Genomic DNA, 56130 nt, shown 5'->3' on the forward strand with positions numbered 1-56130 from the left:
TGTCGAGGGCGGCGTTGGCGCCGGCGACGTAGGCGGCGTGGTGCTTGTCGTGGTGGAGCTCCATGATCTTGCCGGAGATGTGGGGCTCGAGGGCGGCGTAGTCGTAGGGCAGATCGGGCAGCGTGTATACGGTCATGGTGTTGATCTTGCAACCTCGAGTGCACTCGAGGTCCATGCGGTGTGCGGGATGTCACGGCCGTGAAGCCGAATCCGGTCGCCTAGTCTCGTTGCGTGTCCGGAACCCCCCACGCCCGCGAACCGCACGTCCCGCTGCCGGTCGAGATCCCCGTCACCGATTCCATCGCCGACGAGTCGCTGGACCTGAAGACGCAGATCGTGCGCTTCGTCGTGACGGGCGGACTGTCGGCGGTCGTCGACTACGGCCTGTACGTGCTGTTCATGGCGCTGGGCATCACCCGGGACGTGGCGAAGGGGCTGAGCTTCGTCGCCGGCACCACGACCGCCTACCTGATCAACCGGCGCTGGACGTTCAAGGCCGCGCCCAGCCGCCTGCGCTTCGTCGCGGTCGTGATCCTCTACGCCGTGACGTTCGCGGTCCAGGTCGGCATCAACGGGGTGTTGTCCGACAACCTCGCCGACACGTGGTGGCGGACGCCGCTGGCCTTCGTGATCGCGCAGGGCACCGCGACGGTCATCAACTTCGTCGTCCAGCGCGCGGTGATCTTCAAGATCCGATAACCGTCTGGACACCTGTCTGTAGAGTCTTCCGATCGGGAGTGGAACGGGTTACATTTTCTGGCACCGACCAACCCGGAGGAGTCAGATCGTGCGCTACGGCATCAGCCTGTTCACCAGTGACCGAGGCATCACCCCCGCGGCCGCCGCGCGGGCGGTCGAGCAGTCCGGGTTCGACGCGTTCTACGTGCCCGAGCACACGCACATCCCGGTCAACCGGGAATCGAACCACCCCGGCACCGGCAACGAGACCCTTCCCGACGACCGCTACATGCGCACCCTCGACCCGTGGGTCGCGCTCGGCACCGCCGCCTCGGTGACGTCGCGGATCCGGCTCGGCACCTCCGTGGCGCTGCCGCTCGAGCACGACCCCATCACCCTCGCCAAGACCATCGCGTCGCTCGACCACCTCTCCGGTGGGCGGGTCACGTTCGGCGTCGGATTCGGCTGGAACGCCGAGGAACTCGCCGACCACGGCGTCGACCCGAAGAAGCGCCGCACCGCGCTGCGCGAGTACCTCGAGGCGATGCAGGCGCTGTGGACGCAGGAGGAGGCGTCGTACGACGGGCAGTTCGTGAAGTTCGGTCCGAGTTGGGCGTGGCCCAAGCCGATTCAGCAGCCGCGCCCGCCGGTCCTCGTCGGCGCGGGCGCGTCGGAGAAGACGTTCGCATGGATCGCGCGCTCGGCCGACGGCTGGATCACCACCCCGATCGAGCGGGACATCGAGGACAACGTCACGCTGCTGCGCAAGATCTGGGCCGACGCGGGCCGCACCGGGCAGCCCGAGGTCGTCGTGCTGGCCGGGAAGCCGGACGCCGACAAGCTCGCCCGCTGGCAGGACCTCGGGGTCAGCGAGGCGCTGTTCGGCATGCCCGACAGTTCCGAGGACGAGGTGGTCGCCTACCTGCAGCGGCTCGCGGGCAAGCTGGGCATCGGGTAGCGCCTCAGCGGGGCGGGCCCTCGGTCAGCACCAGCGAACCCGACCGCTCCGCGCCGGTGGCGTCGATCCAGCGCAGGCGCACCGAGTCGCCGGGGTGCAGCGCGACCATCCGCAGGTTCAGGTCCGTGGACGAGAGGATCGGGACGCCGTCGAACTCGACGATCACGTCCCCGCGTGCCAGCCCGACGCCCTCGGCGGGGCTGCGGTAGGCGACGACGGTCACCTCCGCGCCCGACCGGGACCCGGTCTGTTGGTCGCGGTGATCGCGCACGCTCACCCCGAGCAGCGGCGTCGGCCCGATGTGCACGGTGTCGGAGGCGCGCCCCGACAGCACCTGCTCCACCAGGTCCATCGCGGCGTCGATGGGGATCGCGTACGACGTGGGTTTGGGCGCGGGTTCGGGCCCGGCCCCCGGAGCGACGGCGTTCCCGGCGCTGTTGACCCCGACGACGTCACCGAACGCGTTCACGAGCGGGCCGCCGGAGTCGCCCGGCCGGACGTTGGCGTCCACCTCGATGAGCCCCGACAGTTCGTTGCGGGAACCGTCGACGGAGTTGCGGGTCATGACCGTCACCCCGACCCGGGTGACCGCGCCCGGCGCCGACACCGGCACCCCGCCGCCCTCCGCGTTCCCGATGGCGGTGACGGGGTCGCCGATCCGCACCGACTCGGACGACGCCAGCCGGGCCGGTGGCAGGTCCGCGGCGCCGGGCAGTCGCAGCACCGCGAGGTCGCGGGCGCTGTCGTAGCCCACGACCTCGACGGCGTACGCGGACCGGTCGCGCATGCTGGTCGCCGCGATCTCCAGGCCGCCGTCGACGACGTGGTGGTTGGTGAGCACGATCGCGTCCGATCCGCGCGGGTCGCGGGCACCGAGCACGATCCCGGTGCCCGCGGTGGTGCCCAGCCCGGAGCGCGCGGTGAGCGTCACGATCGTCGGGACGACGCGGTTGGAGAGTTCCTCCGGCGCCAGCGCTACGGCCGGCGGGGGCGGCGCAGCCGGTGCGACGGCGACGGTGGTGGGCGCCGGCGCGCCCAGAGTGCCGGTTTGGAGAGGAATCGACAGGAACGCGAGGCCCGCGGCCGCCAGCGCTGCGATCGCAGCGCTCGCGCGGCGGATCCCCCTCGCGCTCATCGGCTCAGTCGACTCCCTCCCGGTAGGCGGGCAGCAGGCCGGCGTCCAGCGCCTGCCGCAGGGTCGGTGCGGCCAGGTCCTTGTCGGACAGCGCCCACTGCAGCGGGGTGCCGTCGCGTCCGACGACGGGCCAGTCGATGCCGATCCCCGGATCCAGCGGGCTCACCTCGTGCTCGCGTTCGGGGTTGTAGCCGGTCGAGCACAGGTACATCACCGTCGAGCCGTCCTCGAGGGAGAGGAACGCGTGCCCCAGGCCCTCGGAGACGAAGATCGCGCGGCGGTCGACGTCGTCGAGCAGCACCGAGTCCCACTGGCCGAACGTCGGCGACCCGGCCCGCATGTCGACGACGACGTCGAGCACCGCGCCCTTGGCGCAGGTCACGTACTTGGCCTGCCCGGGCGGGACGTCGGCGAAGTGGATCCCGCGCAGCACACCGGCCGCGGAGACCGAGCAGTTGGCCTGCTGCAGGTCGAGGGTGCGGCCGACGGCGTCGGAGAAGCCGGGCTCCTTGAACCACTCCAGGAACACCCCGCGGTGATCGCCGAACTGGCGGGGCGTGATCTCCCACGCTCCCGGAACCTTCAACTCCCGATAGTCCATGGTCACCATTCTCTGCCGCGCTCGAGCAGCCCCAGCAGGTACGTGCCGTAGCCGGACTTCACCAGCGGTTCGGCCCGTTCCCGGAGTTCGTCGTCGGTGATGAACCCGCGCCGCCAGGCGACCTCCTCGGGCACGCCGATCTTGAGGCCCTGCCGCTGCTCGATGGTGCGCACGTAGTTCGACGCGTCCAGCAGCGAGTCGAAGGTGCCGGTGTCCAGCCACGCGGTGCCGCGCGGCAGCACCTCCACCTGCAGCCGTCCGGCCTCCAGATACGTGCGGTTGACGTCGGTGATCTCGTACTCGCCGCGCGCCGACGGCGTCAGGTCCCGCGCGATGGAGACGACGTCGTTGTCGTAGAAGTACAGCCCCGGGACCGCGTAGTTCGACCGTGGCGCCGCCGGCTTCTCCTCGAGAGAGATAGCGGTGCCGGCGTCGTCGAACTCGATGACGCCGTACGCGCCCGGATCGGACACCCAGTACCCGAACACCGCGCCGCCCTTGACGTCGTGGAAGCGGGTGAGCGTGGTGCCCAGGCCGGGACCGTAGAAGATGTTGTCGCCCAACACCAGCGCCACCGAGTCCGAGCGGATGTGGTCGGCGCCCAGCACGAACGCCTGCGCGAGACCGTTCGGTTCGTGCTGCACCTGGTAGCTCAGCGAGATGCCGAACCGGGAGCCGTCGCCGAGCAGGTTCCGGAACTGGTCGGCGTCGCCCGGCGTCGTGATGATCAGGATGTCGCGGATCCCGGCGAGCATCAGCGTCGAGAGCGGGTAGTAGATCATCGGCTTGTCGTAGACCGGTACCAACTGTTTGCTCACGCCCAGCGTGATCGGGTGCAGCCGGCTGCCCGTCCCGCCGGCCAGAATGATTCCGCGCATGTAGAGCAGTGTTTCACGCGGGACGGCCGTATTTCGGGGGAGTGGCGAGGTCGGTCGACTACGACGCGATTGTGTCGGATTCGAGGTCCGTCGGATGGCGGCCGCGCAGCGTCCTCGTGCCAAGCGAGGTCGTCGATGTCCGGTTAGCGTCGAATCCGACCGATGACCGAAGACTGCTCTCGCAGCTCCCCCGTCTGAAGGGACCGGACGCATGCAGGAATCGACGACGTACGGTCCCGGAGAACGGTCGGCGGCGCGATCTTCCGGCGCCGACCGGGACGTGGATCGTCGTACGTTGCGCAAGGCCATCGCCGGTTCGGCGATGGGAAACGCGACCGAGTGGTTCGACTACGGCGTGTACGCCACGACGGCCACCTACCTGACCCAGAACTTCTTCCCCGGGCATCTCGGTTCGCTCGGCACGATGCTGGGCTTCGCGGTCTCGTTCGTGCTGCGCCCGCTGGGCGGCATGATCTGGGGTCCGCTGGGCGACCGGCTCGGCCGCAAGGCCGTCCTGGCGACCACGATCCTGCTGATGTCGGGCGCGACGGCCCTGATCGCCGCGATCCCGTCGTACGCGTCGATCGGGGTCGCCGCGCCCATCCTGCTCATCGCGCTGCGCGTGGTGCAGGGCTTCTCCACGGGCGGCGAGTACGGCGGCGCAGCCACTTTCATGGCCGAGTACGCGCCCGACGACAAGCGCGGCCGCTACGGCAGCTTCCTCGAGTTCGGCACGTTGGGCGGTTTCGCCGCCGGCACCGCGGTGGCGATGCTGTGCGAGCTGATGATCTCCGACGCGGACATGGCGGCCTGGGGCTGGCGGATCCCGTTCCTGATCGCCCTGCCGCTCGGCCTCGTCGGCTGGTTCCTGCGCAGCAGGCTCGACGAGTCGCCGGTGTTCGACGAGGTGGACGCGCAGGGCGACAGCCAGGACTCGATCCTGGGCGGGCTCGCCGACCTGCTGAAGAACTACTGGCGCCCGATCCTGATTCTCACCGGCATGGTCGTGGCACTGAACGTGGTCAACTACACGCTGCTCACCTACCAACCGACCTACCTGGAGTCGACGCTGGGCCTGAGCACGCAGTCGACGACGGTGATCATCCTGATCGGCGAGTTGGTCATGATGGCGTGCATCCCGTTCTTCGGCCGCTGGTCGGACACGCTCGGGCGCAAGCCGATGTGGTGGGGATCGCTGATCGGACTGCTGATCGCGGCGGTGCCGATGTACTGGCTGATGGCGCAGGGATTCGTGTGGGCGCTGCTCGCGTTCGCGGTCCTCGGTCTGCTCTACCTTCCGCAGTTGGCGACCATTTCCGCGACGTTCCCGGCCATGTTCCCCACCCAGGTCCGCTACGCCGGCTTCGCGATCGGCTACAACGTCTCGACGGCCGTGTTCGGTGGCACCGCGCCGCTCGTCAACGACGCGGTCATCCACGCGACGGGCTGGAACCTGTTCCCCGCCGTCTACATGATGGGGGCCTGCATCATCGGGTTGGTGTCCGTGGCCTTCCTGCGTGAGACCGCCGGGGTGTCCCTGCGCGGCACCGCCATTCCGGGGGAGGAACCGGAACCGGTGGTCGCGCAGGCACGGATCTGAGCCCGGCCGCCGACCCCGGGACCGGTGCCCGAAAGGGCGACCGGCAGTAGGTCCGGGAGGGGCTGGATCGCACCGCCTCGGGAGTGCCGGGTCGTGGCGACAGCATGCGCCGGCAGGCGACGGTCCGGATATCCCCCGAGCGAGGGATGGTTCCGGGTCCGGTCCCGGGCCCACACTGGCGGTAATCACACATCACGCCGACACGGGAGGCACGGCAATCGCGTTCAGGCCCCGAATCGCGCACGCCGAACCCGGTGAGCGCTGGGGTGACGCGTGGCGTGTGACCCCCGACGTCAAATGCAAGAGGGCCGCATCATGCGACATCATCGAGCGCTCCGCTCCGCGAGCCTGGTGCTCGCGGCCTGCGTGACCGTGACCGTGTGTAGCGCCGCCGCAGCCGGACACGAGGACAGTCGCACGTACTTCGGTGCCTCCGAGGTAGTCGGTGACGGGGCGGCGCGGACGTACGTCACGGTGGACACGAACGGTGAACCGGCCGAGGTCGGTATCCGGCTGGCGGAGACTGGACTGGACGGGCTGCCGGAGAACGGCGAGACGTTCATGCTGGACCTGCCCGAGCAGGCGTCGGCGACGGTGTTCGATCACGTCATGCTCAATTGGAACCCGCACGGGCACGAACCGGAAATCCTGTTCGGCAAACCGCATTTCGACATGCACTTCTATATCAGCGACATGGCGGCGGTGGATGGGATCGATCCGGGTGCACCCGATTACGCGGACCGGGCCGCCCGTTTCCCGGACGCCAGGTACATCCCGCGGGACTACATCGCCCCGCCCGGGCCACTGGCGTCCGAGCTCGCGGTGCCCCACATGGGGGTGCACTGGTTGGACGCGACCGCCGGCATGATCCCGGGCGTCTACGACTTCACCCAGACGTTCATCAACGGGTCCTGGGACGGGGACTACACCTTCATGGAACCGATGATGACCCGGGCGTGGTTGCTGACGAAACCGTCGATTCGCGAACCCGTCAAGCAGCCGCAGGCCTACCAGCACACTGCCTGGTATCCCACCACCTACGGCGTCCGATTCGACGACGCGACAGGCGAATACGACGTCACCCTCGGGGAGATGGTCCCGCGCCAGCAGTCGTGACACACGTATCTGCCATCGAGGCAGCAACATTCGAAGCACAGCAGACCCGACCCAACCAGTTCGGGAGGAACAGTGGACATCGGAGTTCAAACCCCGGGCGGGCACGACCGCCGGGTCGTCGACGTCGTGGTCGACGCGATCGCGGACCTCGGGGTCCGTCACGTCTTCGGGGTCGACGGCGCCAACATCGAAGACCTCTACGACGCACTGTTCGCGACCGACCGGCGCGTGCAGGGGGTGGTGGCCAAGCACGAGTTCGCCGCGGCGACCATGGCCGACGGCTACGCCCGCACCACCGGCGGCCTCGGTGCGGTGGCCGCGACGTCCGGCGGCGGCGCGATGAACCTGGTGGCTGGGCTCGCCGAGTCCTACGCCTCCCGGGTGCCGGTGCTGGCCCTGATCGGGCAACCACCCACCACGCTCGAGGGCACCGGCGCATTCCAGGACTCGAGCGGCAAAGCCGGCACGATCAACGCGGTCCGGCTGTTCACCGAGATCTCCCGCTACTGCGCCCGGGTGGAGCGACCCGACGACCTCACCGGCCACCTGGAGCGGGCGGTCGCTGCGGCGAGGTCCGGGGGACCTGCAGTGTTGCTGCTCCCCAAGGATATCCAGCAGTCGACCGTCGACGGGGCGGCCACCTTCCGCCCGCCGCCCCGCCGATCCGGCCACGACCCGGACGGCCTCGCTCGAATCGGGGATCTGCTGGCGGCGGCCCGCCGGACCGGGAAGATCGTGCTCGTCGCCGGCGACCAGGTGGCGCGCGACGATGCCCGGCCACAGCTGCGGGCACTCGCCGCCGCGGTGGATGCAGCCGTCGGGGTCGCCCCGGACGCCAAGGACGTCTACGCGGCCGACCAGCGCGGATTCTGCGGCGTCGCAGGGACGATGGGACACACCGAACTGATCGAGGCGGTGCGGCACAGCGCGCTGTGCCTGCTGATCGGCACCCGGCTGCCGGCCACCGCGCGCGCCGGCCTGGACACCGCCGCGGCCGCCGTCCCGGTCGCCAGCATCGGCGCCGAACCCCCGTATGTGCCCGCCGTGCACGCGAACAGTCTCGACCTGCGTGAGACGTTGGCCGAACTCGCCGAGGCGCTTTCGGCGGGGTGCGCTCCCGATGCGACCACTCACGGCGGGTCGACCCCGCTGCAGGTTCCGGTATCCGACGGCCCCGGCATGCGCTACCGGGAGGTCGTCGAGGCGATCGCGGCGATGATGCCCGCCGGATCCGACATCTTCGCGGACGCCGGCAACACCGGTGCCTCGGTCGTGCACCACCTGCCGGTTCCTCGGGGCGGTCGGTTCGTCGTGGCACTCGGCATGGGCGGCATGGGCTACAGCTTCGGTGCCGCGATCGGCGCCGGATTTGCCCGGCAGCGGCGGACTTTCGTCATCGCCGGCGACGGCGCCTTCTTCATGCACGGCCTGGAGATCCACACCGCGATCGAGCATCACCTCCCGATCACCTTCGTGGTGTTCAACAACAACGCCCACGCCATGTGCGTCACCCGCGAGCAGCTGTTCTACGGGGACCGCTACAGCTTCAACAGGTTCCGGCCGTCCCGGATCGCCGAGGGCATCGCGGCGATGTTTCCTTCGATGCCCTCGTACCCGGCCCGTACCTGCGATCAACTCTTCGACGCCCTCGAAGCCGCGACCGCGACCACCGGTCCGGCCTTCATCTCCGTGGACTGTGATCCCGACGAAATCCCCCCGTTCCTGCCCTTCCTGGAACGTGCCCGCCGCATCCGAGGAGGAACACCATGACCGCCGCTCTGCCCGCCCTCAGTGACATTCCGGACGGCGTGATCCCCGGGGTGCTGCGGATCGAGACCTCCGACCGGGAGGCGACCACCCCGATCATTCTGGACATGCTCCGGTCGGTGTACCCCCACGACCAGGTCTTCGGCGACTACTGCACCGTGAACGGGTACATCGCCGCACCACCGCGCGACGTGTACCGGTACATGTCGGACACCCGCAGCCTCGAGGAATGGACCTACAGCCTGCGGGGGTTCGCCCCCACCGAACAACCCGGCCTGTGGTCGGCCCACGACCGACTGGGCGGCAACACCACCATCTACGCCCGCACCGTGACGAATCCGGACGCGATGACCGTCGACTACCACTGCGCCTGGGACCAGGGTCGCCATCTGTGGATGATCTACCTGCTCCGGGTGGTCGATGCGCAAACGGTGTTCGACAAGCCCGGATCGGTGGTGCTGTGGACGAACTGCCACCACCCGTTCTACGACCGCAATCCTTACCCGGAGACCGCTCCACCGGACCGCAAACCCTGGGTCGGGGACTTCTGGGACATGTTCGCCGCCGGTCACCGACTCGAGCTGAACAATCTGACCGCACTGTGTGAATACCGGGCCCAGCGCGGCCTGCCGATCACACCCGAATGGATGGGGTGAGCGTCGCATGGAGACGGTGAGCCTGCTCGACGTCGCCGGCTACCTGCCCGGCGACCCGGTCGGCACGGACTACTTCACCCAGTACGCGCGCTCGGACCGGATGGCGCAGAACATCATGTTCCGCGCGCCCACCCTCCGCCATCACGTGGCCGCCGACGAATCCGCCGTCGACATGGCCGAACGCGCCATCGGACCCCTGATCGACCGTCACGGCTTCGCGACCATCGCCGACGTCGACGTGCTGATCACCCACACGCAACTGCCGGACCTGCCGGTGCTCGGCTGCGGCGCCGACCTGGCACGCCGCCTGGACATCACCCCGCGGTGGATCCTCGACGTCCACAACGGAGGCTGCGCCGCCTTCATCCACATGCTCGAACTCGCCCGAACGATCCTGTCCACCAACACCGCACACACGGCGTTGATCGTCACGACGCAGAACAGCGCCGGTCAGATCTTCACCCAGCCCGACGTCCGCGCACTGGCGCAGGCCACGGTTCCCGGTGACGGCTGCGGGGTCGCACTCGTGGGGGTCTCGGACCGCGCACCCATCCTCGGCATCGAGACCCGCCACCACCCCGAGTTCGCCGGGGACATGACCGCCGCGATCGACCCGCCCCGCAAGTATTGGGCGCCGGGTACCGGGCAACTGCGAATCTCCTTCACCGACTCCAAGATCACCACCGTCTTCGCCCGCGGAAACCGCCTCGTCCCCGAGGTGGCACACGCGGTGTGCGATCGGATCGGCGTGACTACCGCCGACATCGACACTTTCGTCACCAACCAACCTAACCGGCTGTTCCTGCGGAACTGGCGCGACGCACTGGAACTCACCCCCGAGCAGCATCCGGACACCTTCGACGATTGCGGAAACCTCTTCGGTGCCGCCATCCCGGTCACGCTCGACGTCGAGAACCGTGCCGGCCGGATCCCGAACGGATCTCTCGTGGTGCTCGCCGGATTCGCGCACGCCGGTGATTTCGCCGCCGCCGCCGCGATCCGGTGGGGCGCCCAACCCGACCGCGAATAGACGATGAATCGGTCCGCATCTCAGGCGACATGCGCCAGGTGTGCGGCCTCGACCGAATCGCGTACCCGGCTGACGAGGCGGGTGATGGCATCGGCGACCGCCGACGGCTGCTCGAGGATCACCGAGTGCCCGGCGCCGTCGACGCAGACGAAATCGCAATCCTCGACCTGCGTGGCGATCGCGGCCGAATGGGGCGGCGGCGTCACCAGATCCGCCGAACCACACAGCACCAGGGTGGGAATCGCCGAGAGCACGGGCACCGTCCGGGACTCGTCGTAGGTCAGGAACGAGTTCAGGAAGCCGGTCATCGTCGCGATCGAGGTCTGGTCGTGCATCGCGATCGCCCGTGCGACGACTCGACGGCTCACGTGCCGGTCACCGAACTCGACCCCACCGACGACGGGTGCGAAAACCCTACAGCCGAGTCTCTTCACCTGCTCCATGGATGTCGGTGCGTGCCTCACCGCGGCCTGGAGCCAGGACAGGACGGGGTTGCGTAGCAGTCGGCCGAGGCCCGCGTCGGCCAGACCGCGCGCGGCGGTCCCGATCAACCCGACGCCCACTATTCGGGAGCCGATCTCGTCCAAATGCTTTCTGGCATAGGTCAGCACCGTCATGCCACCCATCGAGTGGCCGACCAGGACCACGGGCCCGGTGGGAACGACGGCGCGGAGCACGACATGGAGGTCGCCGGCCAACTGGTCGAGATTGTAGGTGCGGGCGGGCGCCTCGGCGGAAGCGCCGTGTCCACGGTGGTCGTAGCAGACGATCCGGGCGTCGGTGTACCGCTGCATCAGTTCGTCACGGATCGCGCACCAGGATTCGGCGCTCAGGCAATGGCCGTGCAGCAGGACGACGGTCACCTGGGCGTCGGTGGGCCGGTATTCGCGAACGGCGAGTGGGACACCGTCGTCGGCCACGACCGTGGTCCGCCGTTCCACCAGCCTGGGGCCGGCGATCGAAATCGACATGACGCCTCCGAGTCTGCCTGCGGTGCTTCAACACCAAGTGTGGGTCCGCGGCGGGGCGATCACCATCCCACATTCGGGGGACGAGGCGATGGTGACCAGCACCTGCTCGGTACAGGCCCTCGTGCCCCGATCCAGGACTGGCCGTGCACGACCGTTACCGGCGCAGATCAGAATTCACGGTCGATGAGCGTCAGGAGTTGATCCGCTGCGGCCGCGGCACCGTCGGTGGCCCGGATCCGGGCGCCGAGCGCGGCGGCACCGGCCCGGTAGCTCTCCGCCCGGAGCAGTTCGTCGAGGGCGCTGCGAATCCGACGGGGGTGCGCCCGCTTCCGGAGCACTCTGCCGGCCCCCGCCGCGGCCACCGTCTTGCCGATCGTCGGTTGGTCGGTCAGCGGTGACATCGGCAGGATCAGCATCGGCAGGCCGTGCGCGAGGGCGCGGAACGTGGTTCCGTGCCCCCCGTGCCCGATCACGGCGGAGCACGCCGGCATCAGTTCGTTGTGCGGAACGTACTGGTGGACGGTGGCATTCGCGGGTGCGTGCAGTCCCACCGGATCGACCGAGGGTCCGGTTGTCATCACCAGTTCGACGTCCAGCCCCGCGACGGCGTCGAGAATGTTCTGCAGGACCCGGCGCTGGCCCGGAAGGCCGCCCGTGCTGAGGCTCGCCAGCACAATAGGTGGAATACGTGTCACCGCCGGCTCTTTCGCATCGTGCACCGCGCCGGTCCACACCAGATTGCCGTCGTGGGCCCGTCTGCCCGCGGGGTCGAGCATCCGATCCGAGCACACCAGTGCCAGATCGGCCTGCCGCCAGAGGCGGTGCGGCTCAAGTCCCTTGATCCGGGCGCCGATCCCGAAGGGGCTGCGTGGGAGCATCTCGTCCAGGCATCCGAAGAACGTGGGGAACAGGACGGCATGGCGCAGGCCCTTCCGGGCCGCCGCGTCGAGCGCATTGAACAGCATGCAGTCGATCACAACGAGGTCGGCCGGGTCCTCCCGCACCGCGTCGAGCAGGTCCTGCCCGATCCCGGGATTCGTCATCACGGCGAGCATCCTGGTGACGAGCTTCCACATGCCGTGGATCTCGTGCGGAGTCCACGCGGGCGAGTTCCGGTAGGCCCGGAATTCCAGTCCGGCGTTGTCGACCGTGATGCGCAGCGCCTCGTGAGCGAGGACGCGAACGCGGTGTCCGCGGCACCGGAGTTCGCGCCCTATTCTCAACGTGAGCGGCAGGTTTCCGCCGCCGTCGAGCGTGACGAACAGAATGTCGGGCACGGCGCCACCTTCACGAGTCCGGACGATGCGGCATCACGCGAACCAGCCGTCCGGCCCGACCGGAGAGTTGAAACGCGGCAGGTAGTGGGCGAAGAACAACTGCGCGACGAGTTCCTGGCGGCTGTTCACCCCGATCTTCGCGTAGATGCTCTTCAGGTGGTCCTGCACCGTGTACGGGCTGACGAAGAGCCGATGCGCGACTTCCACACGCGTCATGCCGGCAAGGATGTGGTCGAGCACCTCCGCCTCCCGGGCCGTCAGGCCGTGAATGGCGGCCAGCAGCGAGACGATCTCCCCGGGTCCGGCCGGTTCCAGCGTGACGGCCACGCGCCCCGCTGTGCCGCGGCCGTCGAGCTTCCCGGCCCGGATGACGACCCATTCCCCGTCGAGCGTTCGGGCCCGCGTGACTGCGGCCGCGGCGCCCGAGTTCCGCAGGCGCTCCGCCGCGAACAGGGCGGGAACCATCCGGGTCTCGGACTCGTCGCTGATCCGGTCCAGGTACGCCAGCGCCGATGCCGTCGCCGACTCCACCTCGTCGTTCGACCCGAGGATCACCACGGACGGACCGCCCGGTACCTCGGCCAGCACCCGGGGTGCCTGCCGGATCAACGACAGGCGAAGTCCGTCGCCGATCGAGCGGACGGCGCCGGCGAGAAGCCGCACATCCTCGCGGCTGAACCGCCGCCCGGGGCCACGCATCACCGTCCCGCAGCCCCAGCAGCGCCCGTCGCGCCCGCGAAGGACGAATCGCAACTCGTCGTCCATTCCCAGCGGCTCGAGGATCTCGGCATAGGGCAACGTGCGACGGAGATCCTCGCCGAGAGCATCGCGAATCGTCTCGACCCCGACAGGCTTTCGTGCGAGCTTGCCGATGGCGTCCCCGTAAGGCGGCGGGCCGTGTTCCAACCGGGCGGCCGTTTCGACGGCACGACGCGGCACGGGGTCGACGCCGATCGTCGTCTGTGACGTCGGTAGCAGTGTCGCCGGATCGACCGTTGCGATGAGGGCGACGTCGTAGGGGATTCGGGCGCGGATCGCGTCGAGGACCGCGTGCCGGAATTCGACGACGTCGGCGGATCCGAGCGCCGCGTCGCACACACTCGCGCGCAGCGGTTCGACCTTCCGCGAGGTCATGTCCCCAGTATGCGCTGGCCGAAACAACGCGCGGTACCCCACAAGCTCGGCTCGGACCCGGTCGAACGTTCACAGCCGACGCCGGGGGTATGGGTACTGTTCGTGCACATGAGGCTGCTCGTCACCGGCGGCGCCGGGTTCATCGGCGCCAATTTCGTCCACCAGACCGTCGCGGAACGCCCCGACGTCCGGGTCACCGTCCTCGACGCGCTGACGTACGCCGGCAACACGGCGTCGCTGGACGCGGTCGCCGACCGCATCGACTTCGTGCACGGCGACATCGCGGACGCCGACACGGTGAACCGCCTGGTGGCGGACTCCGACGTAGTCGTGCACTTCGCGGCCGAGTCCCACAACGACAACTCGCTCGCCGATCCGTGGCCGTTCGTGCGCACCAACGTCGTGGGCACGTACACGCTGCTGCAGGCCGTCCGCGACCACGACGTGCGCTACCACCACATCTCCACGGACGAGGTGTACGGCGACCTCGAACTCGACGATCCGGCCCGGTTCACCGAGTCCACGGCCTACAACCCGTCGAGCCCGTACTCGTCGACCAAGGCGTCGAGCGACATGCTGGTGCGGGCGTGGACGCGGTCGTTCGGGATCCGGGCGACGCTGTCGAACTGCTCCAACAACTACGGCCCGTTCCAGCACGTCGAGAAGTTCATTCCCCGCCAGATCACCAACCTGCTCGACGGCGTCCGCCCCAAGCTGTACGGGCAGGGCCGCAACGTGCGCGACTGGATCCACGTCGACGACCACAACCGCGCGGTCTGGACGGTTCTCGAGCGTGGACGGGTGGGGGAGACCTATCTGATCGGCGCGGACGGCGAGGTCGACAACCGCACCGTCATCGCGATGCTGCTCGAGCTCTTCGGCAGGGCCCCGGACGACTTCGACTTCGTCGCCGACCGGCCCGGCCACGACCTGCGTTACGCGATCGACTCGACGCGGCTGCGCACCGAGCTGGGGTGGGAGCCGCGCTACCGCGACTTCCGCAGCGGGCTCGAGGCCACCGTCGGGTGGTACCGGGACAACGAGCAGTGGTGGCGTCCGGCGAAATCGGACACCGAGGCCGGATACGCGCGCACCGGCCAGTAGCCGCGGGCGGGCCGAAGCCGCCAATCCCGCCACGGCGGTCGTATCGGGACGGTAGCGTGACCTGCGTTCGTGTCGGGATCTGTCATTCGGTACTCGCACCGGAGGAGGCGCTCGTATGGGGGCCGGACCGCAGAACAGCTCACAACGTCGTCACGGGGCCGCGCGCCGGACACTCGTCGTCGCGACCGCGTTCACGGCGCTGACCGTCGCATTCGCCGGCAACGCCGGCGCCGACCCCGTCGCGGCTGCTCCGGCGTGCTCGCCGATCCGGGCGGAGGGGCTGCTGGCGAACCTCACCGACGCGGTGGCACCGGGGCTCGAGCTGCCGGTGCCGTGCCAGGACGCGGTCGGAGTCGGCTACGTCGGCTCCGCCGACCTGACCGCCGGCGCGGTCGGTGCCGCCGTCGTGGCCGGGCTGGGGAGCCTCGCCCTGGCCACCGCCGACTGGAGCAGTATCGACTTCGACAACAACGGCCCGAACAACACCGGCTCCTACAACACGGGCTCGGCGAACACCGGCTCCGACAACGTCGGGTGGGCCAACACGGGTTCGGCCAATGTGGGCTCGGCGAACACGGGTTCCGGCAACGTCGGCTCGGCGAACACCGGCTCCGGCAACGTCGGCTCGGCGAACACCGGTTCGGTCAACCTGGGGTCGATGAACACCGGATCGGCGACCTACGGCTCGATGAAGACGGGCATCGGCTCGCTGGCCGCCGGCTCGTTGGGTATCGGCACGCTCAGCTGAGGTCGCGGTCACCCCGGCACTCATCTACGCGGGAGGGATCGGTGCTGGGTTGATACCCTTTCCGACGCGGGTGGGGCACTGCGTTCCGCCACAAATGTCGGGACAAATCTAGGAGCGGAATGAGCGAGTCGGCGTCGGTTGCACCTGTGGACGGGAGCGCGGCGGCCGCTCGCAGCGCAGTCCTCGAGCAGGGGTCCGCGGGACGACTCGTGGTGCAGCGAGGTGTCTTCTCCGGTCCCACGCCGCGCGTCAAGGACGGCATGTACGCCCAGATCACGACCGGTTCCGGACACCGTGAGCGCTTCGCCCTCCACCTCGACAAGGGCGCCGTCGCGGACACCGACGCCTACTTCGGGCGCTTCGCGGCCGCCTACTACCAGCGCTGGACCACCGTCGACGAGGTCGAGGTCCGGTTCGGCCACTCCGCGACCGGTCGCGGCCGCGCCCTGCTGTGCGCGTCGGACTCCGGCGGCAACGTGCGCGTCCTCGAGACCGTCGACGTGGACGGAGACGGCACCGCGACGATGTCCGCGAAGCTCGACGCGTACCTCGACGGCGGTTCGCTGTGGCTGCAGTTCGCCGCGATCGACGGCCGACTCGAGGTGCGCGATCTGGAGTGGACGGTCGCGGCCCCGTCGGTGATCCGGCCCGCCGCCATCGCGATCTGCACGTTCAACCGCGCCGACGACTGCGCGCAGACGGTCGCGGCCATCGCCGGCGATGCGGGCATGACCGCCGGTATCGACGCGGTCTACGTCGTCGACCAGGGCACCGACCACGTCTCCGACCGGCAGCTGTTCGCCGAGGTCGCGAAGACGCTGGGCGACAAGCTCGTCTACATCCGCCAGCCCAATCTCGGTGGCGCGGGCGGCTTCACCCGCGGCATCTACGAGGTGTCGGCGGTCAACGAGCACGCCAACGTGATCCTGATGGACGACGACATCCTGTGCGAGCCGGAGACGGTGCTGCGCATGAACGCGTTCGCGAACGTCACGATGGAACCGATGCTCGTCGGCGCGCAGATGCTGTACCTGATGAACCCGCAGAACCTGCACGTCGGTGCGGAGGAAGCGGACCTGTCGAAGATCAAGGCCGGCGAGTGGGCGGCCAACTCGCTGCACGACGCCAACATGCTCAAGCGGCGCCAGAACAAGCGCGTCGACGCCGGCTACAACGCCTGGTGGTCGTGCCTGATCCCCGGCGAGGTGATCTCGCGGATCGGTCTTCCCCTTCCCGTCTTCTTCCAGTGGGACGACATCGAGTACGGAATCCGTGCTCGTGCAGCGGGATTCATCACGGTTACCCTGCCGAATGCCGGTGTGTGGCACGCGGACTTCCACTGGAAGGACCGCGACGACTGGGCCAAGTACTTCAGCGTGCGGAACTCGCTGATCGCGTCCGCGCTGCACAGCGACTTCGACACGAAGGCGCTCAGCGTGACGATGGGCCGCGAGATCTCCCAGTTCCTGGTGTCGATGCAGTACGGCCTCGCGCACACGATGCTGCGCGGCATCGAGGACTTCCTCGCCGGCCCCGACGTGCTCGAGGACGGCGGCCAGGCGGTCCTGGGCGCGATCCGCCAGGAACGCTCACGCTTCCCCGAGACCGTCAAGCATCCGGCCGGCGCCATCCCCGGCATCCGGTCCGCCGACCTGGTCACGCGGATCGCCGGTCCCGAGCCGGACCAGGATCGCGAGGACCTGGTCCTGGCCAAGCGCGCCGCGATGCAGTGGCTCGGTCGCACGCAGCACGGAATCGCGAGCATCCCTGCGTCGGAAGCGCATTGGTGGCACGTTTCGCTGTTCGATCATGCCGTGGTGACCGACGCGTCGCAGTCCGGCGTGCGGGTGCGTCGCCGCGACAAGGACGCGGCGAAGGAGATCACCACCCGGATGGCGAAGGTGCTCAAGCAGTTCCGGGAGCAGGGTTCGGACGTCCAGCGCCGGTACCGCGAGGCCGTGCCGCGGCTGACGAGTCGGGAGAACTGGGAGCGCCTCTACGAGAAGTGATCCGACGCAGGATCATTCACGTAGCCGGACCACGACCTGTTCGTGGTTCGCGGTGTACGCGAGGTAGTCGAACTGGGTTCCGGTTCGGGTGACGAACTCGGTCCAGGCGCGGTGCTCGTGGTTCTGCCAGCCCGGGTAGTTGAAGTACTCGTCGAACACGAGCACCGAGCCGGGCACCAGGCGGTCGCCGATCAGGTCGAGCACCGTGCGGGTCGAGGAGTACAGGTCGGCGTCGAGGTGCGCGAAGGCCACCGGGCCGGGATGGTCGGCGAGGAAACCGGGCAGGGTGTCCTCGAACAGGCCCGACACCAGCTGCGCGCCCGGCACCGACGGCACCGACTGCTGCGCGAACTCGCCCGCCGGGAAGCCGGTCCGCCACGCCTCCGGCAGGCCCGACCAGACGTCGAATCCCCACACCTCGTGGCCGGTGGGACGCAGTGATTCGGTGATGATCCGCAGTGTCGTGCCGGTCGCGACGCCGAACTCGAGCGCCAGGCCGTCGACCTTCACCTGCTCGAGCCCGTACCGCAGCGTCTCGTGCGGGTGCCAGAACACGGGGGACTTCGGCATGTGATCGAGCACGAACTGCGCGCTGTCGCCGGCGGCCCGGATGTCGAGTGCGTGCGAGATGTCGCGGCGGGTGCGCTGCTCGAGCTCGTTCAGGCGATCGCTGACCGCGGCCACCTGCCCGCGCGCCTGCGTCAGTTCGTCGAGCAGCCGTTTCATCTCGCCGTTGTTCGCGGCGAGCTCCGCCAGCAGCTGGTCGTGGCGGTTCTCGTGCTCGATCCGCGACTGGCGGTCGGAGTCGCGGACCACCTCCGCGACCGCCCGCTGCACCTTGAGCCGCGCTGACTTCCGGAATCGATCGAACATGCGTGTGGCACCCCTCTCGCCTGTGAGCGTCGAGTTCGGCTCCCATGCTGCCAGGGTTCCGCCGACGGCGCCGGGGCAACAGCGGGTGAGTTGTGGGCGCGGACGGCGTGCTCCCCGCCCGGCCGGTTTGCCGGAATTGCCTTGTGACCGGTTTGTTCGGGCGATACGCTTGGGGCGTTCGCCGCGGGGCCGGCAATCTTGTGTAGGCGCCCACATCCAGATCTCGCGACCATCCCGCTGTGGCAGGCGCACAGGTGTCGATGCCGACTCCTGGTGGGGTGTGCGTCTTTCTCGAAGAGCTTCCGAGAGAAGTGTTCTGCCATGTACGTCAAGAGGATCGTGTGCGCCGTATTCGCGGCGGGTCTCGTCGCTCTGCCGGTCGTCGGGGCCGTCGGCGAAGCGACGGCGGCCGTGCCCAACCACGCCGACTGTGTCTGGTGCGACTCCGACGGAAACTGCGCCGACTACTGCTGACGTTCGAAGGCGTCAGAGGTCGATCGAAAGGAACTCCGCGACAACAACGTTCGCGAGATGCTCCCCGGCCGAGCGGCGGTGACGGGGCAGGGGGTCACGGCCGCTGGAACCGCTCCCGACGGCCCAAGCCGCGCAATCGCATCCACTCGACGAAACCCTTGGGGTCGCGCTGGTCGACGAGAAAGTACCAGCCGAAGCGCGCGTACTCCTGCGGCAGCAGCTTGCGCATCCCCGGCTGCGACATCAGGTAGCCGCGGTTCCGGTAGGTGAAGTAGCGCTTCGTCTCGTTGTCCGGGTACTGCGTGTGCATCCGGCCGCCGAGGATCGGCTTGAACTCGTCGGCGCCGTCGGGGTGCAGGTACGCGGTCTGCAGGCACGTGCCGAACGGCAGCCCGGAGCGGACCAGGCGGCGGTGCACCTCGACCTCGTCGCCGCGGACGAACAGGCGCAGGTCCGGGACGCCGACGGAATCGATCGCGGCCGCCGAGAACAGTGCGCCGTTGAACAGCGACGCGATACCGGGCAGCAGGTCCTCGTCACCCAACTCCGAACGCCACCGCTTCCATTCGACGCCGCGGCGCAGCGGGAACGCGAGCCGCTCCGGCTGGTCGATGTCGCACACGACGGGGGAGACCTCGGCGAGATTGTGTCGCTTCGCGCAGGCCAGCAGGGTCGCGAGCACCTCCGGGCCCTCGGGGCGGCCGTCGTCGTCGGCGCACCACACCCAGTCGGCGCCCAGCGACAGCGCGTACAGGATGCCGAGCGCGAAACCGCCGGCACCGCCGAGGTTGTGCTTGGAGCCCAGGTACGTGACGGGGACATCGGCACCCTCGACCAGTTCGCGGACCTCGGGCTCGTCGGCGTTGTCGACGACGACGAGATGGTCGAGCGGCCGGCTCTGCCCGGCGAGCACCTTCAGCGACTGGGCGAGCAGTTCGCGGCGCTTGTGGGTGACGACGACGCCGACGATCCGTTCGGTCACGAAGCCTTCTCCTGCTTGGATTCCTGCGCCTCTTTCTCCATGTCCGCGATGACCTGGCGGACGTGGTCGGCGGCGTCGTCGCCCTCGTAGGCGCGCACGACGTCCTCGATCTCGCCGTGCATCCGCACCTGGCCGTGGTCGATCCACATCGCGCTGTCGCACAGCTGGGCCAGGAACTCGTTGGAGTGGCTGGCGAACACGAGGATGCCGGAGCGCTCCACCAACTTCTGCAGGCGGATCCGGGCCTTCTTCATGAACTCGGCGTCGACCGCGCCGATGCCCTCGTCGAGCAGCAGGATCTCGGGGTCGATGCTGGTGACCACGCCCATCGCGACACGCACGCGCATGCCCGTCGAGTAGGTGCGCAGCGGCATGTTCAGGTACTCGCCGAGTTCGGTGAAGTCGGCGATCTCGTCCATCTTCGCCAGCATCTGCTTGCGGGTCTGTCCCAGGAACAGGCCGCGGATGATGATGTTCTCGTACCCGGAGATCTCCGGGTCCATGCCGACACCGAGATCGAAGACCGGTGCGACGCGGCCGCGGACCCGGGCGCTGCCGCGGGTCGGTTCGTAGATCCCGGACAGCAGTCGCAGCAGCGTGGACTTGCCGGCGCCGTTGTGACCGACCAGCCCGACGCGGTCGCCCTCCTTGAGCGACATGGTGATGTCGCGCAGCGCCTCGACCACGATTACGTCCGAGTCGGTGCGGCCGATCGAGCCGCCGGCCTTGCCGAGGAACGCCTTCTTCAGCGACCGCGACTTGGCGTCGAAGATGGGAAAGTCGACGCACGCGCCCCGCGTCTCGATGCTCACATTGCTGGTCATATCGGTGGCCCCTTACACCCAGTAGGCCACGCGGGCCCGGTACTTGCGCAGCGCGAGGATCGCGATCGCCCAGCCGATGACGGTGATGCCCAGCACGATGTACCAGTGGTAGGCCTGCTGGTCCTTGCCGAGCATCGGCGCGCGAACGATTTCGAGGAAGTGGAACAGCGGGTTCAGTTCGGCGATCTTCGCGCGCTCGGCGACCTGCCCGCCCTGTGCCTTGAGGGCCTCGGTGGACCAGAAGATCGGGGTGAGCACGAACAGCAGCAGCGTGAGACTGCCGAGGATCGGCGCGATGTCGCGGTAGCGGGTGGCGAAGATGCCGAACACGATCGACACCCACAGCGCATTGAGCACCAGCAGGCCCAGCGCCGGGATCGCGGCGAGGTCGGGCCAGGTCAGATTCCGCCACACACCGAACGCGACCAGCATGATCACGTAGATCACCATGTTGTGCGCGAAGAACAGAATCTGTCGCCACACCAGGCGGTAGACGTGCACGCTCAGCGCCGACGGCAACTGCTTGATCAGACCCTCGTTGGCGATGAACACCTCGGAGCCCTCGAGGATCGACGCGCTGATCATGCTCCACACGATCAGTCCGACGGTGACGTACGGCAGGAACTCCTTGATGGACATCCCCAGCAGCGCCGAGTACAGGATGCCCATCGCGGTGGCCTGCACGCCGGTGGCGATGGTGATCCAGAACGGGCCGATCACCGACCGGCGGTACCGCTGCTTGATGTCCTGCCAGCCCAGGTTGAGCCACAGCTCGCGCTGCGCGAACCCGTCGCGCATGTCCTGGAACGCGCGACGGAACGTCTGCGAATCGGACACGACGACGTCGGTGTCGGCGTCTGACGCCGGCTGGTGATCCAAGGCTGCTGCTGACACGAGTTCCGAGCCTACCGCTCGCGGTGTGATTGCCCGCGAGACCGTGGTGCGCGGCTACAGGTACTGGCCGGTTCCCGGCGACGGCGAGTTGTCGTCGGACGCCTGCACGTGGTGCTGCGGCCCCATGCTCATCCCGGGCGGGAGCGCGCCCTGGCGCATCTGCTCGAGCTGGGCGCGCGCCGCCATCTGCTGCGCGAACAGCGCCGTCTGGATGCCGTGGAACAGGCCCTCGAGCCAACCGACCAGCTGTGCCTGAGCGATCCGCAGCTCGGCGTCGGTGGGCACCGAGTCGTCGTTGAACGGGAGCGTGAGCCGCTCGAGCTCCTCCCGCAGCTCGGGCGCCAGGCCCTGCTCGAGCTCGCGCACCGACGACTTGTGAATCTCCTTCAGTCGCGTGCGGCTCGCGTCGTCGAGCGGTGCGGCCCGCACCTCCTCGAGCAGCTGCTTGATCATCGTGCCGATGCGCATGACCTTCGCCGGCTGCTCCACCATGTCGGTGAGCGCGTCCTGACCGTCCTGCTCGGATTCGGTACCGGGTGCGGCCTGGCCGCCGTCGGTGCGATCTCCACCGCCGATGGGCACGGGGTGGCCGTCGGGGCCGATCACGAGCACGCGTTCGTTCTCCGGTTGCGTCATGGCTCCATCTTGTACGTTTCGACGCCGGTTCGCCGAGGGTGGGCAACCTGGCACGAAAGAAACGTGTGCTAGAGCACGTTCCGAAAAGTCGGATCTGAATCACACGGTGTTGACAGTGGGACCTAGAGTGTCCGTCATGGCTTACGACGTTGCCCGGGTACGGGGACAGATCCCGTCGTTGGGCGATGGATGGGTGCACCTCGACCCGCAAGCCGGAATGCAGATCCCCGACGCTGTGTCCCGCTCCGTCTCCACGGCTTTCCGCGGCTCCGCGTCGTCTTCGACGGGCCCGCACGCGTCATCTCGCCGCAGCGCGGCGATCGTCGACGCCGCACGTGAGGCGGTCGCCGACCTCGTCGGCGGCGATCCGGCAGGCGTCGTGCTGGGCGCAGGCCGGGCGGTGCTGCTGGCGTGGCTGGCGGAGTCGCTCAGCTCCCGGCTCGGTCTCGGCACCGGGATGGTGCTCTCCCGGCTCGACGAGGAGGCCAACGTCGCGCCGTGGCTGCGGGTCGCGAGCCGGTACGGCGCGCAGGTCCGCTGGGCCGAGGTGGAGATCGAGACGTGTGAGCTTCCCAGTTGGCAGTTCGCCGAACTGGTGCAGCCCACCACCCGCCTGATGGCGCTAACCGCGGCGTCCCCGGTCGTCGGGTCCGCACCGGCGGTGCGCGTCGCAGCCGACCGCATCCACGAGGTCGGCGGTCTGATCGTGGTCGACGCCGTGGGCGCCGCCCCGTACGCACATCTCGACATCCACGATCTCGGCGCCGACGTCATCGCGGTGAGCGCGCCGGCGTGGGGCGGCCCGCAGGTCGGCGCGCTCGTGTTCCGCGATCCGTCGCTGCTCGACCGGATCCCGGCGGTGTCGCTCAACCCGTTCGCGCGGGGCGTCGAACGCATGGAGGTCGGCGGCCACCAGTTCGCGCTGCTGGCCGGCCTGACCTCGTCGATCGACTACCTGGCCGGGCTCGAGGAGACCGCGAGCGGCAGCCGCCGCGAGCGCCTCGAGACGTCCATCAGTTCGCTGCAGGCCTACCAGGACCAGCTCTTCGAGTACCTGATGCGCTCGCTCGACTCGCTGCCGCAGGTGACCGTCATCGGCCGGTCCCCGATCCGGGTGCCCACGCTGAGCTTCACCGTCACCGGGGTACCGGCCGACAAGGTGGCCGCGCACCTCGCCGACAACCGCATCGCCACCGTCAGCGGCACCCAGTCCGGGCACCGCCTGCTCGACGCGCTCGGGGTCAACGACGAGGGCGGCGCGATCACCATCGGTCTCGCGCCCTACACCACCCGCTACGAGATCAACCAGCTCGTTCGGCACCTGTCGGCGCTGGGCTGAATCGATCTCCGGTCCCGTTCAGTCCTCGCGGACGCTCAGGACCACCTTCCCGACGGTGTCGGGGGAGTCGAGCATCTCGTGCGCGGTGGGCGCCTCCGCGATCGGCAGTTCCGCGTGCACGATCGGCTGGACGATGCCGTCGCGGACGAGCGGCCACAGCTTGTCCCGCACCGCCGCGATCACCGCCGCCTTGCTGGACGGCCCGGTCTCGGGGCGTCCGCGCAGCCCGGTCGCGAGCACCCGGCCGCGCTTGCCGAGCAGCTTGCCGATGTCCAGTTCGCCCTTGCGCCCGCCCTGCATGCCGATGATGACGAGCTGCCCGTCGGGGGCGAGGACATCGACGTTGCGGTCCAGGTACGACCCGCCCATGTTGTCGAGGACGACGTCGGCGCCGTGGCTGCGGGTGGCCTCGCGCAGCACCTGCACGAAGTCGTCGTCGCGGTAGTTGATCAGGATCTCGGCGCCCAGTTCGGCGCACCGCTCGAGCTTGTCCGCGGACCCGGCGGTGACCGCGACGCGGGCGCCGAGGGCCTTGCCGACCTGGATGGCGTGGGTGCCGATGCCCCCGCCGCCGCCGTGGACCAGCAGCACCTGGCCGGCGTGCAGTCCGCACTCCATCACCAGGTTCGACCACACCGTGCACGCGACCTCCGGCAGCGACGCCGCCGCCCGCAGGTCCAGCTCGTCCGGCACCGGCAGCAGTTGCGTGGCCGGTACCGCGACCTTCTCGGCGTAGCCACCGCCCGCCAGCAGCGCGGCCACCCGGTCGCCCACCTTCCAGCCGTGCACGTCGGGGCCGACCTCGGCGATCACGCCGGAGCACTCGAGGCCGAGGATGTCGCTCGCCCCGGGCGGCGGCGGATACAGCCCGCGGCGCTGCAGCAGATCCGCGCGGTTGACGGCGGTGGCGGCGACGTCGAGCAGGACCTCGTCGCGCCGGGGTGTCGGATCGGGAACCTCGGTCCAGGACATCACTTCGGGTCCACCGGGCTCGGAAATCGTGATCGCGTACATGCCTCGACGCTAGTCCGATCGCGCTAGCGTCACCGCGTGACCTTCTTCGGCAACATGCAGAACGAGATCTACCTGACCGGCCTCTCCGGGGCGCGCCCCGATCTGCCGATGACCGCCGCCGGCCTCGAGGCGCGGGCGCGGGCGGAGCTGAGCGCGGAGGCGTACGCGTACATCGCGGGCAGCGCGTCCACCGAACGCACCGCGGCCGCGAACCTCGACGCGTTCACCCGGCACGCGGTGGTGCCGCGGATGCTGCGCGGCACCAGCGCCCCGGACGCGCGCGACCTGAGCGTCGACATCCTCGGCACCCGGCTGGCCGCGCCGGTGCTGACCGCCCCGATCGGGGTGCTCGGTCTGGTTCGCGAGCACGGGGAGACGATCGTCGGCGAGGTGGCGGCCGAACTCGGTGTCGGGTCGGTGCTTTCGACCGCGGCGTCGTCCACGATCGAGGACGTGGGAGCCGTGTCGGGCGACAACTGGTGGTACCAGCTGTACTGGCCCGCCGACGACGAACTGGCGCAGTCGCTGGTGCAGCGGGCCGCGAAGGCCGGCGCGAAGGCGATCGTCGTCACCGTCGATACTCCGGGGATGGGCTGGCGGCCAAGGGATCTCGAGCTCGGGCACCTGCCCTTCCTGCGTGCGCAGGGGATCGCGAACTACCTGTCGGACCCGGTGTTCCGGGCGCGGCTGGCGGCCCCGCCGGAGGAGAGCGCCGAGGCGATGCAGATCGCGGTACTCACCTGGGTCTCGCTGTTCGGCAACCACGCGCTGCGCGCCGCGGATGTCGCGAAGATAACCGAGTGGACCGGTCTCCCCGTTTTGGTGAAAGGCATTGTCCACGAGGACGATGCGCGCGCCGTCGTCGACGCGGGCGCGGACGGTGTGATCGTGAGCAACCACGGCGGCCGACAGGTGGACGGCGCGATCGCCGCCCTCGACGCCCTCGGCCCCGTCGCGGCCGCGGTGGGGGACCGCGCGACGGTCCTAATGGACTCCGGGATTCGTTGCGGTGCAGACGTGTTGATCGCACTCGCGCTCGGTGCCGATGCGGTGCTCTACGGGCGTCCCTGGGTCTACGGACTGGGTCTCGCCGGCGCCGACGGGGTGCGGCACGCGCTGCGAATCCTGTTGGCGGATTTGGACGTCACAATGGGGTTGACCGGTTTGTCGAGCGTGGCGGAGATCGATTCGAGCATCCTTCGCGCTGTCGGACGATAGATAGCACTACTATGCATTTGTGACAGCAGATGCTCGAGTAACCACGGGTGCCGGGGTGGCGTGGCTCGGTGCCGAGGAGATGCGCGCGTGGCGCGGTTTCATCGATGGCAGTCAGCGGCTCATGGCGGTGCTCAACCGGGAGTTGCAGTCCGCGCACGACATGTCCCTGGCCGAGTACCGCATCCTCGTGATGCTCTCGGAGTCGCCGGACGGTTCGGTGCGGATGAGTGACCTGGCGGACGGCGTGCTGTCGTCGCGCAGTCGGCTCACCCACCAGATCCGGCGGATGGAGACCCAGGGCATGGTGGAGCGCAGCCAGTGCGTCGAGGACGGTCGAGGCGTCCTCGCCGTCATCACCGACGAGGGCCGACGGCGCCTCGCCGAGGCCGCGCCCACGCACCTGTCCGGCGTCCGCAAATACCTCATCGACCTGCTCAGCAAGCCGGAGATGACGGCCGTCGCCGACGTGTTCGAGAAGGTCGACACCGCTATCGGTGACCGCGCCGTCGGGTGAGTGGTTTCGCCCGACCCGACCGATGCGGCTAGGATTCGCCACGGAAGCGTGGCAGAGCGGCCGAATGCACTCGCCTTGAAAGCGAGCGTGGCGTTAAACCCACCGGGGGTTCAAATCCCTCCGCTTCCGCCAGGGCCCCTCACCTGTTAGCGCAGGTGAGGGGCTTTCTCGTTCGATAGCCGGAGTGGCGATCACTGCAGTCCCGACTCGCCCCGGAAGGCCGCGGCCCGTGCCATCTGCGTCGGCCGGCGGCGCACGACCGCCCACACGACGCCGAGCACGATGAACCAGGCGGGGGTGACGAGCAATGCTTGGAGCGTGTCGTGCCGCTGGGTGAACGCCCAGATCAGGAAAGCGAAGAACGCGAACACCACGTAACACATGGCGACGCCACCGGGCATCTTGAAGGTCGACGCCGCGTGCAGATGCGGACGCTTCCTTCGGTAGACGATGTAGCTGAGCAGGATGATCGACCAGACGAAGATGAAGCACAGTGACGAGATCGTCGTCACGACGGTGAACGCCTCGATGATCGAGCCGCCGACGGCCACCATGACCACACCGGTCAGCAGGAACACGCCAGACAGATACAGGGCGTTCGCTGGTACCCGGCGCCGGGTGAGCCTGCCGAACACGGCGGGTGCGTCACCTTGCTGCGCAAGCCCGTACACCATGCGCGAGGTCGAGTAGATTCCCGAGTTCGCCGAGGAAGTCGCCGAGGTGAGGACGACGAAGTTGATCAACGATGCCGCGATGCCCAGGCCTGCGAGGGAGAACATCGCCACGAACGGACTGCGCTCCGCGCTGATCGACTGCCACGGGGTGACCGAGATGATCACCGTGAGGGCGACGACGTAGAACAGCATGACCCGGACCGGGATCGAATTGATCGCCTTGGGCATGTTCTTCTCGGGATCCTTCGCCTCGGCGGCGGTGGTGCCGACCAGTTCGATGCCCACGAAGGCGAAGGTAGCGATCTGGAAGCCGGCGACGAAGCCCATGATCCCGGTCGGGAAGAGGCCGCCGTCGTTCCAGATGTTCGCGAACGACGCCTGCGCGCCACTGGGTGCGGTGAAGTGTGTGAACACCATCGCCAGACCGACGACGATGAGGCTCACGATGGCGACGATTTTGATCAGCGCGAACCAGAACTCGGTCTCCCCGAACGCCTTGACACTGGGCAGGTTGAGTCCGACGAGCACTGCCACCGACGCCAGCGCCGGAATCCACAACGGGATCGAGCCCCACCAGTACGACACGTAGCCCGCAATCGCGATCACGTCCGCGATCCCGGTGACGATCCAGCAGAACCAGTACGTCCATCCGGTGAAGAAGCCCGCCCACGGGCCGAGCAGATCCGAGGCGAAGTCCGCGAACGACTTGTAGTCGGTGTTGGAGAGCAGCAGCTCGCCCATAGCTCGCATGACGAAGAACAGCATCGTGCCGATGATCATGTATACGAAGATCACCGACGGGCCGGCGAGGGAGATCGTCTTCCCGGAGCCCATGAAGAGACCTGTGCCGATCGCGCCTCCGATGGCGATCAGCTGGATGTGCCGGTTGGACAGCTGCCGGGACAGCCCCGGCTGGTGTGATTCGTCGGCGTCGGCGGAGGCCGACGCCGACGCGACGCGGGGCTCGGTGTACTCGGGCATAGGTACTCCTTGCTAGGAAACGGGATGCTGCACAACGAATCACGCCGGCGTCCCGGGGGAGTGGAGGCGCCGTCGCGGCGAAGCCTGGACGCCGCGATCGAGACCGAGGTCACGTCAGCATCCGCTGCGGTCATCGTCCGAGAGGAAGCGGCGTGCGGTGTCCACTGGTCGTATCCAGCTCGAACGACCGTGAGGTCTGTTGTCGCTGCAGTCTGTCTGATCGATCGTGTGGACCGCGTTGCGACTGAGCCGATGTCCGGGAGCAGTATCTCAGCCTTGGCGCTGTGCCGCGCATCACACTGTAGGGGTGGTCGGATCTCGGTGCAACAGCCGATCGGCGTCGCGGCCTTCGGATCCTGTGGATGTGGCCCGGCGGTCGGCGGAAATGTGTTGCAGCACAGTCGTTCGATCGACGGATCGCCGGTTCGCGTCCCGTGTCGGAGCTGCGTCCGCCCGCCGTCGCGCTCGGCGGCGTCTCGCCGCCTCCCGGCTCGGTGGCGGGTGGAAGTCGACAGTTGATGGGCTCCAAAAATGCTGTAGAGCAATCATTTTCATTCCCTATGGCCCCGCGATGCGGGCGATTGTGCTGTGCGCACTGATCGCACGTGAATGATTGGAGGGAGCGCACGGTGACACGGCATGCATATCGGTTCGATGATCGAGTGACGGCAAACACATTCGATGAGAGGTACGCCATGAGGCTCTGCCCCAATGCCCCGCAGCGAGTCGGCATCGTCGGCGCTGGAATGGTCGGACTGTCGACCGCTTGGTTTCTTCAGGAACGCGGAGTCGAGGTCACGGTCTTCGATCGGGCCGGCGTCGCTGCCGGCGCCTCCTGGGGCAACGCGGGATGGGTGACACCGGGTATCAGTACCCCGCTCCCCGAGCCCGCGGTGCTGAAGTACGGCATCCGGGCCGTGCTCAGTCCGTCCTCGCCCGTCTACGTCCCGCCGACAGTGAACCTTCGGCTGATCCGGTTCCTCGCATCGTTCGCGCGACACAGCACTGCGACACGATGGAGGGAGGCGATGGCGTCGTTGGTCGCGATCAACCGAGGTTCGTTGTCCGCGTTCGACGCGCTCGCGGAGGGTGGCGTGGCCGAACCGGTGCACGAGGCGAAGTCCTTTCTGGCCGCGTACCGGACACCGCTGGAGCGCAGCGTCCTGCTCGACGAGATCGAGCACATCCGTGCGGCCGGTCAGGAGATCGAGTTCGACGTCCTGTCGGGCGACGACGCTCGTGGCGTCGAACCGTCGCTGTCCGACGAGATCGGGGCCGCGATCAGACTGCACGGCCAGCGGTTCATCAATCCCGGCGACTACGTGAACAGCCTCGCCGAGTCGGTCCGTGCACGCGGGGGGACGATCCACGAGGGCATGGCGATCAGCGGGATTGCCGATGACGGCAGCGTCGTCCGCGTTGCGAGTCCAACCGGTGATGCAGGTCGGTTCGACGCCGTTGTGCTCGCGACGGGAACGTGGCTCGGTGAGATCGCTCGCGACTTCGGTGTCCGTGTACCTGTCCAGGCGGGCCGCGGGTACAGCTTCAGCGTCGCTGTCGAGCATGTCCCCTCGGGCCCGGTCTACTTCCCGGCGCAGCGGGTGGCGTGCACGCCGCTCGGGGACCGGCTGAGGGTGGCCGGGATGATGGAGTTCCGGGCACCACACGCCGCGCTGGACGGACGGCGTATCGCCGCGATCGTCCAGGCCGCGCGACCGCTGCTACGCGGTGCCGACCTCGATTCCCGGCGCAGCGAATGGGTCGGATCTCGCCCCTGCACACCGGACGGCCTTCCGGTCATCGGTGGCACTCGATCGCCTCGAGTGTTCGCCGCGGGCGGTCACGGCATGTGGGGGATCACGCTGGGGCCGGCGACGGGACGCCTTCTCGCCGACACCATCGTCACCGGGCGCACGGCAACCGAACTCGGGCCGTTCGACCCGATGCGATGAGTCGATCACCGTTCCATGGGACCGTGGAGGCACGTGCCATGACTGGTCGGCACGTTGAGCGCTGACCAGCACCGAGTAGACACCGACACGGCAGGACGCCCTTGCCGGTGCCGAGGAGAGCAATGATCCGCGTCAGCGCCCTGATCGAAGCGATGGGCGGAGCCGTCCTTCGCCCCGTCGTTTCCGGTAGCCGCGACCACATCACGGACGTCACCCTCGTCGGCGGCGACGACACGGACCCCGGACATCCCGGGAACCTCGTCCTGGGTCTCGGTATCCGTACCGGCGCCGCCGCTGCCGAGCTCCTGCGCCGGTCCGCTCGGAGCGGGGCGAGCGCGGTGGTCCTCGAGGCGCCTGTAGCCGCCGACAAGGACGTCGTCGACGTCGCCACCGAGTTGGGCGTCGGGCTGATCGAGCTGCATCCACAGGTCACCTGGACACACCTGGTCTGGTTGACCCGGAGCATCCTCGACCATTCCACCGCGCTTGCCGGATCGGACGTGCGGCACGAGCCCAACGACTACGGCGAACTCTTCGCCTTTGCCGATGCCGCCGCCGCCATCGTTTCCGCTCCCGTCACTATCGAGGACGCGCACTCCCGTGTGCTCGCCTACTCCGAGCGCCAGGACACGGCCGACGCTGCCCGGATCTCCACGATCATCGGACGCCGCGTTCCAGAAGCGATCGTGCGGCACTTCCGGTCCCGCGGGGTCTTTCGACATCTGCAGGAGTCCGACGAGCCGATCCGCGTCGATGCCGGACCGGGCGGAGTTCTCCCGCGCCTGGTCATTCCGGTACGAGCCGGTCGGGAGCTCCTCGGTTCGATCTGGGCTGTGGACCCGGGACCCGTTCCGGAGGAACAGATTCACGAACTGACCCGAACCGCGTCGGTGGTGGCATTGCACCTACTCCGGCTGCGTGCACAGGCCGGTGCCGCGCGGAGGATGACGGTCGACCGACTGCGGGCGGCACTGCTCACTCCGGACCACACAATCGAACTCACGTTGCCACCCGGCCCGTGGCGCGTCGCTGCTCTGGCGGCGACCGCGGGCGAGGAGCAGGCCGACTACCCGATCGAACTGTGGGACTCGATCCTGCGCCGTCACGGGTGGCCACAACCCATGCTCACGTCGATCGAGGACCTACCGATGGTGGTGGTCACCGCGGGCGGAGCTGCGAACACCGCCGGTAGCTGGAACTGGCTGCAGGCCGTGTTCTCCGAGTTGAATTCGGGTCACCGAGGTGCGGCGGCCCTCGCTGGTGCGCCCGCGCAGGAACCGGCAGAGCTCCCCCGATCACGCTCGGAAGCAGCCGAACTCGTTGTTCTGGCACGACGGGGACGGCTCGATGCACCGTCGGCGAGTTTCGAGGAGGCGTGGCACGAAGTCGTACTCGCACGGGCCTCCGCCGCAATGGTCACCGGACCTCCGTTGAGCGGTGGGCCTGTGCAGGCGCTGATCGTGCACGACCGTGAACGAGGGACGGAATTCGTCACCACCCTTGCTGCATTCCTCGTCAACTACGGCGAACCCAAGCGTGCCGCCGAGACGCTCCACGTACATCCGAACACCCTGCGCTACAGGATGAAACAGATAACCGACCTCACCGGATACGACCTGACGGATCCTCGACGCCGGCTCGCGGTGGCGCTCGCCCTCACCTCCGTCTCGGATCCCCGCAACCAGCCCGCGTGGCACCGCGGCACCACGGAAGCTTCGACCGGCACGCGGGCTGGCGACAGTTCCGAACCCAGTACTACTCAACCCGACTCGCGCACACCTGAAAGGTCAGGACAATGACGGTATCCCGCTCGTCCCACGCAGATCTCGGTCTTCGGAATCGCCTTCAGGAAATGGGCTGTCGACTGCCGGATCTCCCGCCTGTGGCGGGCAGCTACCTTCCCGCGGTTCGCAGCGGATCGATTGTCTACACATCAGGCCAGCTTCCCGTTGCGTCGGGATCGCTACTGGCGGTGGGCAAGGTCGGCAGCGAGATCACGGAGGTGGAGGCGGCAGAGCTGGTCCGGACTTGCGTCCTCAACGCCCTGGCGGCGGTTGCGACCGTAGCGGAACTCGATTCGATCGTCCGGATTCTCAAGGTGACGGTCTTCGTTGCATCGGCACCCGGATTCAACCGACAAGCGCAGGTCGCCAATTCGGCCAGCGAGTTGCTGGAAACGATCGTCGGCAGTGGTCATGCCCGTAGCGCGGTCGGTGTCGCCGAGCTCCCCCTGAACGCACCGGTCGAGATCGAACTGGTCGCCGAAGTCCGCGGCTGATCAGCGGGGCCCCTATGAGATCGGTCCGGACAGCTGCCCGTCATGCTGGTTACACTCCCGATCAACGGGGGTAGGGGAACCCTCGACAACGGGGAGGAAATGGGCATGGGGGCAGCATCTTTCGTCAGGGACAAGGAATCGGTGCGGAAGTTCCTCACCGTCGCGGCTACGATCGTCGTCCCATATGCACTCTGGCCATTGGTCATGGTCTGGGCTCTTCTGCACTTCGGTGCGCTCGGGGTGAAGCGTCTTGTGGCGAGCGATGAACCCCGGAGGGGCGGAATCTGATTGGTGCGGCGGTCGTCGAGCGCGGAACCGGGGTGGCACCCGCATGGCAGCATGGTCTTGATCAAGCACCATTGCAGGAAGGCTCTCATGCGTCACACAGCCGCGCGCACGCTCGGCATCGGCCTCACGGCCGCTGCGCTCGTCCTCTCTCCGGCCGTCGTGGTGCCGCTGGCCGCCGCCGCGCCGGACACGGGCCCGCTGGGCCTGGCGCCGATGGGCGTGGTTCCCGCGTCCGAGTCCGCCATCCAGCAGCAGTTCGGTGCTCCCGGACCGCACGCCGTCAGCCAGACCCGCACCACGCAGGACTGCGTGGGCCTGACCGACCTGTACGTCCGCGTCTTGCGCCTCGGTTTCGACGTGCAGGACGAGGTGGAGTGCTTCGGCACCTTCCCCGACGCCGGCCTGCGCAGCCCCGTCGGCGCGGAGTTCTACTACCCCGAGGACATCGCGGAACTGGGCGCGCTGCCACTCGTGCTGTGGACGCCCGGCATCCTGGTCGAACCCGGAATCTACGACTCCACCGCCCGGTACCTCGCGAGCCACGGCTACGTCGTCGCGGTCAACTACTCGCTCGTCAACTGGTTCGGCCTCACCCACGAGATGGGTGCGCAGGCCGCGGCGGCGGCGAACGTCGACGCGACCAGTCCGCTGCACGGCCACATCGATCTCGCGCGGACGGTCGTCGCGGGACATTCCGCCGGTGGCGGCTCGGCGCTGGTCTCCGGCGGTCGCCTGCAGGGGGTCGGGCAGCAGTTCGCCCCGGAGTTCCGCGTCGTCGGCGCCCTCGCGATCGAACCCGGACCCGCGACCCTCGGCGTCGGCGTGCCACCGTCGGCGGTGCCGACCCTGATCGTCACCGGCAGTTCGGATTTCATCGTGCACCCCTCGGGCTGGCCCGCGCTCGTCCAGTATCCGCAGGTGCAGGCCCCCGCGTGGCTCACGACGGTCCGTGGTGCGAGCCACGGAAAACCCATGGACGGCCCCGGCAACTCGGTGTTCCCGGCCCTCGAGGTCGCGTTCCTCGACTACGTGACGAAGGATTCGGCCGACGCGGCGCAGGTTTTCGTCGGCCCCGACTACGCCCTCGCCACCGACGGCGCCCTCGTGAACACCCACCGCAACGCCCAGGCCGACGCACTGGGCTAGGGCCTGCCCGACGAGCACGGCGAGAAGGTGCAGTATCTCGGGCATGGGATTCTCGCTGATCTTCGTACGCGTCCAGGGAGACGAGCAGCGCGACGCGGATCGCGATGCCGTCGCCGCCTTCCTCGGGGCGCGCGGCCTGCGCGCGGCGGAAAGCGACGGCCGGGGTTCGCTTCTCGTCGACGCGGACGGGCGGGCGCTGTCGTTCGACGGGTACTGGACCGACCTGCACCTCGACCCGCTCGATCAGGAGGAGCCGCTGAGCGGTGGGATCGATCACGCCTCCCTGTCCGACGAGGAAACGACGTTCATCTACGAGCTGTGCGTCGCGGCGGGGTTCCTCATCGCCAATCCGCAGGGCAACCCGACCTATCTCGTCCCCGGCGCCAACCATGCGCCGGAAGACGTGCCGGATCCGGAGGACGTGGACTGGGTGAACAGCGCCGCCGAGCTGCGGCGGGCGCTCGCCGGAGGGTTCGACGACTTCCGCGAGTGGCGTGACCGCGTGGTCGCGCAGTACGCGGATGGGCCGGCCGACGGCGAGTAGCGGGCGGCGCACGGCGGCTACTCGACCCGGGGAACCGCTGCCCCCGGTCGCTAGGCTGTCGCAATGTCGATGAACTTCATGCTGGGCTTCGTGCCGAAGACCGACCTCGCGGCCTTCGGAGTCGAGGCCGAATCGACCATCGATTTCGATGGTGCGAGCCGCAGCACGGCGGCCGGGCCGTCGGCTGCACAGGTCGGCGCGCATGTGCTGCTCGTGGATCCCGGTCTCGATCTCCAGCAGCTTCTGCAGCGCTCCTCGCCGCCCGCGGGAACGGTGCTCGTCACTCTCGGTGGCACGAGCGACGTCTACGTGATCCAATCGTTCGGCGATGATCCCCGCCTCCGCGTGCTCGCCGAGCGCGAGGTCGCCGAGGACCTCGGCGCCCCGATCGCTGCCGAGGCGGTGTTCGAGACCGAGGACGACCCGGAGGACGCCCACCTGGAGTTCGTCTGTCGCCTCGCCGGGATCACGGTCGAGGAGCTGTGGAATCTCGAGTGGGCGCCGCTCGCGTTCGGTCGCTGAGGCTCAGTTCCGCCCGCGCCGAGTCACCCGGCCATCAGGTCGGTGTCAGCCCCCACCGCGCGGCGGTCGCCGCCGCGGCGGTCCGGTTGGGCGCGTCGATCTTGCGCAGGATGCGCTCCAGATGGGTCGCGACGGTGGCGGGGCCGATCCGTAGGTGCGCGGCGATCGCGCTGTTGGAGGCGCCGGTCGGCAGCAGCGCGAGCACCTCCGCCTCGCGGGCGGTCAACCCCATCGGCGGATCGTCAGGGCGGCACACCACCAGGGTGCCGCCGGACCGGACCGGATCCATCCGCACCCGCAGCACCGGGCCCGCACCGACGAAGACGAAGTCCCCGGACCGATCCGACGCCGTGACCTGGTGGGCAGCCCGGCCACCCGGCGTCCCCGCACGGAACAACTCGGTCGGCGCGCCGGCGGTCATCGCGCGGACCGCACCGTCGGCGGCGACGACCAGAACCGAGTCGGCGGGGCCCATGCGCGGCGGCGCGGGTGCCCGTCGCGCCAGCGGGTCCAGTGCCGCGGCCAGCACGTCGCTGAGCAGGGTGACTGTCGCGACCGAGAGTTCGTCGAACCGGTGCCCGCCCGTGGTGCTCATGTTGAGCATGCCGATGTAGCGCCCGTCCCGCGCGTGGAGGCACTGGCTGAGCCCGTCGCTGAACTTGTTGACGAAGATCGACTCGAAGACCGGCCCGGTCCGCATCCGCGCGGGAACGTCGAAGAGCCGCATCGGAAGTCCGCGTTCCCGCAGTTGCGCGAACAGCGGATGCAGGGGCATGCACCTGTTCACCACGTCGATGGAGTCCGAGGGGTAGCCCAGGCTCGCGCTGGTGCGGTGCGCGCCTGCGACGGGATCCCACCACGACAGTGCCGCGTACTGGTACGGCACCGCCTCGGCGAGTTCGAACAGGGCTCGGGCGACGGAGATCTCGGCCGATTCGTTGGACACCGATTCGAGGGCGTTCCGCAGCCGCCGGGCCGCCTGCAACCGGTCTGCCAGGACATCCATGACGCGAGTATGCCCCACGTCACATCTCGGCCCGGAGCGGTGGCCCGCAGTGGTCCGCGGGGCGCGCGGATTGTCGCGGTGGGTCGTGCTGTCCGCATCCGTCGATCGACGGATCCGGCGACGTTCCGGGGCACCTACGTTCACAGCTCCAGCGATGAACGAACCACGGAGGTTGCCATGGAAATCGTCGATTACGCCTCGCGGGACGCGACCGAACTCGCGGAGCTGATCGCCACCGGCGAGGTCAGCGCCGCGGAGGTACAGGCTGCGGCCGCCGCCGCGATCGACCAGGTGGAGCCGGAGTTGGGTGCGGTCGCCGGAGAGCGGTTCGCGCAGCCGCTCGACCACGACGCGTCCGGGCCCTTCCGCGGTGTGCCGTTCGCCATCAAGGACCTGATCACCCACGCTGCCGGGGTGCCGCAGCGCAACGGCAGCCGCCTGTTCGGTCCCGGAATCGAGCACTCGTACGACAACGCGCTGATGACGCGATTCCGCCGAGCCGGCCTGGCAACGATGGCGGTCACGACCTCTCCCGAACTCGGGTTCAACGCGACGACCGAGGCCCTCGCCTACGGCCGTCCCACGCGGAATCCGTGGGATCCGACGCGGAGCCCGGGCGGTTCGAGTGGCGGGTCCGCCGCGCTGGTCGCGGCCGGCGCCCTGCCGTTCGCCCACGCGAACGACGGCGGCGGCTCGATCCGCATCCCGGCGGGCGCATGCGGCCTCGTCGGGTTGAAGCCGAGCCGCGGCCGTGTCACCGCCGGCCCCGACTACGGCGACCCGCTCCTGGGGCTGGGCATCGAATTCGCCGTCACCCGCACGGTGCGGGACTGCGCGGCGCTGTTCGACGCGGTGCACGGATCGGAACCGGGGGACAAGTACCTGTTCCCCGCGGAGGACGCGTCGTTCGGCGAACTGATCACCCGGGGCTCGCGCCCGCTGCGGATCGCCTTCAGCACGGTCCCGTACGACTCGAGTCGCCCAGTTGATCCGGAATGCGTTCGGGCGGTGACCGATACGGCCGCCAAGCTCGCCGAGCTGGGCCATCACGTCGAGGAGGCGTCGCCGCGCATCGATGCGGCCGCATTCGACAAGGCCAGCCTCGACGCGTGGTGCAGCTTCCTCGGCGACACCGTGGCCACGACCGCCGAGCTGGGGGGATTCACCCCCGGCCGCGAGCACCTCGAGGCGACGACCCTCGCGTGCGCCGAGTACGGCTCGACCCTCAGCGCCCGCGACATCTTCGCCGCCGAACACCAGTTCAACATCGCCCGGCGCGAGGTCGCCCGCTTCCTCACCGGATACGACGTGTTCCTGACGCCCACCTCCGCGCGGCCGAATCTGCCCCTCGGGCACCTGAACGCCGACGACGACTCCCTCGATGCCGCCGGTTGGTACAACCGGATCTTCGAGTACGCGCCCTTCACCGGCCTGTTCAATGCGACTGGCAATCCCGGGATCTCGCTACCCCTCGCCGAATCGAGCCAGGGCTGGCCGATCGGCCTGCAGTTCGTCGGCCGATACGGCGACGAGGCCACCCTGCTCGCGCTCGCCGCGGATCTGGAGCGGGCGATGCCGTGGTCGGCCCGGCGCCCGGGGATCTACGCGCACTGAGCCGGTCGGTTCAGTCGGCGGCCGGGCGGTAGGTGCACACGAGCACACCGGTGCCCGTGGTGACCGACGAGACCAGCTCGAGCCGCCGCTGGACGCCGTCGTCGAAGAAGATACGCTTGCCGCCGCCGAGGAGCACCGGCTCGATCATCAGCAGCAGCTCGTCGACCAGGCCCTCGCGCAGCAGGGTGTGCACGAGCGTGGTGCTGCCCATCACCGACAGGTCGCCGCCCTCGGTGTCCCGCAGCTTCCGGATCTCGGCGACGGCGTCGCTGCCGGGGATGCGGGTGGTGTTGGACCACGTCAGCTGGTCCTCGGTGAGGGTGTCGGTCACGACGTACTTGCGGATGTTGTTCATGTGGTCGGCGAACGGGTCACCGGCCCGCTCCGGCCACGCCGCCGCCATCGTCTGCCACGTCCGCCGACCGAACAGCAGCGCCTCGGTCTTCTCGGCGGCGGCGCCGATCGCCCCGCCCATCACCTCGACGTCGAAGTACGGGTGGGACCAGCCGCCGTGCGCGAATCCGCCGTCGGTGTCCTCCTCGGGTCCACCGGGTGCCTGCACGACGCCGTCCAGGCTCATGAACTCACTGACCACGACCCTCACGGGCTTCTCCTTCGTCTCGACGTTCTCTCGGTGATGCAGACCGGCGAACCTCCCGAAACTCATCGACAACGCGTCGATGTCGACGAGGACGCCCGGCGTTCGCCCCAGTCTCCCTTCCGAAGCGCGTGTCGTTCGGCACGACGCGCTGCAGGTGTTCGACCACGCCGGCGGGCTGAGGCTGAGCGCCTGAACCGACCTGTGGGGCTGCACACCGCGTGTGCAGCCCCACAGGCGACTTCGGGCGCTTACGAGACGCCGAGTGAGCCGCTGAAGAAGTCGAGAGCGCCGAACAGATCGGAGAATGCGCCGAAGAACTCGGACAGGTAGCTCAGGTCCACGGTTGTACGCCTTTCGGTCGAATAATGTTGCGCGGTTGCGCATTTGCATGGTTCACCGCGAACCTGAGCGTCCGGTTGGGTGCATCTGGCAGGTTTCTGGCAATGCGCGCGGCAACCGCCGGCCCGGGAAGGGGTCGGCTTTACTCATTCATTCCCAGCTGATTGCCAGACTTCTGGGAAGTTCTCGGAAGGTTCACCGGCTGTAGTGGTGGCGTTCATCTGCCCTTACGACCGCCAGGAGACCGCCATCCGATGAGCTTCCTCGACCGATTCCGGGATCCGCCCGCCCCGCGGCACGGCCGAACGGCCGAGGACGTGCCCACCGCGCCGGTGGGCTACCAGCAGACCGCCAGCAAGTTGCACGCGTTCAACCGCTACGAGATCAAGTACTTCGTCGACGAGCTGCGGGTACCCGAACTGCGCAGTGAGCTGACGGCCCGCATGGACACCGACCCGTACTCCCCGCACGGGGGATACCCGGTGACATCGCTCTACTACGACACCCCCGATCTGCGCTTCTACTGGGAGAAGATCGAGGGGCTGAAGTTCCGGCGCAAGCTCCGCATGCGACTCTACGGTGCGCCGGCCCAGTGCACGGACGAGACCGTCGTGCAGGTGGAGATCAAGCAGCGGGTGAACCGCGTCACGCAGAAGCGTCGCATCGCGCTGCCCTACGGTGTTGCGCGGCGGCTGCTCGACGGCCGAGAAGACATCTTGTGTGACCCCGTGCAGCGGCCGTTCGTGAACGAGGTGGCCACACTCATCGGCAACCTCGACCTGCGGCCCACCGTCACGACGGGCTACCTGCGGGAGGCGTTCGTCGGCCGGGACGCCGACCTGGGCCTGCGGGTGACGATCGATCACAAGGTGCACGGCCGCGACCGCGACTTCCACTTCGCGTCGGACGCCACCAACCGCTTCATCATCCCGCCGAAATTGGCCATCGTCGAACTCAAGGCCAACGAACGGGTTCCGTACTGGGCCACGGATCTGACGGCCCGGCTGAACATGTCCGTGATCCGGGTGTCCAAGTACTGCCAGTCGGTCGAGGCGTTCGCGAGGGCTCCCCGTTCGCGCTCGGGTGCACCGGAATTGGTGCTGCCGCCCGGTGCGGACGATCTCGTCCCGGCCGACGTGCTGGACGCGCCCGTCCCGGCCGTCGACTGAAGCCTCCTCCCGAAACAACCGAACAGGACCACCATGAACTTCGATCTCCAAGATCTCAGTGGCACTTTCACGACGTTCGACATCATCGCCTCGTTGGCGCTGTCGTTCGTCCTCGCCGCCATCGTCGGCTGGGTGTACCGCTACACCCACAAGAACGTCTCCTACAGCCAGTCCTACGTGCAGACGCTGGTGATGGTGGGCATGATCGTCTCGCTCATCATGCTCGTCGTCGGATCGAACATCGCCCGGGCGTTCGCCCTGGTCGGCGCGCTGTCGGTGATCCGATTCCGCAATGCCATCAAGGAAACCCGCGATGTCGGCTTCATCTTCCTGGTGATGGCGATCGGTATGACCACCGGCACCCGGTTCTACCTGCTGGCGATCGCGGCGACCGCGGCGATCTGCCTGGTGATGCTGATCATGAGCAAGTTCAACTGGTTCAAGCTCGACGTCCAGCGCCAGGTCGTGAAGGTGCAGGTGCCGCCGGAGCAGGAGTACACCGCGCTGGTCGAGGACGTGCTGATCCAGCAGTGCGCGGAGTTCGAGCTGGTGTCGACCGAGGCCGTCCGATCGGGTGCGCTGCACGAGTTGTACTACACGGCGCAGCTGAAGAAGGGGCGTAAGCCGGCCGAACTGATCGCCGCACTCAGCGCGATCAATGCGGGCCAGCGGGTGACCGTCCTGACCGGGTACGACCAGACGGACATCTGATGTCGACGACGAACACCGCCGGCCCGCCGACACCCAGACGCAGACTCCGGCATCGGATTCCGACATCGCTGCGCCAGCACTGGAAGCTGCTGACGGTGTTCGTCGCCTTCGTGACGATCATGGCGACGGTCTTCGGGGCCGCCCGCATCCGCCCGTACATCACCGGTGACGCGTCGGTGATCGCCTCGCCGATCACCGAGAACATCGCCGGCGCCGTGGACCTGTTCGACCTCACGGTGAATCACGATCTGTCCTTGGACATTCCGGCCGCCGAGTTGAGCGACATGCTGTCCACCTACGAGAAGTCCGGCGACAAGAAGTGGGTGAACGCCACCGCCACCATCGACGGCACCGTCGTCACCGACGTGGCCGTGCGACTCAAGGGCAACTCGACGCTCATGGCGCTGCGCGGCGACGGCGCCGGCTTCCCGGGCGGTGGAATACAGCCCCCGGAGGGGTTCGAGCCACCCGAGGGCTTCCAGCTGCCGGACGGGGTCACGATGCCCGGCGGTGACGGGATGCCTCAGATGCCAGAGGGATTCGCGCCGCCCGGCGGAATGGCCGGCGGGATGGCGTCCGTGTCCGCCGACGACCCGACCTCGCTGCCGCTGCTGCTGAGCTTCGACGAGTACGTCGAGGGCCGCGCGTACCAGGGGCTCACGGAACTCTCGGTGCGTCCCGGCACCCCGGTCCTGAACGAGGCGATGGCGCTGTCGCTGACCGAGGCGACCGACCAGCCGACGCAACGCTTCTCGTACTCCGTCTACTCGATCAACGACAGTGCGACGACGACTCGGCTGCTTCTCGAGCACCCCGACGACGGGTACGCCAACTCTCTGTTCGAGTCGGACGGCTACCTCTACAAGGCCGACGCGAACTCGCGGTTCGCCTACGTCGACGACGACCAGTCGTCGTACTCCGACCAGTTCAAGCAGATCAACGCCGTCGGATCGGGCAATCTGCAACCGATCATCAGCTTCCTGAAGTGGCTGGACTTGGCCGACGACACCCAGTTCGCGCAGGAACTGGACCAGTGGGTGGACGTGGAATCCTTCGCCCGCTACGTCGCCACGCAGAACCTGCTCGTCAACAGCGACGACATGGCCGGTCCCGGACAGAACTACTACCTCTGGTACGACCTCGACACGAAGAAGATCTCGGTGGTGTCCTGGGATCTCAACCTGGCCATGACCGGTTCCACCGACGCGGGCCCGCAGGACACCGTGTCGATGGGCCCGGGAGGCGCCCCCGGCAACGCGGTGGCGGGGACCGAGGGGACGGCTCCGGGCGGGCGGGGCGTGCCGCCCGGTGGCGCCGGAGCGCCTGGTGGCGCGGGCAGGCCCGGTGGCTTCGGTGTGCCGGGCGGCGGAATGCCCGGTGGGACAGGGGTACCCGATGGCGCACCCGCACCGGCCGGGACCGCGGGCGCCGAGGGGGCCGGACCGGTGGGCGACGGCCAGGGCGGTGGCATGCGCGGCGGCAACACCCTGAAGACGCGGTTCCTCGAGTCCGACGCCTTCGCCGACGTCTACGAGCAGGCCTACTGGGATCTCTACGAGCAGATGTACGCCGGCGGTCGCGCGACCGAGATCCTGGACGCGCTCGCGGGCACCGTGCCGACCAGTGACGGGCTCACCGCCGAGACGCTGCAGAGCAGCGTCGACCAGATGCGCACGTGGATCGAGCAGCGGACCTCCGCTCTCGCCGCGAAGCGCGGACAGTGAGCCGAGCGGGCGTCCGGCCATGCGGCTGACGTGGTCGGCGTGTTCGCTGTGCCCTACATCGTCAGTTCGGCGCCCCGAGCGAGATGCGGCCGGGCGCGGGCGGTGCGACGGGGGAGCGGTTCTGGAGGTACGACGTGAGCGCGTCGAGATCGTTTCCGGCGGAAGCGGGTTCGGTGCCGTCGCGCAGGACCGTGAAGCCGTCGCCGCCGTCGGCGAGGAACTTGTTGACCGCGACCCGGTAGCGCTCGTCCGGTGCGACGGGCCGGCCGTCGACGTGGATGTCGGCGATGCGGGCCCCGACCGGGGCGCGGCGGTCGATGCGGTAGGTCAGCGACGCCGACGGCGCCAGGATCAGTTCCGCGGTGGACCCGTCGTCTCTGGCCTGGAACTGCTGTTCCAGAACATCTTTCAGTTGTGCCCCGGTGAGCGTGCGGACCTCGAGCGAGTTGAGGAACGGCTGCACCTGGTAGGCGTTGCCGTAGGTGATCGTGCCGTCGGCGTCGTGGAGCAGATCGGCGCGGATGCCGCCGGGGTTGGTGAGCGCGATCTGCGCGCCGCGGCCGCGGGCCGCCTCGAGCTGCGAGTCGGCGATCAGGTCGCCGAGGGGGCTCTCGCCGCTCGGGGTCGGCTCGCGGGTGATGTCGTCGGTGACGGCGCCCACCGGCCGCTGGGCCACCTCGTCGGACTTCTTGCCGGCTCGGGCGACCAGGTCGGCGACCATCGGGTCCGGGGAGATGTCGTGCGTGACGATCTGGTTGAACGCCCGGGTGCGTTCGCGATTCACCTCGCCGGTCCCGCGGTCGAGGACCATGTCCACGACCGAGACGATCCGCCCGTGCGAGGCGGCCTGCATCACCGGTCGCGGGTTCCCGGCGGGATCGTCGACCGTGCAGTTGAACTGCGCGTGGGTGTCGGCGGTGAAGATCGCGTCCACCTTGGGGGTCGCGCGGGTCGCGATCGTGAGCGCGGGGCCGTCGCCGAGATCGCACGAGTTGGGACCGCCGCCGGTGGCCTGGGTGTCGCCGCGGTGGAGCAGGACCACGATCGCGCGCACCCCGAGGAAGTCGAGTGTGTCCGCCGTGCGGTCGATCGCCTCGAGTTCGTCGCCGAACTGCAGTCCGGTGACCGCGTCGACGGCGATCTTGTCCGGCGCCTCGGACGACATCACGCCGATCACCCCGACGGGGACCCCGTCCACGTAGTCCACCGCGTACGGCAGCGCGGCCGGAACGCCGTCGGGGAAGGTCATGTTGGCGGCGAGCAGCGGGAACTGGGCGCCCTCGAACGACGGCTCGAACTGGCAGCCGTCCACCGGGTGGCAGCCGCCGGTCTGCATGCGGCGCAGCTCGCCGAATCCCTTGTCGAGTTCGTGGGTGCCGACCGAGGCGGCGTCGACGCCCATCAGATTGAGCAGGTCCACGGTCGGTTCGTCGTGAAACAACGCCGACTCGATCGACGAGGAGCCCCAGGCGTCGCCCGCCGAGTACAGCAGCGAGTTCGGGGCTTGCGCACGCAGTTGCTGCACGTACGCGGCCAGGTATGCGGCACCGCCCGCGTCGGTCGCCGGCCCGTCCGGCCGCGAGATCTGCGCGCGGGCGCCCCGGGGCGGCTTGAGGCTGCCGTGCAGATCGTTGATCGTCAGCAGCCGCACGGGGACGGTCTCGGGATCGTCGGCCGGCCGCGCCTCGGCGGCGTGGGCGCCGACGGTCAGCGAGGCCCCGAGCGCCGATGCGAGAGCCGCCGCCCTGAGTCGCCATCGGCGTCCGGACAAATGGTTCGCGGGTCGGCACACCGCTGAGAGTCTGCCAACGATCTGGCAAAGATGTGCCCGTCGACAGGTAACGGTTCAATTACGGGGTGGGGTATCCGGCGGGGACCCCGGCCAGCTCGAGAGCCGCGGCGGACGTCGCGAACGCGAGGTACGCGTCGTTCTCGTGCGGGTCGCCGATCGTGATGCGAACGCCGTCGGTGCCGTAGGGGCGGATGAGCACACCGGCCTCCGCGCTGGCCTCGCCGTACGCGGCGGAGCGCTCGCCCAGCGGCAGCCACACGAAGTTGGCCTCGGTGACCGGCACGTCGTAGCCGGCGGCGAGCAGCGCGTCACGGACTCGGTCGCGCTCGGCGACGACGGCGTGCGTGCGGTGCAGCAGCTCGTCCCGGGCCTCCAGGCACGCGATCGCGGCGGCCTGCGCCACCGCGTTCACGCTGAACGTGATGTGCACCTTCGCCAGCGCGGTGACGATCGCCGGATCGGCGACCGCGTAGCCGACGCGGACACCCGCCAGCCCGTACGCCTTCGAGAACGTGCGCAGCACCACGGCGTTGCGGCGGGTCCGGGCCAGCTCGATCCCGTCCACGCCGGAGCGGTTGTACTCGAAGTACGCCTCGTCGAGCGCGACGACGATGTTCGCCGGGACCGCGTCGAGGAACCGTTCGAGCTCGGCGCGACCCAGCGCGGAACCGGTGGGGTTGTTGGGGTTGCACACGAAGATCAGCCGGGTGCGATCGGTGATCGCGGCCAGCATCGCGTCCAGGTCGTGGCCGTGCTCCGGGGTGAGCGGCACCGGGACCGGCACCGCGCCGGCCACCTTCGTCACCACCGGGTACGCCTCGAACGAGCGCCACGCGTAGATGACCTCGTCGCCCTCGTTGCACGTGGCCTGCACCAGTTCCTGGCACAGCGACACCGACCCGCAGCCGGTCGCGATGTTCTCGGTCGGCACACCGAGCGACTCGGACAGCGCACGGACCAGTGCCGCGGCCGTGTTGTCGGGGTAGCGGTTCGCGGTCGCGGCGGCGTCGGCGATGGCCTGCGCGACCCCCGGCAGCGGACCCTGCGTCGTCTCGTTGCTCGCCAGCTTGATCGCCCCGGGATAACTGCGGCCCGGCACGTAAGTGGGGATGGAAGCGAGGTCTGCGCGGGTCACGGGGGTCACGATGCGATTATGCGCCCTGTGATCACGTGCACTGGCGACGTGGTCGTGCCAAGGTTGATTTATGCCGGGAATCCTCCGGGACAGCGCGCCCCTGCGCGCTGACGACGACTCCGACTCGCAGGTGCGGGGGCAGGTGCCGCTCACCGCCGTCGAGCCCGAGCGGCACGCGCGCGGTGGCATCGTCGTGCTCCACGAGTCCCGCGATTTCACCGACGCGCTCATCGAGATGATGCGCTCGCTCGCCGCGGAGGGGTGGCTGGTGGTGGCGCCGCACCTGTTCCACCGCGAACCCGCCCACAGCGACACCGAGGTGTTCGGCGAGAGCCTCTTCGACGACTTCGACGCCACCTTCGACTGGCTGGTCTCCCGCGGCATCTATGCCGACTGCGTCGGCGTCATCGGATTCGACGACGCCGGCACCGCCGCGATGCTCGTCGCCACCAGTCGCCCGGTCGGCGCCGCCGTGAGCGTGTCCGCGCACGGCATCGTCGACCCGCTCGCCCCCGAGACCCCCACCCTCGTCGAGGCGGGCCCGTCGCTGAAGGCCCCGTGGCTCGGCCTCTACGGCGCCGACGACCCGCGGACCCCGCCCGAGCACGTCGAAATGCTCCGGGACGCCGTCGCGCGCGCCGACGTCGCCACCAACATCGTCAGCTACGACGGGCTCGCGCACCGCGCCGACGAACCGCCCGTCGCGGAGCCGAGCGCCGACGACGACGACCCGCTCGTCGTCGCGATCCTCGACGCCCAGCGTCGGATCTTCGACTGGTTCGATGCCAACCTCCGGTAGGTTCAGGCGTCTGACCAGCCGTTTTGCGTTTCCTGGCGATCCCTGTGTAATGTTTCGCCCGGCGGTTCGAAAGGGCCGGCCCCCAAGGAGGCGTGCCAGAGCGGCCGAATGGGACTCACTGCTAATGAGTTGTCCCCCTTAAAGGGGACCGGAGGTTCAAATCCTCTCGCCTCCGCCACACTGGTCCTTCGTTGGGCCAGTAACAACTGAAGATTGTTCCATGCGCCCGTAGCTCAACGGATAGAGCATCTGACTACGGATCAGAAGGTTAGGGGTTCGAATCCCTTCGGGCGCACATCAGAAAGCCCCCCACCAGCAGCGATGCAGGTGGGGGGCTTTCTCGTTTCGGGTCAGCTGGTCACGACGCACGCTTCCCCCGTTCCGGCGGTCGATCATTCAACGGCCTGCAGAGGGGACCCTGTCCGGGGTTTCGCGGTCAGTTCTGGTCGGGTGTCTGCACGAGATCGCCCAGGCGGTGACGCAGCCGCGCTGTCCGCGGGCGGTCGGCGTCGGTGTTCACCCGTAGATCGGAATTGAAGTCCGTGCTGTTCAGCATTCGGCCGAGGCGTTCCTCGACGCATCCCAGGCATGCCAGCCCGTCACGGAATCCTGCATCGGACCAGATGTGGTCGTGCACCATGTAGTACTCGTTGATGGTGTCGACGCCACAGGCCAGGCACCGGAAATCGATCGGCGCATGCTCCCACTCGAACCTGAGCGGAGACCCGACCGACAGCTCGTATGTGCGCCATCCGTGCGAACCGGCGACGCGAGTGATCTCGGCTCCACGCTCCTCGGCCTCGTCCTCGACCCACGCCTCGATCGCCTGCTCGACATCGCTGAGCCGGTCGTAGCCCTCCCACGTCGGTTCGTCGTCGACCGACATGACCCACGAGCTGTACACGCCGTCGACCGGCGCGTATTCGAACGACTGCGGAACGCACTGCGTGCCTTCGTCCGTGGTCGCGCTCACCCGTACCCCTTCGCTCGTTGGCTCTTGCCCGAGCGCAGCGTACAGATCCAGGCGGACAGTGGAATCGTCAGCGGTCGACGCAGTCGCTGCACCGTCGCGACACCGGACGGTTGACGACCCCGCTGTTGGTTTCGAGTTTCTCCCCGTTGCCGAGGCGTACCCACGCATTGGGAATACCGCGGATCTCCCCCCATCCGGCGAGCTTCGTCTCGTCGTTGTGGCTGCAGCCGGGCAGGTGCGCCATCCGACTCGGGCTCACCAGGACCAGGCCCTGCTCGCCGGTGAGCGTCGGGCGCGGTGCAACTCGCGTGTGCGCGCACTGGCCGACGATGAGTTTGCATTTCGGGCATCGTTCAGACGTCACACCAACTATGTCGGTCCGGGACGCCGGCGTGTTTCCCACCGCCCGACATGTGCGGTCGCTGACACCTGTCAAAAGTGAGAGCCGAAGCACACTTGCCCCGAAACGAGGCGCTGGTGACTATGGTCAGCTGCGCGGTGCCCGAGCCTAACCCCCGACGGGGCTCGGGCACCGCTTCGCAGAAGGTCATCCCACCCCCGACGAGCGGGACACCTCGCAGAGACCGTCCCACGGCCACCGTTGCATCACCGTTGCATCGCTCGTCATCGGCGGCGAGCATCCTCGTCGTCCTATCCGACGTTCGGCGGCGAGCGGCGATACGCCGACCTCGCGGAGTTCATCGAGTCGTCGGCCTCGGTCGGCTCCTGAGCGTCCCGGTAACGTCGGGCGCGTGGATCTCGCTGTCACGTCGGACACCGGCGCCGTCGGGGACGTGGACACGCTCGCGGACGAATTACGGCAGGCGCGCGAAGCCTTCCTGGCCGCTACGCCGAGCACCGCGGGGACGCTGCTGGTGTGTCTGCGGTGCCTGCCCGCCGACCTCGGGCGCGGCTCGTTCACCCGCTTCGAGCGCAGTGAGCCGACGCTCGTGGTCGATCTGTGCGTGACCGAAGAGGAGATGCGCGGCCTCACCACGGCACAGCAACGCGAGATGCTCGGCGCCCTGCTGCAGCAGTGGCTCGGCAAGGCTGTGGGGTCGCGGTCGGCGTCGTGGACCCGACAGCAGCGAGCCGAATTGCAGCACGCCGCCGCGCGAACGCTCACCTCGCTCGGGTGGCTCGCCGGGCCCCGGGCCCGTGCGGCCCAGATGCTGAGGGGCGGACGCTCGCTCGATGCCGTCGCCGCGGCGACCGGACTGGACCTCGACGAGGTCGAGAACCTGTATGTGGAGCTGATGGCGTCGGGCTGAACCCCCGCGGGCCCTTCCTGGGACACTCGTCACCGACGTGAGTCCCCATGGTGCACAGAGGAGAGCATGAGATGCCCGTGACCGCCGTCGCGCTCGGCCCGAAACCGGATCCGTTGCTGGCCGACGCCATCGCCCGCGGTGGCGCCGCGTCGGCGCCCCTGGAAGAGGCGCAGGGTCTCGTGTGGGCGGGGGACGACCCCGCGCACTTTCCCGCCGTGCTGCCCGACTCGATCCGTTGGGTGCAGTTGCCGTCCGCCGGGGTCGAGCACTGGTTCGCCGCCCGGGTCGTCCAGCGGCACCCGGACGTCGTGTGGACGTCCGCCGCCGGCGCGTTCGCCGCGACCGTCGCCGAGCACGCGTTCGCGTTGCTGCTGGCCGGTGTGCGCGCGCTGCCCGGACATCTGGCCGCCACCACGTGGCGGCAGCGGGAGTTCTTTGACAGGGTGGGGACCCTGCGCGGCTCCCGCGTCGCGATCATCGGTGCCGGCGGCATCGGGCGGGCGCTCATCCCGATGCTCGCGTCGGTCGGCGCCACCGTGATCGCCGTGAACCGGTCGGGTCGGCCCGTGGCGGGCGCCGCGGAGACGCTGTCAGCCGATCGGGTCGACGAGGTCTTCTCGCGGGTCGATCACGTGGTGGTCGCCGCACCGGCGACCAGCGAGACCCGGCATCTGATCGGCCGCGCGCAACTGGCGCAGCTCGGTTCGCGGTCGTGGGTGATCAACGTCGCACGCGGGCCCCTCGTCGACACCGAGGCCCTCGTCGACGCTTTGCGCGACAACGCCATCGGTGGCGCGGGGCTCGACGTCACCGACCCCGAGCCGCTGCCGGACGGCCACCCGCTGTGGACGCTGCCGAACGCGATCATCACACCTCACGACTCGAATCCGCCGTCGGTGCGCACGGCCGCGTTCGCCGAACACGTCGCGGAGAACGTCCGCCGATTCGTCGCGGGCGAGGCGCTCACGGCACGGATCGATCCGCTTGCGGGGTACTGAATCCGACCCCCGAAAACGCTCGCTGAGGGTGAGTTTCGAGGCGAACATTCGATCAGGGGTTTACGTGGAATGCCGGAATGCTTACCCTTGCGGGCGAACTACCAAATTCGACAGAGGATTTCCGGTGCAACACCTTGGACCGCACACAGACGGAATCACCACGGGCACGAGCGATGCGGCCCGCATCCGTCGTCTTGCTGAGCGCATCGCCGACACGAGCGAGAAGGCTGCCAACATAGCGGCGGCCGGCGAGATCATTCGCCTCGCCGCAACACTCGAGAAGGAACTCGAGCGAGTCTAGAACAAGCGTTTTGCCGACCACCGAAACCGACGTGGTCGAGCCAGAACTCTGGTGGCCGACGGTCGCCGACGACTTCGATGTCGCGGCCGTCGGCCACCTGTCGTCGCTGGACGAATCGCAGTAGTGGGGTGGGTGACGCACGCCCGCGCCGCGGGCCCCACGAACGAATCCGGCCGGCACGAAGATCGTGCCGGCCGGATTCGTTACCGATCGTCTATGCGGAGGCCGTCTCCGTGGCCCAGCGGTAGTCGGCCTTGCCGGCGGGGGTGCGTTTGACCTCGTCGACGAGCACGATCGCGCGGGGGATCTTGTAGCCGGCCAACGTCTTGCGGCAGTGCTCCTGGACCTCGTCGAGCGTCAGTTCGGGTGCGTCGGGGTAGGTCGCGATCACCGCGGCCACCTGCTGGCCCATCCGCTCGTCGGGCTTGGGCACGACGAGGGCGTCGGAGATCGACGGGTGCGCGTGCAGCGCGGCCTCGACCTCCTCGGCGAACACCTTCTCACCACCGGTGTTGATGCACTGCGAGCCGCGGCCGAGGAACACGATCGTGCCGTCGGCCTCGGTCCGACCCATGTCGCCGAGGACCGAGATGCGGGTACCGTCGGCGCGGACCGGGAAGGTGCGGGCGGTCTTCTCCTCGTCCTTGTAGTAGCCGAGCGGGACGTTGCCGATGCGGGCGATGTACCCGATCTCGTCGGTGCCCGGCGCGATCTCCTCGAGTCGCTCGTCGACGAGGATCATGTTCGGCGACGGCGGCATGCGGAGGTTGCCGTCCTCGTCGACGGTGAAGGCACCGTCGTTCCCGGACTCGGAGGCACCGAAGTTGTCCCGCAACAACAGTTCCGGCTTGACCGCGAGCATCCGCTCGCGCACACCGACCGACCAGATCGCACCGCCCGAGGTGATCGAGAAGAGCGAACTCAGGTCGACCTCGCCCTGGCGCCGCTCCATCTCGTCGACCAGTGGCAGACCCATGCCGTCACCGACGATCAGGATCACCTGCAGTCGTTCCTTCTCGATGGCCTCGACGACCTTCTTCGGGTCGAAGTCGCGCATGAGCACTACGCGGGCGCCGAGCGTGAAGAAGGTGAACAGCGAGTACAGCGCGGCACCGTGCATCAGCGGCGCGGCGATGAGGAACGCCAGGTCGGGGAATTCCTTTGCCGCAGCGGCGACCTCCGCGAGATCCTGCCGTGCGTCCTCGCCGTAGGGGTTGCCGCCGGAGAGCGGCTTGCGGAAGAAGTCGTCGTGGCGCCACATCACGCCCTTCGGGTACCCGGTGGTGCCGCCGGTGTACAGCACGTACACGTCGTCGCCCGAGCGGGGCGCGAACTCCGCGGTGGTCGGCAGGTCGCCGGCGTCCGCGAACGGGACCACCGTGATCGAGCGCGCCGCGGCCGCCGCGACCAACTCCTCGACCGGATCACCGATCACGAGCACCGTCCGGACCAGCGGGCAGCGGCCCAGCAGATCCGCCAGGGTGCGCTGGTGCTCGGGCAGTTCGACCACCACCGCGGCCGAGTCCGAGTTGGTGAAGATGTACTCGAGTTCGGACGGGGTGTACCGGTAGTTGACGTTGATCGGCACCGCGCGGATCTTGATCAGCCCCAGCACGGACGTCACGTGCTCGACGCTGTTCTTCAGGAACAGGGCCACGTGGTCGCCCTGCCGGACACCGGCCTTCGTCATCAGGTTGGCGGTCCGGTTCGCCTCGGCGTCCAGGGCCGCATAGGTCAGATGCTCGCCCTCGTAGGTCAGAGCGACGCGGTCGGGGACCGCCGCGGCGACCGATTCGAAGACATCGGCGAGGTTGAACTGCATCGTCGTTCCTTCCGGAAGAGCGCCGCCCGCGGCGCACACCACCCGCATGTGTGGATGGAGGGTAGCGCGAGAAATGCCACTTACGTGGCGAATTCGGACACCATGCTGATGTCCGGCCGGATCACGCCGCGCGGAGCGAAGCGTCGAGAGTCCGGGTGGCGGCGGCGACGAGCGGCGCCACGCGTTCGAGCCTGACGGTGCGTACGTCGCCCGACAGCGAGATCGCGGCGAGCGGGAGGTCCGGGCCGTGCACGGCCACACCGACGCAGGCGACGCCCCGTGCGTACTCGCCGCGTTCGAAGGCCACCCCGCAGCGGTCCCGGATGGAAGCGAGTTCGCGGTGCAGTGCCGTGATGTCGGTGATCGTCCGGTCGGTGCAGCGGCCGAGATGCGCCGCGTACAGGCGGTCGACGCGGTCCCGAGCCAGCCACGCGAGCAACGCCTTCCCGCCCGCGGTCGCGTGGGCGGGGGTGCGGCCACCGACCCGGGTGGGTACGGACGCGGCCAGGCGCCCGCCGAGTTTGTCGAGACAGACGATGTGTCTCCGGTCCAGCACCGACAGGTGGACGACGAGGCCGGTCTGCAGGTGCAGTTCGTGCAGGACGGGCGCGGCCGCTGCGCGCAGTTCGGCGTGCCCGTCCTGGTGTGCAGAGAGCGCGAGCGCGCGACGGCCGAACCGGTAACCGGAGGACAGGTGTTCGAGCCATTCCACCTGCACCAGCTTGTCGAGGATCCGGTGCACGGTCGAGCGCGGGAGTCCGGTCCGCCGCGTCACCTCTTCGAGGGTCAGGCGCTCGGTCCGCGAGTCGAACGACTCGAGGATGAGTGTCGTGCGCGCGATCATCGAGACGGGTGGCTCGGTGAGCGGGACTCGGTCATCGCCCACGATCGCCACACCTCCACCATCACCGTTGGTCAGCCGTTTGTTCGAAACGGTCGTGGACATCATGGCTGACGGCGCGGCCGAACGCACATGCCGCCCGGCGGGCCCGATGTCGGCCGCGGGTGGTCAGGGGACGGCGACGGGCAGGACGGTGCCCTGCGCGACGGCGCACAACCGGGTGCCACCGTCGTCGGCGATCATCTCCAGATCGCACCGGCACACCGCGCGGCGCCGTCCGGAGTGGACGACCCGCGCGGTGGCGCGCAGGGTGCGTCCCTGCGCCGGGCGCACGTACTCGATGGTCATCCCGCCGGTCAGCACCCCCGGCCCGAATACAGTGCCGGCCGCGTAGGTGAGGCAGTTGTCGGCGGCGTAGGCCAGCACGCCACCGTGGAGGAAACCGTTCTGCTGCAGCAGGTCTGGCCGGGCGTCGACCTCGAGGACGGCACCCTCCGCGTCGAACGAGACCAGACGCGCCCCGAGTAGGACGCTGAACGGCTGGGACGTCAGGTGCGCGCGGGCGTCGTCGGCCGTGAGCGGAATACCGGTGTTGCTCAAGGCGACTCCTCGGTGGATTCGGGCGACCAGTGGTCGAGCATTGCAGCGAAGGTCTCGCAGGCGGCACCCGACACGCCGTAGGGAGCCTCGAAGTGCACGCTCAACGGGAACCCGAGATCGTGGACACCGTCGAGAATGCGCCGGTACAGGTCGACGAGGTCGTCGCGGCGCTGCCGCAGCGAGCCGGACGCGGCCCGTGCCACGAACTCCTGCTCCTGTCGGACGACGTCGTTGCCCCGATCGTGGATGAGCCAATCGATCAGGTGCACATGCTGTTCCATGCGGGGAACGAACCCGAACGACAGCAGGATCTCCGGGCGGTGTTCGGAGCGGTCGGCGAACTCCCGGAGGAAACCCACGATCCGGTCGGAGTACAGCAGTTGCGTCAGCGCGAAGTTCGCGCCGTGTCCGCACTTGGCGTCGAATCGGTCGAGTTCGCCGCGGCGCGTGGGGATCAGCACCACACCGCGGTGGGGGAGCACCCCCCGAAAACGCGCCACCGCCTCCTGCGGCGTGAGGCCCGGGGCGTCGTGGACGGGCACGCCGTGCGGCTTGCCGACGAACGTGATGCCGTCCATGCCGGCCTCGCGCAACCGGCGCACCCGGTCGGACAACTGCTGCTCGCCGTGGAACACGGTCACCTGCGCGCACAGGCCCGAGATCGTGCCGATCGACGGGCGGATGGCTTCCCAGAAGTCCAGCACGTCCATGCGCGGTGGCAGCGCCACGGGCCGATCCGAGTCCTCGGCGATGATGCCGGGGATCATCACGTGGCGCACGTGCTCGGCCAGTCCGTGACGGTGACACAGTTCGACGGCGGCGCAGCCTTCCGCGGCGGCCCCGCCGGCGCCCCCGTCCAGTTCCGGCGGCACCAATTCGAGCGCCACCGTGCGCAGGGCGGTCAAGGGCGTTCGGCGGTCGCGAGCCAGGCCGGCGCGAGCAGTCGGTCGCGGGCGTCGAACCCGAGTCGGGCGGCGACCGCGGCCAGCGGCGAGTCGTCCTGCCGCGCGATGTCGCTGCGGGTGACCGCGGTGGTGTAGGTGGTGCGTTCCAGTAGGCGGATCGCCCAGCCCGCCCCGGTGAGCGTTTCGCGCAGATTGTCCTCGCTGATGCGGTAGGGGCCGGGGAACTCCTCCGGCACCTGGTCCGAGAAACACACCAGATGCAGCCGGGCGTGGGAGACGCAGGCCCGGTACACCGCGGCGGCATAGCGTCGGCGCTCGTCCTCGGGGAAGCAGTGATAGAGGGCGCTGTCTATGACGGTCGTGAACCGGTCGGCGTAGTCGGTCAGTGCGGTCGCATCGGCCACGGCGAAGTCGACGGTCCCTTCCAGCCCGCGACTGCGGGCCCGGTCACGGGCGATGTCGATCGCCGCGGGCGCGGCATCGAGTCCGCACACCCGATATCCGCGTTCTGCGAGGAACAGCGCGTTTTCGCCCGGCCCGCAGCCGATGTCGAGCACCTCACCGGTGATCTGGCCGTCGGCCTCGAGGGCGCGCACCACCGGCTGGGCTTCACCGATGTCCCACGGCACCTTCTCGATCTGGAAGCCCGGGTGTTGCACGGTCTCGGTCGGCTGGGGGTTCTGGTTGAGGGCGTCGAAGTCACCGCGATACAACGCATCGAAGTCGGCGGGACGCGGTGGGGTGGGAGGCTGGGGGACGTCCGCGTTCATGTGGTGCTCCTTCCCGACGGTGCGGATTTCGTCTCACGTCTCGAAGCCGGGGTGCGAGCCCGCACGGTGAGCATGTTGCACTGCCGGCGGCTGTGGATGCGTTCACAGCCGAGTTGCTCGAGCAGGATCGCCGGTGCGTCCGGGGCGAACATGCGTGCCCCGCCGAAACGTTCGGCGAGGTTCGTCAGCGGGCCGGTGAGCACCGCGGCGGGTCCGTCGGGGCGGCACGGGACCATCACCAGCAGCCAGCCGCCCGGCGCCACGATCCGGATCATTTCCGTCAGGGCATCGACCGGTTCGGGGACGAGCATGATCACCAGAGTGGCGCAGGCCGCGTCGGCGCAGTGGTCCCGCAGCGGGAGGCGTGTCGCGTTGCCACGGAGAAGCCCCATGTTCGGCCGGGCCCGGTGACCCGCGCGCGCCAGCATGGGCGCCGAGATGTCGATCCCGACAGCGAGGCCGTGCGGCCCGACCGCGTCGGCGAGACCCGTGGTGACGTTGCCGGGGCCGCATCCCACGTCGACGACCGTCTGCCCCGGTCGCAACTGCAGTTGGTCGGCGACGGTGGAGAAACCGGGAGCCATCACAGCGGCGGTCACCCGTTGCATCCGCTGGTACATCGCTGCGCCGAGCGATGTCTGCCACGCGGCTTGTGCGCGACCCGGCGGGGCAACGGACTCACCGGGCAGAGTGTCCAGATAGCCGTCGGGCGACGGCGTCCACTTCACGTCCGGCCGCAACAACCTCTCGAGCCGCGGAACTGTCGCGACCGTCGAGATGTGTTCCGGCTGCGACGATCGATCCACGGTGACCATCTCCCTGGACGACAACGTCGGCACTCGCCGACACCTGCGTCTACCGGTTCGTGCGGTGCACAAGTACCTACCAATGGTAGCCAGAAAGGCGCCCCGGTCGAGGAGTTCGAGGCCCGGTGCCTCCGCCGGACCGGGTGCGGTGGCTACTTGATGGCGGCGAGCCCGGCCACGGTTGCCGAGCAGGCATTCGCGACCTCGATGCCCTTCTTGTCGAAGTGCGCGGTGAAGAAGGTGTTGTGATCGTCGTGCTCGTGGAAGTGGTGAGGCGTGAGCACCGCGGAGAACACCGGGACGTCGGTGTCGAGCTGGACCCGCATCAGGCCGTCGATGACGGCGGACGCGACGAAGTCGTGCCGGTAGATGCCGCCGTCGACCACCAGTCCGGCCGCGACGATGGCGTCGAAGCGTCCGGTGCGGGCCAGGCGCTGGGCGTGCAGCGGGATCTCGAACGCGCCGGGCGTCTCGAAGAACTCGATCTCGGCCGGGTCGTGTCCCAATTCGCCCCACTGCGCGGCGAACGCGTCCCGCGCGCGATCGACGATGGATCGGTGCCAGGTGGACTGGACGAATGCAATGCTCATGGGCCGATGTTAGAGCGCCGAAACCGGCCTGGACATCGGGGGCTCGACACGGCCGGCGAGACCCGCCGGGACGTTCCGGCGGGTCTCGCCGCTCGTGGGGTTACCTCTTCGGGGCGGGCACGGGCAGTTCCATGCCGCGCTCGGTGAGGACGGTGCGCAGGCGGTCGGGGCGGTCGGTGATGATCCCGTCGACGCCGAGGTCCATCAACGCGTGCATGGTCTCCGGATCGTTGACGGTCCAGGGGATCACCTTGATGTCGCGGGCGTGCGCCGAGTCGACCATCTCCCTGGTCACGTACAGCGTGAAGTTCGGGTCCGACACCTTGCCGCCCTGCGGGGTGCCCTGCACCGGCGAGAAGGCCGAGGCGCCGAACGTGGAGATTGCCGCGATCGCGTCGCCGCCGAAGTCGTCGATGTCGAGGCCACCGAGCCACGGCGACGCGCCGTCCTTGCCGACCTGCAGGAAGTCGCCGTTGGTGAGCGCGACGGTGGGCACCGACGGCTCGAGTTCGCGGGTGAGCATCAGGGCGCCCCAGTCGAAGCTCTGG

Annotated in this window: 55 protein-coding genes, 3 tRNA genes and 1 pseudogene (1 of these 59 only partly in view); 31 read left to right on the plus strand and 28 right to left on the minus strand. The window is 68.9% G+C overall.

All coding sequences use genetic code 11. The features are described from left to right. Positions 1 to 136: pseudogene (locus EGT67_RS15565) on the minus strand (superoxide dismutase); the annotation flags it as partial. A gap of 95 nt (positions 137 to 231) precedes the next feature. Here EGT67_RS15565 and EGT67_RS15570 point away from each other — a divergent pair. Beyond that, positions 232 to 699: a GtrA family protein gene (locus EGT67_RS15570; RefSeq protein WP_277750155.1), complete on the plus strand. Its 468-nt coding sequence runs from the start codon at positions 232 to 234 to the stop codon at positions 697 to 699. 88 nt (positions 700 to 787) lie between these two features. Further along, a complete protein-coding gene (locus tag EGT67_RS15575; RefSeq protein WP_127917006.1) occupies positions 788 to 1636 on the plus strand; it encodes an LLM class F420-dependent oxidoreductase in 849 nt (282 codons plus the stop codon). 4 nt (positions 1637 to 1640) lie between these two features. Here the strand turns inward: EGT67_RS15575 and EGT67_RS15580 are convergent, their stop codons facing one another. The 3 genes from EGT67_RS15580 to rfbA are packed head-to-tail and all read right to left on the minus strand — an operon-like array spanning position 1641 to position 4250. Then, the gene (locus EGT67_RS15580) at positions 1641 to 2771 is read right to left on the minus strand and encodes a S1C family serine protease (RefSeq protein WP_127917007.1); all 1131 of its coding nucleotides are present in this window, start codon (positions 2769 to 2771) and stop codon (positions 1641 to 1643) included. 4 nt (positions 2772 to 2775) lie between these two features. Further along, positions 2776 to 3372 (minus strand): dTDP-4-dehydrorhamnose 3,5-epimerase family protein, encoded by a 597-nt coding sequence (locus tag EGT67_RS15585; protein WP_127917008.1) that lies wholly within the window; start codon positions 3370 to 3372, stop codon positions 2776 to 2778. Between the two features lie 2 nt (positions 3373 to 3374). Continuing rightward, positions 3375 to 4250, minus strand: a complete 876-nt coding sequence (gene rfbA / locus EGT67_RS15590) for a glucose-1-phosphate thymidylyltransferase RfbA (RefSeq protein ID WP_127917009.1) — start codon at positions 4248 to 4250, stop codon at positions 3375 to 3377. Positions 4251 to 4461: 211 nt separating this feature from the next. Between rfbA and EGT67_RS15595 the strand changes: the two genes are divergently transcribed. The 5 genes from EGT67_RS15595 (at position 4462) to EGT67_RS15615 (ending at position 10419) form a co-directional block, all read left to right on the plus strand. Continuing rightward, complete coding sequence (locus EGT67_RS15595) at positions 4462 to 5850, plus strand: MFS transporter (protein WP_127917010.1); 1389 nt, start codon at positions 4462 to 4464, stop codon at positions 5848 to 5850. Positions 5851 to 6165: 315 nt separating this feature from the next. Beyond that, entirely contained in the window at positions 6166 to 6966 is an 801-nt protein-coding gene (locus EGT67_RS15600) for a DUF5602 domain-containing protein (RefSeq protein WP_127917011.1), read from the plus strand. 72 nt (positions 6967 to 7038) lie between these two features. After that, a complete protein-coding gene (locus EGT67_RS15605; protein ID WP_127917012.1) occupies positions 7039 to 8736 on the plus strand; it encodes a thiamine pyrophosphate-binding protein in 1698 nt (565 codons plus the stop codon). Beyond that, positions 8733 to 9389, plus strand: a complete 657-nt coding sequence (locus EGT67_RS15610; RefSeq protein WP_127917013.1) for an SRPBCC family protein — start codon at positions 8733 to 8735, stop codon at positions 9387 to 9389. Before EGT67_RS15605 ends, EGT67_RS15610 begins: the two co-directional genes overlap by 4 nt. A 7-nt stretch (positions 9390 to 9396) precedes the next feature. Beyond that, entirely contained in the window at positions 9397 to 10419 is a 1023-nt protein-coding gene (locus EGT67_RS15615; RefSeq protein WP_127917014.1) for a 3-oxoacyl-ACP synthase III family protein, read from the plus strand. A 20-nt stretch (positions 10420 to 10439) separates the two neighbouring features. On the opposite strand, the gene EGT67_RS15620 is transcribed toward EGT67_RS15615, so the two are convergent. The 3 genes from EGT67_RS15620 to EGT67_RS15630 form a co-directional block, all read right to left on the minus strand. After that, entirely contained in the window at positions 10440 to 11390 is a 951-nt protein-coding gene (locus EGT67_RS15620) for an alpha/beta fold hydrolase (RefSeq protein WP_127917015.1), read from the minus strand. 167 nt (positions 11391 to 11557) lie between these two features. After that, complete coding sequence (locus tag EGT67_RS15625) at positions 11558 to 12667, minus strand: glycosyltransferase (RefSeq protein ID WP_127917016.1); 1110 nt, start codon at positions 12665 to 12667, stop codon at positions 11558 to 11560. A 33-nt stretch (positions 12668 to 12700) separates the two neighbouring features. Beyond that, entirely contained in the window at positions 12701 to 13801 is a 1101-nt protein-coding gene (locus EGT67_RS15630; RefSeq protein WP_127917017.1) for a helix-turn-helix transcriptional regulator, read from the minus strand. 108 nt (positions 13802 to 13909) lie between these two features. Here EGT67_RS15630 and rfbB point away from each other — a divergent pair, with 108 nt between their 5' ends. From rfbB to EGT67_RS15645, 3 genes are all read left to right on the plus strand, one after another. Further along, positions 13910 to 14905 carry a dTDP-glucose 4,6-dehydratase gene (gene rfbB / locus EGT67_RS15635; RefSeq protein WP_127917018.1) on the plus strand — a complete coding sequence of 332 codons (996 nt, stop codon included), beginning with the start codon at positions 13910 to 13912 and terminating at the stop codon, positions 14903 to 14905. Positions 14906 to 15020: 115 nt separating this feature from the next. Next, entirely contained in the window at positions 15021 to 15653 is a 633-nt protein-coding gene (locus EGT67_RS15640) for a pentapeptide repeat-containing protein (protein WP_127917019.1), read from the plus strand. A 119-nt stretch (positions 15654 to 15772) separates the two neighbouring features. After that, entirely contained in the window at positions 15773 to 17662 is a 1890-nt protein-coding gene (locus EGT67_RS15645) for a glycosyltransferase (protein WP_127917020.1), read from the plus strand. Between the two features lie 12 nt (positions 17663 to 17674). Here the strand turns inward: EGT67_RS15645 and EGT67_RS15650 are convergent, their stop codons facing one another. Then, positions 17675 to 18535 carry a class I SAM-dependent methyltransferase gene (locus EGT67_RS15650; protein WP_127917021.1) on the minus strand — a complete coding sequence of 287 codons (861 nt, stop codon included), beginning with the start codon at positions 18533 to 18535 and terminating at the stop codon, positions 17675 to 17677. 321 nt (positions 18536 to 18856) lie between these two features. Between EGT67_RS15650 and EGT67_RS25110 the strand changes: the two genes are divergently transcribed. Then, positions 18857 to 19009: a hypothetical protein gene (locus EGT67_RS25110; RefSeq protein ID WP_164877579.1), complete on the plus strand. Its 153-nt coding sequence runs from the start codon at positions 18857 to 18859 to the stop codon at positions 19007 to 19009. Positions 19010 to 19103: 94 nt separating this feature from the next. Here the strand turns inward: EGT67_RS25110 and glfT1 are convergent, their stop codons facing one another. From glfT1 to EGT67_RS15670, 4 genes are read right to left on the minus strand one after another with little or no spacing between them, the layout of a single operon-like run. Next, complete coding sequence (glfT1, locus tag EGT67_RS15655) at positions 19104 to 19991, minus strand: galactofuranosyltransferase GlfT1 (protein ID WP_127917022.1); 888 nt, start codon at positions 19989 to 19991, stop codon at positions 19104 to 19106. After that, entirely contained in the window at positions 19988 to 20815 is an 828-nt protein-coding gene (wzt, locus tag EGT67_RS15660) for a galactan export ABC transporter ATP-binding subunit Wzt/RfbE (protein ID WP_127917023.1), read from the minus strand. The genes glfT1 and wzt overlap by 4 nt, the downstream gene beginning before the upstream one ends. Positions 20816 to 20827: 12 nt before the next feature. Continuing rightward, the gene (wzm, locus tag EGT67_RS15665) at positions 20828 to 21709 is read right to left on the minus strand and encodes a galactan export ABC transporter permease subunit Wzm/RfbD (protein WP_127917024.1); all 882 of its coding nucleotides are present in this window, start codon (positions 21707 to 21709) and stop codon (positions 20828 to 20830) included. A 54-nt stretch (positions 21710 to 21763) separates the two neighbouring features. Continuing rightward, positions 21764 to 22345 carry a bacterial proteasome activator family protein gene (locus EGT67_RS15670; protein ID WP_127917025.1) on the minus strand — a complete coding sequence of 194 codons (582 nt, stop codon included), beginning with the start codon at positions 22343 to 22345 and terminating at the stop codon, positions 21764 to 21766. 136 nt (positions 22346 to 22481) lie between these two features. On the opposite strand from EGT67_RS15670, the gene EGT67_RS15675 reads away from it, so the two are divergent. Next, positions 22482 to 23684, plus strand: coding sequence for a cysteine desulfurase-like protein (locus EGT67_RS15675; protein WP_127917026.1), 1203 nt, complete (start codon positions 22482 to 22484; stop codon positions 23682 to 23684). A gap of 18 nt (positions 23685 to 23702) precedes the next feature. Here EGT67_RS15675 and EGT67_RS15680 read toward each other — a convergent pair whose 3' ends face one another. Then, positions 23703 to 24698, minus strand: coding sequence for an NAD(P)H-quinone oxidoreductase (locus tag EGT67_RS15680; protein WP_127917027.1), 996 nt, complete (start codon positions 24696 to 24698; stop codon positions 23703 to 23705). Positions 24699 to 24752: 54 nt separating this feature from the next. On the opposite strand from EGT67_RS15680, the gene EGT67_RS15685 reads away from it, so the two are divergent. The 3 genes from EGT67_RS15685 (at position 24753) to EGT67_RS15695 (ending at position 26562) form a co-directional block, all read left to right on the plus strand. Next, entirely contained in the window at positions 24753 to 25916 is a 1164-nt protein-coding gene (locus EGT67_RS15685) for an alpha-hydroxy-acid oxidizing protein (protein WP_127917260.1), read from the plus strand. 79 nt (positions 25917 to 25995) lie between these two features. Next, on the plus strand, positions 25996 to 26430 hold the full coding sequence (locus EGT67_RS15690; RefSeq protein WP_164877589.1) for a MarR family winged helix-turn-helix transcriptional regulator: 435 nt from the start codon (positions 25996 to 25998) through the stop codon (positions 26428 to 26430). Between the two features lie 42 nt (positions 26431 to 26472). Continuing rightward, positions 26473 to 26562: transfer RNA gene (locus EGT67_RS15695), tRNA-Ser, on the plus strand. Positions 26563 to 26621: 59 nt separating this feature from the next. Here the strand turns inward: EGT67_RS15695 and cycA are convergent. After that, on the minus strand, positions 26622 to 28085 hold the full coding sequence (gene cycA / locus EGT67_RS15700) for a D-serine/D-alanine/glycine transporter (protein WP_127917028.1): 1464 nt from the start codon (positions 28083 to 28085) through the stop codon (positions 26622 to 26624). 695 nt (positions 28086 to 28780) lie between these two features. Between cycA and EGT67_RS15705 the strand changes: the two genes are divergently transcribed. The 6 genes from EGT67_RS15705 to EGT67_RS15730 all read left to right on the plus strand — a co-directional run bounded on the left by EGT67_RS15705 (position 28781) and on the right by EGT67_RS15730 (position 34815). Then, a complete protein-coding gene (locus tag EGT67_RS15705) occupies positions 28781 to 30037 on the plus strand; it encodes an NAD(P)/FAD-dependent oxidoreductase (protein ID WP_127917029.1) in 1257 nt (418 codons plus the stop codon). A gap of 122 nt (positions 30038 to 30159) precedes the next feature. After that, positions 30160 to 31836: a PucR family transcriptional regulator gene (locus tag EGT67_RS15710; RefSeq protein ID WP_127917030.1), complete on the plus strand. Its 1677-nt coding sequence runs from the start codon at positions 30160 to 30162 to the stop codon at positions 31834 to 31836. Then, entirely contained in the window at positions 31833 to 32315 is a 483-nt protein-coding gene (locus EGT67_RS15715; RefSeq protein ID WP_127917031.1) for a RidA family protein, read from the plus strand. The genes EGT67_RS15710 and EGT67_RS15715 overlap by 4 nt, the downstream gene beginning before the upstream one ends. Before the next feature lie 375 nt (positions 32316 to 32690). Next, positions 32691 to 33749 (plus strand): poly(ethylene terephthalate) hydrolase family protein, encoded by a 1059-nt coding sequence (locus EGT67_RS15720; protein ID WP_127917032.1) that lies wholly within the window; start codon positions 32691 to 32693, stop codon positions 33747 to 33749. A gap of 43 nt (positions 33750 to 33792) precedes the next feature. After that, positions 33793 to 34293 carry a hypothetical protein gene (locus EGT67_RS15725; RefSeq protein WP_127917033.1) on the plus strand — a complete coding sequence of 167 codons (501 nt, stop codon included), beginning with the start codon at positions 33793 to 33795 and terminating at the stop codon, positions 34291 to 34293. 63 nt (positions 34294 to 34356) lie between these two features. Beyond that, positions 34357 to 34815: a hypothetical protein gene (locus EGT67_RS15730; protein WP_127917034.1), complete on the plus strand. Its 459-nt coding sequence runs from the start codon at positions 34357 to 34359 to the stop codon at positions 34813 to 34815. A gap of 34 nt (positions 34816 to 34849) precedes the next feature. Here EGT67_RS15730 and EGT67_RS15735 read toward each other — a convergent pair whose 3' ends face one another. Continuing rightward, the gene (locus tag EGT67_RS15735) at positions 34850 to 35821 is read right to left on the minus strand and encodes a helix-turn-helix transcriptional regulator (RefSeq protein WP_127917035.1); all 972 of its coding nucleotides are present in this window, start codon (positions 35819 to 35821) and stop codon (positions 34850 to 34852) included. Between the two features lie 177 nt (positions 35822 to 35998). Between EGT67_RS15735 and EGT67_RS15740 the strand changes: the two genes are divergently transcribed. Further along, a complete protein-coding gene (locus EGT67_RS15740; RefSeq protein ID WP_127917036.1) occupies positions 35999 to 37435 on the plus strand; it encodes an amidase in 1437 nt (478 codons plus the stop codon). Positions 37436 to 37445: 10 nt separating this feature from the next. Here EGT67_RS15740 and EGT67_RS15745 read toward each other — a convergent pair whose 3' ends face one another. Beyond that, positions 37446 to 38039: a dihydrofolate reductase family protein gene (locus tag EGT67_RS15745; RefSeq protein WP_127917037.1), complete on the minus strand. Its 594-nt coding sequence runs from the start codon at positions 38037 to 38039 to the stop codon at positions 37446 to 37448. A gap of 590 nt (positions 38040 to 38629) precedes the next feature. On the opposite strand from EGT67_RS15745, the gene EGT67_RS15750 reads away from it, so the two are divergent. The 3 genes from EGT67_RS15750 to EGT67_RS15760 are packed head-to-tail and all read left to right on the plus strand — an operon-like array spanning position 38630 to position 41979. Then, positions 38630 to 39544 (plus strand): polyphosphate polymerase domain-containing protein, encoded by a 915-nt coding sequence (locus tag EGT67_RS15750; protein WP_127917038.1) that lies wholly within the window; start codon positions 38630 to 38632, stop codon positions 39542 to 39544. A gap of 33 nt (positions 39545 to 39577) precedes the next feature. Then, entirely contained in the window at positions 39578 to 40255 is a 678-nt protein-coding gene (locus EGT67_RS15755) for a DUF4956 domain-containing protein (protein ID WP_127917039.1), read from the plus strand. Continuing rightward, the gene (locus tag EGT67_RS15760) at positions 40255 to 41979 is read left to right on the plus strand and encodes a CotH kinase family protein (RefSeq protein ID WP_164877580.1); all 1725 of its coding nucleotides are present in this window, start codon (positions 40255 to 40257) and stop codon (positions 41977 to 41979) included. Before EGT67_RS15755 ends, EGT67_RS15760 begins: the two co-directional genes overlap by 1 nt. A gap of 61 nt (positions 41980 to 42040) precedes the next feature. On the opposite strand, the gene EGT67_RS15765 is transcribed toward EGT67_RS15760, so the two are convergent. Together EGT67_RS15765 and hisC are read right to left on the minus strand one after the other, a co-directional pair. After that, the gene (locus tag EGT67_RS15765; RefSeq protein WP_127917263.1) at positions 42041 to 43750 is read right to left on the minus strand and encodes a bifunctional metallophosphatase/5'-nucleotidase; all 1710 of its coding nucleotides are present in this window, start codon (positions 43748 to 43750) and stop codon (positions 42041 to 42043) included. Between the two features lie 79 nt (positions 43751 to 43829). Beyond that, positions 43830 to 44915 (minus strand): histidinol-phosphate transaminase, encoded by a 1086-nt coding sequence (gene hisC / locus EGT67_RS15770; protein WP_127917040.1) that lies wholly within the window; start codon positions 44913 to 44915, stop codon positions 43830 to 43832. A gap of 61 nt (positions 44916 to 44976) precedes the next feature. Here hisC and EGT67_RS15775 point away from each other — a divergent pair, with 61 nt between their 5' ends. From EGT67_RS15775 to EGT67_RS15785, 3 genes are all read left to right on the plus strand, one after another. Then, entirely contained in the window at positions 44977 to 45705 is a 729-nt protein-coding gene (locus EGT67_RS15775; protein WP_127917041.1) for a dienelactone hydrolase family protein, read from the plus strand. Between the two features lie 86 nt (positions 45706 to 45791). Then, positions 45792 to 45883, plus strand: a tRNA-Ser gene (locus tag EGT67_RS15780). Between the two features lie 44 nt (positions 45884 to 45927). Continuing rightward, positions 45928 to 46000, plus strand: a tRNA-Arg gene (locus EGT67_RS15785). Between the two features lie 141 nt (positions 46001 to 46141). Here the strand turns inward: EGT67_RS15785 and EGT67_RS15790 are convergent. Both EGT67_RS15790 and EGT67_RS15795 read right to left on the minus strand, forming a co-directional pair. After that, entirely contained in the window at positions 46142 to 46678 is a 537-nt protein-coding gene (locus EGT67_RS15790) for a hypothetical protein (protein ID WP_127917042.1), read from the minus strand. Between the two features lie 67 nt (positions 46679 to 46745). Beyond that, a complete protein-coding gene (locus tag EGT67_RS15795) occupies positions 46746 to 47042 on the minus strand; it encodes a hypothetical protein (protein WP_127917043.1) in 297 nt (98 codons plus the stop codon). A 388-nt stretch (positions 47043 to 47430) separates the two neighbouring features. Here EGT67_RS15795 and EGT67_RS15800 point away from each other — a divergent pair, with 388 nt between their 5' ends. From EGT67_RS15800 to EGT67_RS25115, 3 genes are all read left to right on the plus strand, one after another. Beyond that, positions 47431 to 47949 (plus strand): hypothetical protein, encoded by a 519-nt coding sequence (locus tag EGT67_RS15800; RefSeq protein ID WP_127917044.1) that lies wholly within the window; start codon positions 47431 to 47433, stop codon positions 47947 to 47949. Positions 47950 to 48020: 71 nt separating this feature from the next. Further along, the gene (locus EGT67_RS15805; RefSeq protein ID WP_127917045.1) at positions 48021 to 48947 is read left to right on the plus strand and encodes a D-isomer specific 2-hydroxyacid dehydrogenase family protein; all 927 of its coding nucleotides are present in this window, start codon (positions 48021 to 48023) and stop codon (positions 48945 to 48947) included. Between the two features lie 124 nt (positions 48948 to 49071). Then, entirely contained in the window at positions 49072 to 49248 is a 177-nt protein-coding gene (locus tag EGT67_RS25115) for a hypothetical protein (RefSeq protein WP_164877581.1), read from the plus strand. Between the two features lie 214 nt (positions 49249 to 49462). Here the strand turns inward: EGT67_RS25115 and EGT67_RS15810 are convergent, their stop codons facing one another. The 8 genes from EGT67_RS15810 to EGT67_RS15845 all read right to left on the minus strand — a co-directional run. Then, positions 49463 to 51070 carry an AMP-binding protein gene (locus EGT67_RS15810; RefSeq protein ID WP_127917046.1) on the minus strand — a complete coding sequence of 536 codons (1608 nt, stop codon included), beginning with the start codon at positions 51068 to 51070 and terminating at the stop codon, positions 49463 to 49465. A 121-nt stretch (positions 51071 to 51191) separates the two neighbouring features. Further along, the gene (locus tag EGT67_RS15815) at positions 51192 to 51914 is read right to left on the minus strand and encodes an IclR family transcriptional regulator (RefSeq protein ID WP_241566081.1); all 723 of its coding nucleotides are present in this window, start codon (positions 51912 to 51914) and stop codon (positions 51192 to 51194) included. Between the two features lie 165 nt (positions 51915 to 52079). Then, positions 52080 to 52511 carry a PaaI family thioesterase gene (locus tag EGT67_RS15820; protein ID WP_241566059.1) on the minus strand — a complete coding sequence of 144 codons (432 nt, stop codon included), beginning with the start codon at positions 52509 to 52511 and terminating at the stop codon, positions 52080 to 52082. Continuing rightward, complete coding sequence (locus tag EGT67_RS15825; RefSeq protein WP_206612408.1) at positions 52508 to 53416, minus strand: mycobacterial-type methylenetetrahydrofolate reductase; 909 nt, start codon at positions 53414 to 53416, stop codon at positions 52508 to 52510. The genes EGT67_RS15820 and EGT67_RS15825 overlap by 4 nt, the downstream gene beginning before the upstream one ends. Further along, positions 53413 to 54186 (minus strand): class I SAM-dependent methyltransferase, encoded by a 774-nt coding sequence (locus tag EGT67_RS15830; protein ID WP_127917048.1) that lies wholly within the window; start codon positions 54184 to 54186, stop codon positions 53413 to 53415. The genes EGT67_RS15825 and EGT67_RS15830 overlap by 4 nt, the downstream gene beginning before the upstream one ends. After that, entirely contained in the window at positions 54183 to 54992 is an 810-nt protein-coding gene (locus EGT67_RS15835; protein WP_164877582.1) for a class I SAM-dependent methyltransferase, read from the minus strand. The genes EGT67_RS15830 and EGT67_RS15835 overlap by 4 nt, the downstream gene beginning before the upstream one ends. Before the next feature lie 152 nt (positions 54993 to 55144). Continuing rightward, a complete protein-coding gene (locus EGT67_RS15840) occupies positions 55145 to 55582 on the minus strand; it encodes a 6,7-dimethyl-8-ribityllumazine synthase (protein ID WP_127917050.1) in 438 nt (145 codons plus the stop codon). 100 nt (positions 55583 to 55682) lie between these two features. After that, positions 55683 to 56130, minus strand: partial view of a glycerophosphodiester phosphodiesterase family protein gene (locus EGT67_RS15845; RefSeq protein WP_127917051.1) — the 3' end only. The gene runs 653 nt beyond the window's last position; 448 of the gene's 1101 nt are visible here — the last part of the coding sequence; its start codon lies beyond the right edge, outside the window; it ends in the stop codon at positions 55683 to 55685.

The organism is Prescottella agglutinans, from assembly GCF_004011865.1.
In the GTDB taxonomy this organism is placed as follows: Bacteria; Actinomycetota; Actinomycetes; order Mycobacteriales; family Mycobacteriaceae; genus Prescottella; species Prescottella agglutinans.

Bases quoted from the DNA above. Each gene is read 5' to 3' on its own strand.
- rfbA (WP_127917009.1), bottom strand. From the start codon at position 4,250: ATGCGCGGAATCATTCTGGCCGGCGGGACGGGCAGCCGGCTGCACCCG.
- EGT67_RS15715 (WP_127917031.1), top strand. From the start codon at position 31,833: ATGACGGTATCCCGCTCGTCCCACGCAGATCTCGGTCTTCGGAATCGC.
- EGT67_RS15640 (WP_127917019.1), top strand. From the start codon at position 15,021: ATGGGGGCCGGACCGCAGAACAGCTCACAACGTCGTCACGGGGCCGCG.
- EGT67_RS15720 (WP_127917032.1), top strand. From the start codon at position 32,691: ATGCGTCACACAGCCGCGCGCACGCTCGGCATCGGCCTCACGGCCGCT.
- EGT67_RS15675 (WP_127917026.1), top strand. From the start codon at position 22,482: ATGGCTTACGACGTTGCCCGGGTACGGGGACAGATCCCGTCGTTGGGC.
- EGT67_RS15690 (WP_164877589.1), top strand. From the start codon at position 25,996: ATGCGCGCGTGGCGCGGTTTCATCGATGGCAGTCAGCGGCTCATGGCG.
- EGT67_RS15670 (WP_127917025.1), bottom strand. From the start codon at position 22,345: ATGACGCAACCGGAGAACGAACGCGTGCTCGTGATCGGCCCCGACGGC.
- EGT67_RS15730 (WP_127917034.1), top strand. From the start codon at position 34,357: ATGTCGATGAACTTCATGCTGGGCTTCGTGCCGAAGACCGACCTCGCG.
- EGT67_RS15755 (WP_127917039.1), top strand. From the start codon at position 39,578: ATGAACTTCGATCTCCAAGATCTCAGTGGCACTTTCACGACGTTCGAC.
- EGT67_RS15750 (WP_127917038.1), top strand. From the start codon at position 38,630: ATGAGCTTCCTCGACCGATTCCGGGATCCGCCCGCCCCGCGGCACGGC.
- EGT67_RS25110 (WP_164877579.1), top strand. From the start codon at position 18,857: ATGTACGTCAAGAGGATCGTGTGCGCCGTATTCGCGGCGGGTCTCGTC.
- EGT67_RS15600 (WP_127917011.1), top strand. From the start codon at position 6,166: ATGCGACATCATCGAGCGCTCCGCTCCGCGAGCCTGGTGCTCGCGGCC.
- EGT67_RS15840 (WP_127917050.1), bottom strand. From the start codon at position 55,582: ATGAGCATTGCATTCGTCCAGTCCACCTGGCACCGATCCATCGTCGAT.
- EGT67_RS15680 (WP_127917027.1), bottom strand. From the start codon at position 24,698: ATGTACGCGATCACGATTTCCGAGCCCGGTGGACCCGAAGTGATGTCC.
- EGT67_RS15685 (WP_127917260.1), top strand. From the start codon at position 24,753: ATGCAGAACGAGATCTACCTGACCGGCCTCTCCGGGGCGCGCCCCGAT.
- EGT67_RS15760 (WP_164877580.1), top strand. From the start codon at position 40,255: ATGTCGACGACGAACACCGCCGGCCCGCCGACACCCAGACGCAGACTC.
- EGT67_RS15810 (WP_127917046.1), bottom strand. From the start codon at position 51,070: ATGCAGTTCAACCTCGCCGATGTCTTCGAATCGGTCGCCGCGGCGGTC.
- EGT67_RS15705 (WP_127917029.1), top strand. From the start codon at position 28,781: ATGAGGCTCTGCCCCAATGCCCCGCAGCGAGTCGGCATCGTCGGCGCT.
- EGT67_RS15830 (WP_127917048.1), bottom strand. From the start codon at position 54,186: ATGAACGCGGACGTCCCCCAGCCTCCCACCCCACCGCGTCCCGCCGAC.
- cycA (WP_127917028.1), bottom strand. From the start codon at position 28,085: ATGCCCGAGTACACCGAGCCCCGCGTCGCGTCGGCGTCGGCCTCCGCC.
- EGT67_RS15775 (WP_127917041.1), top strand. From the start codon at position 44,977: ATGCCGGGAATCCTCCGGGACAGCGCGCCCCTGCGCGCTGACGACGAC.
- EGT67_RS15610 (WP_127917013.1), top strand. From the start codon at position 8,733: ATGACCGCCGCTCTGCCCGCCCTCAGTGACATTCCGGACGGCGTGATC.
- EGT67_RS15710 (WP_127917030.1), top strand. From the start codon at position 30,160: ATGATCCGCGTCAGCGCCCTGATCGAAGCGATGGGCGGAGCCGTCCTT.
- EGT67_RS15645 (WP_127917020.1), top strand. From the start codon at position 15,773: ATGAGCGAGTCGGCGTCGGTTGCACCTGTGGACGGGAGCGCGGCGGCC.
- EGT67_RS15585 (WP_127917008.1), bottom strand. From the start codon at position 3,372: ATGGACTATCGGGAGTTGAAGGTTCCGGGAGCGTGGGAGATCACGCCC.
- EGT67_RS15630 (WP_127917017.1), bottom strand. From the start codon at position 13,801: ATGACCTCGCGGAAGGTCGAACCGCTGCGCGCGAGTGTGTGCGACGCG.
- rfbB (WP_127917018.1), top strand. From the start codon at position 13,910: ATGAGGCTGCTCGTCACCGGCGGCGCCGGGTTCATCGGCGCCAATTTC.
- EGT67_RS15740 (WP_127917036.1), top strand. From the start codon at position 35,999: ATGGAAATCGTCGATTACGCCTCGCGGGACGCGACCGAACTCGCGGAG.
- EGT67_RS15595 (WP_127917010.1), top strand. From the start codon at position 4,462: ATGCAGGAATCGACGACGTACGGTCCCGGAGAACGGTCGGCGGCGCGA.
- EGT67_RS15725 (WP_127917033.1), top strand. From the start codon at position 33,793: ATGGGATTCTCGCTGATCTTCGTACGCGTCCAGGGAGACGAGCAGCGC.
- EGT67_RS15815 (WP_241566081.1), bottom strand. From the start codon at position 51,914: ATGATCGCGCGCACGACACTCATCCTCGAGTCGTTCGACTCGCGGACC.
- EGT67_RS15580 (WP_127917007.1), bottom strand. From the start codon at position 2,771: ATGAGCGCGAGGGGGATCCGCCGCGCGAGCGCTGCGATCGCAGCGCTG.
- EGT67_RS15805 (WP_127917045.1), top strand. From the start codon at position 48,021: ATGCCCGTGACCGCCGTCGCGCTCGGCCCGAAACCGGATCCGTTGCTG.
- wzt (WP_127917023.1), bottom strand. From the start codon at position 20,815: ATGACCAGCAATGTGAGCATCGAGACGCGGGGCGCGTGCGTCGACTTT.
- EGT67_RS15620 (WP_127917015.1), bottom strand. From the start codon at position 11,390: ATGTCGATTTCGATCGCCGGCCCCAGGCTGGTGGAACGGCGGACCACG.
- EGT67_RS15650 (WP_127917021.1), bottom strand. From the start codon at position 18,535: ATGTTCGATCGATTCCGGAAGTCAGCGCGGCTCAAGGTGCAGCGGGCG.
- EGT67_RS15615 (WP_127917014.1), top strand. From the start codon at position 9,397: ATGGAGACGGTGAGCCTGCTCGACGTCGCCGGCTACCTGCCCGGCGAC.
- EGT67_RS15735 (WP_127917035.1), bottom strand. From the start codon at position 35,821: ATGGATGTCCTGGCAGACCGGTTGCAGGCGGCCCGGCGGCTGCGGAAC.